Annotated in this window: 47 protein-coding genes and 4 pseudogenes (1 of these 51 only partly in view); 26 read left to right on the top strand and 25 right to left on the bottom strand. The window is 68.9% G+C overall.

Annotated features, from left to right (window positions below; genetic code table 11):
* Nucleotides 1–65 precede the first annotated feature (65 nt).
* From ACZ7M2_RS26725 to ACZ7M2_RS26715, 3 genes are all read left to right on the top strand, one after another.
* The gene (locus ACZ7M2_RS26725; protein WP_471597396.1) at nucleotides 66–1376 is read left to right on the top strand and encodes a family 2 encapsulin nanocompartment cargo protein terpene cyclase; all 1311 of its coding nucleotides are present in this window, start codon (nucleotides 66–68) and stop codon (nucleotides 1374–1376) included.
* Nucleotides 1377–1393: 17 nt separating this feature from the next.
* A complete protein-coding gene (locus ACZ7M2_RS26720; protein ID WP_471597395.1) occupies nucleotides 1394–2275 on the top strand; it encodes a geranyl diphosphate 2-C-methyltransferase in 882 nt (293 codons plus the stop codon).
* A gap of 543 nt (nucleotides 2276–2818) precedes the next feature.
* Entirely contained in the window at nucleotides 2819–3100 is a 282-nt protein-coding gene (locus tag ACZ7M2_RS26715) for a hypothetical protein (protein ID WP_471597394.1), read from the top strand.
* A gap of 500 nt (nucleotides 3101–3600) precedes the next feature.
* On the opposite strand, the pseudogene ACZ7M2_RS26710 reads toward ACZ7M2_RS26715, so the two are convergent.
* Nucleotides 3601–3912: pseudogene (locus ACZ7M2_RS26710) on the bottom strand (helix-turn-helix domain-containing protein); the annotation flags it as partial.
* A gap of 164 nt (nucleotides 3913–4076) precedes the next feature.
* On the opposite strand from ACZ7M2_RS26710, the gene ACZ7M2_RS26705 reads away from it, so the two are divergent.
* The gene (locus ACZ7M2_RS26705; RefSeq protein WP_471597393.1) at nucleotides 4077–4703 is read left to right on the top strand and encodes an IS607 family transposase; all 627 of its coding nucleotides are present in this window, start codon (nucleotides 4077–4079) and stop codon (nucleotides 4701–4703) included.
* Nucleotides 4700–6766 carry a zinc ribbon domain-containing protein gene (locus ACZ7M2_RS26700; protein WP_471597392.1) on the top strand — a complete coding sequence of 689 codons (2067 nt, stop codon included), beginning with the start codon at nucleotides 4700–4702 and terminating at the stop codon, nucleotides 6764–6766. The genes ACZ7M2_RS26705 and ACZ7M2_RS26700 overlap by 4 nt, the downstream gene beginning before the upstream one ends.
* A 754-nt stretch (nucleotides 6767–7520) precedes the next feature.
* Here ACZ7M2_RS26700 and ACZ7M2_RS26695 read toward each other — a convergent pair.
* From ACZ7M2_RS26695 to ACZ7M2_RS26680, 4 genes are all read right to left on the bottom strand, one after another.
* A complete protein-coding gene (locus ACZ7M2_RS26695; protein WP_471597391.1) occupies nucleotides 7521–8768 on the bottom strand; it encodes a glycosyltransferase in 1248 nt (415 codons plus the stop codon).
* Nucleotides 8769–8772: 4 nt separating this feature from the next.
* On the bottom strand, nucleotides 8773–9771 hold the full coding sequence (locus ACZ7M2_RS26690) for an alpha/beta hydrolase (protein ID WP_471597390.1): 999 nt from the start codon (nucleotides 9769–9771) through the stop codon (nucleotides 8773–8775).
* A gap of 197 nt (nucleotides 9772–9968) precedes the next feature.
* Nucleotides 9969–16619: an SDR family NAD(P)-dependent oxidoreductase gene (locus ACZ7M2_RS26685; RefSeq protein ID WP_471597389.1), complete on the bottom strand. Its 6651-nt coding sequence runs from the start codon at nucleotides 16617–16619 to the stop codon at nucleotides 9969–9971.
* Nucleotides 16616–18385 carry a fatty acyl-AMP ligase gene (locus ACZ7M2_RS26680; RefSeq protein WP_471597388.1) on the bottom strand — a complete coding sequence of 590 codons (1770 nt, stop codon included), beginning with the start codon at nucleotides 18383–18385 and terminating at the stop codon, nucleotides 16616–16618. The genes ACZ7M2_RS26685 and ACZ7M2_RS26680 overlap by 4 nt, the downstream gene beginning before the upstream one ends.
* Before the next feature lie 352 nt (nucleotides 18386–18737).
* On the opposite strand from ACZ7M2_RS26680, the gene ACZ7M2_RS26675 reads away from it, so the two are divergent.
* Nucleotides 18738–20183, top strand: a complete 1446-nt coding sequence (locus ACZ7M2_RS26675) for an MFS transporter (protein WP_471597387.1) — start codon at nucleotides 18738–18740, stop codon at nucleotides 20181–20183.
* Between the two features lie 177 nt (nucleotides 20184–20360).
* Here the strand turns inward: ACZ7M2_RS26675 and ACZ7M2_RS26670 are convergent, their stop codons facing one another.
* Both ACZ7M2_RS26670 and ACZ7M2_RS26665 read right to left on the bottom strand, forming a co-directional pair.
* A complete protein-coding gene (locus ACZ7M2_RS26670) occupies nucleotides 20361–21839 on the bottom strand; it encodes an MFS transporter (RefSeq protein WP_471597386.1) in 1479 nt (492 codons plus the stop codon).
* Nucleotides 21840–22564: 725 nt separating this feature from the next.
* Nucleotides 22565–23062, bottom strand: coding sequence for an ATP-binding protein (locus ACZ7M2_RS26665; protein ID WP_471597385.1), 498 nt, complete (start codon nucleotides 23060–23062; stop codon nucleotides 22565–22567).
* Between the two features lie 1418 nt (nucleotides 23063–24480).
* Here ACZ7M2_RS26665 and ACZ7M2_RS26660 point away from each other — a divergent pair.
* From ACZ7M2_RS26660 to ACZ7M2_RS26650, 3 genes and pseudogenes are all read left to right on the top strand, one after another.
* Nucleotides 24481–25065 (top strand): hypothetical protein, encoded by a 585-nt coding sequence (locus ACZ7M2_RS26660; protein WP_471597384.1) that lies wholly within the window; start codon nucleotides 24481–24483, stop codon nucleotides 25063–25065.
* A gap of 165 nt (nucleotides 25066–25230) precedes the next feature.
* Complete coding sequence (locus ACZ7M2_RS26655) at nucleotides 25231–25449, top strand: DUF5988 family protein (RefSeq protein WP_471597383.1); 219 nt, start codon at nucleotides 25231–25233, stop codon at nucleotides 25447–25449.
* Nucleotides 25450–25515: 66 nt separating this feature from the next.
* A pseudogene (locus ACZ7M2_RS26650) lies at nucleotides 25516–26584 on the top strand (IS630 family transposase).
* A 42-nt stretch (nucleotides 26585–26626) separates the two neighbouring features.
* On the opposite strand, the gene ACZ7M2_RS26645 reads toward ACZ7M2_RS26650, so the two are convergent.
* Nucleotides 26627–27118: an SUKH-4 family immunity protein gene (locus ACZ7M2_RS26645; protein WP_471597382.1), complete on the bottom strand. Its 492-nt coding sequence runs from the start codon at nucleotides 27116–27118 to the stop codon at nucleotides 26627–26629.
* A gap of 577 nt (nucleotides 27119–27695) precedes the next feature.
* Between ACZ7M2_RS26645 and ACZ7M2_RS26640 the strand changes: the two genes are divergently transcribed.
* From ACZ7M2_RS26640 to ACZ7M2_RS26625, 4 genes are all read left to right on the top strand, one after another.
* Complete coding sequence (locus tag ACZ7M2_RS26640; protein ID WP_471597381.1) at nucleotides 27696–28442, top strand: IPT/TIG domain-containing protein; 747 nt, start codon at nucleotides 27696–27698, stop codon at nucleotides 28440–28442.
* A 224-nt stretch (nucleotides 28443–28666) separates the two neighbouring features.
* Nucleotides 28667–29689 (top strand): IPT/TIG domain-containing protein, encoded by a 1023-nt coding sequence (locus ACZ7M2_RS26635; RefSeq protein WP_471597380.1) that lies wholly within the window; start codon nucleotides 28667–28669, stop codon nucleotides 29687–29689.
* A 136-nt stretch (nucleotides 29690–29825) separates the two neighbouring features.
* Complete coding sequence (locus tag ACZ7M2_RS26630; protein ID WP_471597379.1) at nucleotides 29826–30326, top strand: Ig-like domain-containing protein; 501 nt, start codon at nucleotides 29826–29828, stop codon at nucleotides 30324–30326.
* Nucleotides 30327–30833: 507 nt separating this feature from the next.
* Complete coding sequence (locus tag ACZ7M2_RS26625; RefSeq protein ID WP_471597378.1) at nucleotides 30834–31529, top strand: exonuclease/endonuclease/phosphatase family protein; 696 nt, start codon at nucleotides 30834–30836, stop codon at nucleotides 31527–31529.
* Here the strand turns inward: ACZ7M2_RS26625 and ACZ7M2_RS26620 are convergent.
* The 6 genes and pseudogenes from ACZ7M2_RS26620 to ACZ7M2_RS26595 form a co-directional block, all read right to left on the bottom strand.
* Nucleotides 31530–31871 (bottom strand): annotated as a pseudogene (locus tag ACZ7M2_RS26620) (CHAT domain-containing protein); the annotation flags it as partial.
* Nucleotides 31872–31943: 72 nt separating this feature from the next.
* Nucleotides 31944–32660 (bottom strand): alpha/beta fold hydrolase, encoded by a 717-nt coding sequence (locus tag ACZ7M2_RS26615; protein ID WP_471597377.1) that lies wholly within the window; start codon nucleotides 32658–32660, stop codon nucleotides 31944–31946.
* Nucleotides 32661–32684: 24 nt separating this feature from the next.
* A complete protein-coding gene (locus ACZ7M2_RS26610; RefSeq protein WP_471597376.1) occupies nucleotides 32685–33224 on the bottom strand; it encodes a VOC family protein in 540 nt (179 codons plus the stop codon).
* A gap of 137 nt (nucleotides 33225–33361) precedes the next feature.
* Nucleotides 33362–34696 carry a PucR family transcriptional regulator gene (locus ACZ7M2_RS26605; RefSeq protein WP_471597375.1) on the bottom strand — a complete coding sequence of 445 codons (1335 nt, stop codon included), beginning with the start codon at nucleotides 34694–34696 and terminating at the stop codon, nucleotides 33362–33364.
* Between the two features lie 38 nt (nucleotides 34697–34734).
* The gene (locus ACZ7M2_RS26600; RefSeq protein ID WP_471597374.1) at nucleotides 34735–35586 is read right to left on the bottom strand and encodes a citryl-CoA lyase; all 852 of its coding nucleotides are present in this window, start codon (nucleotides 35584–35586) and stop codon (nucleotides 34735–34737) included.
* Nucleotides 35583–36863, bottom strand: a complete 1281-nt coding sequence (locus ACZ7M2_RS26595; RefSeq protein ID WP_471597373.1) for a CaiB/BaiF CoA transferase family protein — start codon at nucleotides 36861–36863, stop codon at nucleotides 35583–35585. Before ACZ7M2_RS26595 ends, ACZ7M2_RS26600 begins: the two co-directional genes overlap by 4 nt.
* 184 nt (nucleotides 36864–37047) lie before the next feature.
* Between ACZ7M2_RS26595 and ACZ7M2_RS26590 the strand changes: the two genes are divergently transcribed.
* A complete protein-coding gene (locus tag ACZ7M2_RS26590) occupies nucleotides 37048–37857 on the top strand; it encodes an IclR family transcriptional regulator domain-containing protein (RefSeq protein WP_471597372.1) in 810 nt (269 codons plus the stop codon).
* Nucleotides 37858–37968: 111 nt separating this feature from the next.
* Here the strand turns inward: ACZ7M2_RS26590 and ACZ7M2_RS26585 are convergent.
* The 4 genes and pseudogenes from ACZ7M2_RS26585 to ACZ7M2_RS26570 all read right to left on the bottom strand — a co-directional run.
* Nucleotides 37969–38409 (bottom strand): annotated as a pseudogene (locus ACZ7M2_RS26585) (transposase domain-containing protein); the annotation flags it as partial.
* Between the two features lie 95 nt (nucleotides 38410–38504).
* Nucleotides 38505–39707: an IS4 family transposase gene (locus ACZ7M2_RS26580; RefSeq protein ID WP_471597371.1), complete on the bottom strand. Its 1203-nt coding sequence runs from the start codon at nucleotides 39705–39707 to the stop codon at nucleotides 38505–38507.
* Nucleotides 39708–39721: 14 nt separating this feature from the next.
* Nucleotides 39722–39829, bottom strand: coding sequence for a transposase domain-containing protein (locus tag ACZ7M2_RS26575; protein WP_471597370.1), 108 nt, complete (start codon nucleotides 39827–39829; stop codon nucleotides 39722–39724).
* Between the two features lie 314 nt (nucleotides 39830–40143).
* Entirely contained in the window at nucleotides 40144–40662 is a 519-nt protein-coding gene (locus ACZ7M2_RS26570; RefSeq protein ID WP_471597478.1) for a transposase, read from the bottom strand.
* Here ACZ7M2_RS26570 and ACZ7M2_RS26565 point away from each other — a divergent pair.
* Both ACZ7M2_RS26565 and ACZ7M2_RS26560 read left to right on the top strand, forming a co-directional pair.
* Nucleotides 40655–40831 (top strand): hypothetical protein, encoded by a 177-nt coding sequence (locus ACZ7M2_RS26565; protein ID WP_471597369.1) that lies wholly within the window; start codon nucleotides 40655–40657, stop codon nucleotides 40829–40831. The two genes, ACZ7M2_RS26570 and ACZ7M2_RS26565, sit on opposite strands and share 8 nt — an antisense overlap.
* A 378-nt stretch (nucleotides 40832–41209) precedes the next feature.
* Nucleotides 41210–41614, top strand: a complete 405-nt coding sequence (locus tag ACZ7M2_RS26560) for an FKBP-type peptidyl-prolyl cis-trans isomerase (RefSeq protein ID WP_093479447.1) — start codon at nucleotides 41210–41212, stop codon at nucleotides 41612–41614.
* Between the two features lie 10 nt (nucleotides 41615–41624).
* Here the strand turns inward: ACZ7M2_RS26560 and ACZ7M2_RS26555 are convergent, their stop codons facing one another.
* Nucleotides 41625–42590, bottom strand: a complete 966-nt coding sequence (locus tag ACZ7M2_RS26555) for a helix-turn-helix transcriptional regulator (protein WP_471597368.1) — start codon at nucleotides 42588–42590, stop codon at nucleotides 41625–41627.
* 92 nt (nucleotides 42591–42682) lie between these two features.
* Between ACZ7M2_RS26555 and ACZ7M2_RS26550 the strand changes: the two genes are divergently transcribed.
* From ACZ7M2_RS26550 to ACZ7M2_RS26530, 5 genes are all read left to right on the top strand, one after another.
* On the top strand, nucleotides 42683–43048 hold the full coding sequence (locus ACZ7M2_RS26550; protein WP_471597367.1) for a VOC family protein: 366 nt from the start codon (nucleotides 42683–42685) through the stop codon (nucleotides 43046–43048).
* Between the two features lie 71 nt (nucleotides 43049–43119).
* Entirely contained in the window at nucleotides 43120–44124 is a 1005-nt protein-coding gene (locus ACZ7M2_RS26545) for an IS481 family transposase (protein WP_471597366.1), read from the top strand.
* 1233 nt (nucleotides 44125–45357) lie between these two features.
* A complete protein-coding gene (gene dhaK / locus ACZ7M2_RS26540) occupies nucleotides 45358–46350 on the top strand; it encodes a dihydroxyacetone kinase subunit DhaK (RefSeq protein ID WP_471597365.1) in 993 nt (330 codons plus the stop codon).
* Nucleotides 46351–46418: 68 nt separating this feature from the next.
* A complete protein-coding gene (gene dhaL, locus ACZ7M2_RS26535; RefSeq protein ID WP_471597364.1) occupies nucleotides 46419–47018 on the top strand; it encodes a dihydroxyacetone kinase subunit DhaL in 600 nt (199 codons plus the stop codon).
* Nucleotides 47011–47436, top strand: coding sequence for a PTS-dependent dihydroxyacetone kinase phosphotransferase subunit DhaM (locus ACZ7M2_RS26530; RefSeq protein ID WP_382117728.1), 426 nt, complete (start codon nucleotides 47011–47013; stop codon nucleotides 47434–47436). Before dhaL ends, ACZ7M2_RS26530 begins: the two co-directional genes overlap by 8 nt.
* A 154-nt stretch (nucleotides 47437–47590) precedes the next feature.
* Here the strand turns inward: ACZ7M2_RS26530 and ACZ7M2_RS26525 are convergent, their stop codons facing one another.
* Nucleotides 47591–48256 (bottom strand): TetR/AcrR family transcriptional regulator, encoded by a 666-nt coding sequence (locus ACZ7M2_RS26525; protein WP_471597363.1) that lies wholly within the window; start codon nucleotides 48254–48256, stop codon nucleotides 47591–47593.
* Nucleotides 48257–48421: 165 nt separating this feature from the next.
* On the opposite strand from ACZ7M2_RS26525, the gene ACZ7M2_RS26520 reads away from it, so the two are divergent.
* Nucleotides 48422–49186: an SDR family NAD(P)-dependent oxidoreductase gene (locus tag ACZ7M2_RS26520; protein WP_471597362.1), complete on the top strand. Its 765-nt coding sequence runs from the start codon at nucleotides 48422–48424 to the stop codon at nucleotides 49184–49186.
* A gap of 38 nt (nucleotides 49187–49224) precedes the next feature.
* Here ACZ7M2_RS26520 and ACZ7M2_RS26515 read toward each other — a convergent pair whose 3' ends face one another.
* Entirely contained in the window at nucleotides 49225–49911 is a 687-nt protein-coding gene (locus ACZ7M2_RS26515) for a glycoside hydrolase family 75 protein (protein WP_471597361.1), read from the bottom strand.
* A 474-nt stretch (nucleotides 49912–50385) separates the two neighbouring features.
* Between ACZ7M2_RS26515 and ACZ7M2_RS26510 the strand changes: the two genes are divergently transcribed.
* From ACZ7M2_RS26510 to ACZ7M2_RS26500, 3 genes are all read left to right on the top strand, one after another.
* The gene (locus ACZ7M2_RS26510) at nucleotides 50386–51390 is read left to right on the top strand and encodes a fibronectin type III domain-containing protein (protein WP_471597360.1); all 1005 of its coding nucleotides are present in this window, start codon (nucleotides 50386–50388) and stop codon (nucleotides 51388–51390) included.
* A 21-nt stretch (nucleotides 51391–51411) separates the two neighbouring features.
* Entirely contained in the window at nucleotides 51412–52344 is a 933-nt protein-coding gene (locus ACZ7M2_RS26505; protein WP_471597359.1) for a LysR family transcriptional regulator, read from the top strand.
* Between the two features lie 306 nt (nucleotides 52345–52650).
* The gene (locus ACZ7M2_RS26500) at nucleotides 52651–53235 is read left to right on the top strand and encodes a hypothetical protein (RefSeq protein ID WP_471597358.1); all 585 of its coding nucleotides are present in this window, start codon (nucleotides 52651–52653) and stop codon (nucleotides 53233–53235) included.
* Nucleotides 53236–53323: 88 nt separating this feature from the next.
* Here ACZ7M2_RS26500 and ACZ7M2_RS26495 read toward each other — a convergent pair whose 3' ends face one another.
* The 3 genes from ACZ7M2_RS26495 to ACZ7M2_RS26485 all read right to left on the bottom strand — a co-directional run bounded on the left by ACZ7M2_RS26495 (nucleotide 53324) and on the right by ACZ7M2_RS26485 (nucleotide 56908).
* On the bottom strand, nucleotides 53324–53866 hold the full coding sequence (locus ACZ7M2_RS26495; RefSeq protein WP_352045404.1) for a PadR family transcriptional regulator: 543 nt from the start codon (nucleotides 53864–53866) through the stop codon (nucleotides 53324–53326).
* Nucleotides 53867–53931: 65 nt separating this feature from the next.
* Nucleotides 53932–55947, bottom strand: a complete 2016-nt coding sequence (locus tag ACZ7M2_RS26490; RefSeq protein WP_471597357.1) for an NADPH-dependent 2,4-dienoyl-CoA reductase — start codon at nucleotides 55945–55947, stop codon at nucleotides 53932–53934.
* Nucleotides 55948–56122: 175 nt separating this feature from the next.
* Nucleotides 56123–56908, bottom strand: coding sequence for a putative protein N(5)-glutamine methyltransferase (locus ACZ7M2_RS26485; RefSeq protein ID WP_471597356.1), 786 nt, complete (start codon nucleotides 56906–56908; stop codon nucleotides 56123–56125).
* A gap of 238 nt (nucleotides 56909–57146) precedes the next feature.
* On the opposite strand from ACZ7M2_RS26485, the gene ACZ7M2_RS26480 reads away from it, so the two are divergent.
* The gene (locus ACZ7M2_RS26480) at nucleotides 57147–57629 is read left to right on the top strand and encodes a MarR family winged helix-turn-helix transcriptional regulator (protein WP_471597355.1); all 483 of its coding nucleotides are present in this window, start codon (nucleotides 57147–57149) and stop codon (nucleotides 57627–57629) included.
* Nucleotides 57630–57659: 30 nt separating this feature from the next.
* On the opposite strand, the gene ACZ7M2_RS26475 is transcribed toward ACZ7M2_RS26480, so the two are convergent.
* Nucleotides 57660–57671 carry the end of a GNAT family N-acetyltransferase gene (locus ACZ7M2_RS26475; RefSeq protein WP_471597354.1) on the bottom strand. Its footprint extends 741 nt past the window's final position, so the window shows 12 of its 753 coding nt (coding positions 742–753); the start codon falls outside the window, past its right edge; it ends in the stop codon at nucleotides 57660–57662.

Below are 57671 nucleotides of genomic sequence, written 5' to 3'. Positions count from 1 at the left end.
TCCGGGTCGGTCGCGCATGCCTGAAAGGCCCCAGGACAGCCGCCCACGCCATCAAGGAGCCATCGATGCCCGCGCCTGAGCCGACACCTCCGCAGTCGAGCCTGCCAGCGGCCGCTGCCCACTTCGGGGCGCACGTCCTCACTGAAGCCGCGGCCCGCGCCTGCGATATCAAGGCTGCCACCGACGGCCCACCCTGTGCGCCGTCCTTGCCCCCACCGCCTGCGATTCCCGTGCCGGCACCGCCTCTCCCCGATGCCCCGACAGCCGTGGTACCGACACCGATCCCCGACCTGGAACGGATCCTGCGCGGCCCCAGCGGCCTGGGCACGGCGGGCCTGCGCCTGATCCTGCGAGAGGAGCCGCCGACGCCTTGGGAGCCGTCGGCAGCCACGGCGGAAGGCAGGCCGATCCCGGGCCTTTACCACCACCAGGTGGCCGAGCCCGACCCGGTGCGGGTCGAAGAGGTCAGCCGAAGGATCAAGTCCTGGGCGATGGACGAGGTCTCCCTGTATCCCGAGGACTGGGAGGAGCAGTTCGACGGCTTCTCCGTGGGCCGCTACATGGTCGGCTGCCATCCGGACGCACCCACCGTCGACCACCTGATGATCGCCACACGCCTGATGGTGGCCGAGAACGCGGTGGACGACTGCTACTGCGAGGACCACGGGGGCTCGCCCGTCGGCCTCGGCGAACGCCTTCTGCTGGCGCACACCGCACTCGACCCCGTGCACACGACGGAGGAGTACCAAGCGCAATGGGCGAAGTCGCTCCATGCGGACGCGCCTCGTCGCGCCTACCGCTCCGCCATGAACTACTTCGGCCAAGCAGCCAGCCCCTCCCAGACCGACCGATTCCGGCACGACATGGCCCGGCTTCACTTGGGGTATCTCGCCGAAGCCGCCTGGGCCCAGATGGACCACGTACCCGAGGTGTGGGAGTACCTGGCGATGCGCCAGTTCAACAACTTCCGCCCCTGCCCGACCATCACCGACACCGTCGGCGGCTACGAACTGCCGATGGACCTGCATGCCCAGGCCGCCATGCAGAAGGTCATCGCGCTCGCGGGGAACGCGACGACCATCGTGAACGACCTGTACTCGTACACCAAGGAACTCGACGCTCCGGGCCGGCACCTGAACCTGCCCGTCGTGATCGCCGAACGTGAGGGCCTCTCCGACCGGGACGCCTATCTGAAGTCGGTCGAGGTCCACAACGACCTCATGCACGACTTCGAGACCGAAGCCGCAGCCCTGACCGCCAACTGCCCCGTCCCGAGTGTGCAGCGCTTCCTGCGGGGCGTGGCCGAGTGGGTCGACGGCAACCACCACTGGCACCGGACCAACACCTATCGCTACAGCCTGCCCGACTTCTGGTAGGAAGAATGGACTCATCTGTGACCAGCACCGAACTCACCGCCACCGACGCCCCTCTACGCATCCCCGGCCCGGCGACTCCCTACCAGGGAGACATCGCCCGCTACTGGGACGGAGAGGCCAGGCCCGTGAACCTGCGTCTCGGCGATGTCGACGGTCTCTACCACCACCACTACGGCATCGGCCAAGTCGACCACTCCGCACTCGGCGACGCCGAGGACAGCGAGAGCGAGAAGACGCTGATCGCCGAACTCCACCGACTGGAGTCGGCGCAGGCCGATTTCCTCCTGGGGCACCTCGGCGACATCAGGTGTGACGACACCCTGGTGGACGCCGGCTGCGGGCGCGGCGGGTCGATGGTGATGGCGCACCAACGCTTCGGATGCAAGATCGAAGGTGTCACGCTGTCGGCCAAACAGGCCGACTTCGCCAACCAGCGTGCCCACGAACTCCGCATCCAGGACCACGTCCGCGCCCGCGTCTGCAACATGCTCTCCACGCCCTTCGAGACCGGGCAGGCCGCGGCCTCGTGGAACAACGAGTCGAGCATGTACGTCGACCTGCAGGACCTCTTCGCGGAACACTCCCGCATCCTCGAGGTCGGCGGTCGCTACGTGACCATCACCGGCTGCTGGAACCCGCGGTACGGCCAGCCTTCGAAGTGGGTCTCCCAGATCAACGCGCACTTCGAGTGCAACATCCACTCGCGCCGGGAGTACCTGCGTGCCATGGCCGACAATCGCCTCGTGCCGCAGGCCGTCGTCGACCTCACCCCCGCCACTCTGCCCTACTGGGAGCTGCGGGCAACGTCTTCGCTGGTCACGGGAATTGAGGACGCGTTCATCAACTCCTACAAGGACGGGTCCTTCCAGTACCTCCTCATCGCCGCCGACCGAGTCTGACCCTCTGCTGCCCCGGGAGGGCCCGTCCCTGACAGAACAGGCCCTCCTCTCGCAGTGCCGGTGAGCGACAGATCCGGACCACAGGGTGGTCACCAGGTAGCGGCGCGTATCGAGCCGAGTGACGACGCCGGCGAGCATGCCGCCGGCCTCCGCCATACCTGGTGCCCACACCTGGCACTGCAATTCGAGAAAGTGCTCGTCCCTGCCGGGCCGCAGTTGGCAGTCGGCGACGCGCAACAGAGCGGCGCTTTCCAGCACATGAGGCTGACTTGCCGGCGGACGCTCTGGATCAAGGATTCCCTGCGGATCCATACAGGGCGCACAAGTTCACGTTCCTGCGCGAGCAATACCGAGCCACGCTGCGCCAGGCCGGCTTCACCCACACGCTGTACTTCGAGATGATCGACGAGGGCAACAGGAAGCTCTACCTGATCTTCGGCACCCAGCACGAGCGGGGGCTGGAAAAGATGAAGGACGCCATGTGGAATGTGGACCCTTCCTACAGCGTCCGCTACCGCGACCCCCCGGGACACCCAACAGCAAATGCTGGAACTCGTATTCGAACCCGATACGGCCCCGCTGCGACGCATCTTGCGCGACTTCATCTCCGAAGCCCCCGACGGGCGAACCATCCCAGACCTCAAGCGATACGCCCTCCTGGAAACCGTCTACCGGCCCGGCCAAGTGATCGACGCCGTCCGACAGCTACGCGACACGGACGCCGTGACGACGGAACCTCGAGCCATCAACAACAAGACGCGCGTGCACCTGGCCGCGACGCCTCCGACTTCCAGTCCGGCAGCCGAGCAGGGAGCCCTATGGTGAGCAGACCCCACAGGCGTACCAACTGCACTACGGGCCTCACCGGAGCAGGCCGACGCGCCTCGTCGTATCGGCCCCCTGTCTGCCCCGGACCCCAGTCGGACCAAGCCCCCAGAAGCGCCTCAGCTGTCACCGGCGTGTCACCAACCCCGTAGACGCTCCCGGACCACAGGGAACCCGCCTACGCAAACGGCATCGTTTCGGACCACATGGACGCCAGAAGACGGTTCTGCCTACCTGTGCCATGTCGTACCGCAGGACTCGCACGCCAACACCACAGATCACGGGCCAAGATCCGGACCAGGTGCGGACCAACTCGGCTCAGCAGCAAACGATTCCACCCTTTGCCGCAGGTCAGAGGCGACGGTGAGCGTGTACCACCAACAGACCAAGAACCTGCTGGCGCCAGGTAGGCGACCAGCTGCGCCCAGTGGCAGGGAGCTGGTGATCGCGAAGACCGCTGGCGTGGCCAGTGATCCCGCGGACCTTCCCGCCCGCACCGCCGGTCGGGTGGTGACCGTCGCCACGACGAACTCCTCGTCGTCAGGCTTGAGTAGGCGGGGACGGCCTCCCGCCCACTGAGGGTCCAGACAGGCCAGGCCGATCTCGTTGAACCGGTGGATCACGTCCCGGACAGTGTCCTCGTCGGCCTGCACCAGCTGCGCGATCACCGGCACCCGGTTCGGGCCAGCCGAGGCCAGCAGCAGCATCGCGCGCCGGTATCGCACCGAACTCGTGCCGCCCCGGCACGCGATCTGCTGCAGCCGCTGTCCTTCCTGGTCGGTCGGTCTGCGCACACGGACAGGCTCGGCCACCGCGCCTCCAGCGGTCGGATCGGACGTCACCGCATATCCAACCGCCACGACCATCAACACGGCGAACCTACGCGGTCACAGCACTAGCCACGACGGCAGTCTCAAAAGCAGGCTCACCAACTTCATTAGTCATCCCTAGTGTTGTGCATGTATGGTTGCGGGGCATGGAGTTGCTGCGTATGTCCAAGGCTGCGAAGCGTCTCGGGATACACCCGATGACGCTTCGTCAGTGGGCGTTGGACGGCAAGATCCCCTTCACGTGGGTCGGTCGTGAGCGCCGGTTCTCCTCGGTTGATGTGGAGAACATGAAGCGCGGCAGTGACTCTTCAACTTCGCGCCCGCGTCTGGAGTTGCTGTATGTGCGCGTGTCCGGCTCGTCCGGGCAGGAGTCCTCGTTGGAGGCGCAGGAGGCTGAGCTGCGGGCCGCCTCGACGGGCGAGATCGTCAAGGTCGTCCGAGATCGTGGCTCGGGCCTGAAGGAGAACCGGCCCGGTTTGAACAGGGTGTTGGCCATGGTAGCTGACGGCTCAGTCACTGTCGTGCGCGTCACGCATGAGGACCGGCTGGCCCGGTTCGGTGTGAGCTGGCTCAAGCGGTTGTTCGCCGTGTACGGGGTCACCGTGGAGGTGTTGCACCCGAGGAAGCTCGGCGGCCGGGATGAGCTGCTGGAGGATTTCGTCTCTCTGGTGACGACGTTCGCCGGGCGCTTGTATGGGATGCGTAGTGCGGAGAACCGCAAGCGGCTGCTGGCCGAGTCCGGCCAGTGCGGCGACGAAGGCGGGGCTGCGTGAGCCGGAAGCTGCCCCTCGCTGACGGCGAGACCTGCCGCACCGCCTGCGCCCGCGCCCTGATCCGGTCGGGCGTGGATGAGAAGACCGGCGAAGTCCTCACCTGCGCCGCTCTGGCGGAACGGGTGGGCTGGTGTGCTGACCTCGTGGCCGGGATGACCGGTGCGCTGCTGGACGGACACTGGAATACCAGCGACGTGGATACGCTGGCCGGCGGACAGGACCCGGGCGGCCGGAAGCTGCCGTCGAACGCGTGGATGGCACTGCGCCGCCTGGGCTGGACTGTCTCCTGCGAGGTGAAGGTCAACGATCGGATCGTGCGCATGGCCCAGGAGCAGGCGGGTCGTGCACTGCGGTCGGTGAAGTGGCGCGCCGATCTGGTAGCCGGTGTGCTGGCCGTCTGGCCCGAAGACCCGAACAAGCGCACCGGCGAGGAGTGGGACGCGGTGCGTGCCGCGATACCGGGCGGCGAGCACCTGCCGTCCAGCGTCATCCGTTCCCGCACCCGGCAGATCACCTCCTTCGAGCGCATTCACGGCCGTCGCCCGGTCGACGTGTTCGAGCTGGAGCCCACACCGCGTGTGGCCCGCATGTTGCTCCTCGCCGCCTGCGACGGGCAGCAGGCCGCCATCGAACGGTCCGCGATCGAGCCGACGAAGGCCCTGCTGCGGCTGCAACTCCCCACTCGGCCAAGCCCGCAGACATATCGTGACTGGACCTGGGTTGAGTGCTCGATCACGCTGCCGCCCACGGTTCCGGCGAACGCGGTGATCCACCTGCCCACCCTGCGCATCGCGGGCGGGAAGGTACGCGCCGATCTCGCCTACACCCACCCCGTGCCCAAGATCCAGCGCACCGGCAACACGGTCGCGCTCGGCGTGGACTGGGGCCTGAACACCCTTCTCAGCACGGGTGCGGCCCGGCTGCACAACGAGGGACAGATCACCGATCTCGGGGCGGGCGCGCAGTTCCGGGCCGCTGGTGTGCTGGCCAAGCAGTACCGGCTGCGTCGAATCTCGGAGCGTCTGCACGCCAAGACCGACCACTACGACCGGCTCGCCGACCCCTCCTTGGACAGCAGGGCGGCGACCCTGGCGGAGGAGATCCGGCGCGTCTCGGCGCGCCGCTCGAACCTCAATGACGCGTTGGCATGGTCTGCCGCCCGCTGGGCCGTGGACCAAGCTGTTGCGGCCGGGGCCACGGTCATCTACCTGGAAGACCTGCGGTCGATGGAAGCCGGTGGCATGGGCCGCACCCAGAACACCCGCCTCTCGCAGACGGTGCGCGGGCAGATCGCCGACCACATGCGCCACCTTGCCGCCGAAGTCGGTATAGCCGTGGTTACTGTGCCGCCGCGCAACACCTCCAAGCACTGCCCCGCGTGTCTGACCTCGCTCCGCCACCGCAAGGCACCGGACCGGCCCACCGTGCCGGGCTGGAAGTGGGCCATCTGCCCCGGATGCGGCTGGCAGGGCGACCGGGACCAGGGCGCCTGGCGACGTATTGCCGCACGCGGCCTCGCTCACCAGACCAAGACAGTTGTGGACCGCACGAGCGGCGCCATGGTGATCCGCGCCGTGGTGGACGCGATGGAAGCCAAGTCCGTCATCGCGGCCACCCCGAAGACCCACCGGACGGACCGGTCGAAGACCAGCCCCACCCGGCCAAGAACCAACCGCCTCACGCCCGGGCGACGTGAGGTTCCCTCCCCGACGCGGCCCCTCGGCCGTGCCGGTCAGCGTCCGGAGGGACACGCACCAACGGACCGGACCCGGCTGCCCCGCGCAGCCCACCGGCACCAGAGCGTGACCACGATCAGCACACCCACCACCAGCCGACACCGGCCACGCGGAGCAGCACTGGGCGCGGGATTCCATCTCCACGCCCACGCTTCCCCACCCAGGTGGGCAGAACCCGCGCCGGATCTTACGGTCGCATGGGATCGCTTAGCTGATCAGAGACGCTCGGGACGCCCCTCAAGCGGACTCGCCAGCATCCAGCTCGCTGCCCGTAGGCACCGGGCGCACAGCCTGCCGCGCGAGGGGCAAAAGTCCGGCTGCCCGTAGTACCGCCGGTCTCACCGCGGACGGGTCTCCACTGGCCACCCAACGGAAGCGGGCCACCATCATCATGTCGTCGACGCTCTCACGCACGAATCCGTCGACGATGCCAAGGCCGCCCGGGCATTCGCGCAGCACCACATCGCCCGGCTCCTCATCATCCACGATCTGCTGGTAGTCCTCCGAGTCGGGGAAACCCGAGAACTCGTACACCTAGTGACTCATGCCTGCCATCCTGCCGGGAACAACGAGCACCCACTGGTCAGACGCAACGGCGGTGGAGCGGATCCGGCCGAAGGGATCAGAGGCGGCGCTGATCAGACAAGTCCGCGGCCCACGGGGCCTGGAGCCGGTCGTCGGCTGGCCTGTGCCACGGGCCGTCACGGATACCCTCGGCATGGAAATGGCCCGAATGCCGTCGTTTCGCGGAGGTGAACCGCGATGGCTCTCCCCGTACACCACCGGCCCGGCCATCTCATGGAACGAGCGTTTCCCTCCCCGGGCTGGGTCGAGCTGATCGCCGCCGAGTTCGACGGCTTCTTCGAGCGGATGAACCGGTTTTTCAGGCCGCCGGTGCGCGCCCTCCGTCAGGGCCTTCTCGCCCCTGACCGACCTGCACGAAACGGACGACGCCCCGTGGTCGGGGCGGAACTGCCGGCATCAAGCCCGAGGACATCGACGTCGAGGTCGGCGAGCCGGAACTGTGCCGGCTTTCGAGCCCGGCACCGGAAACGTTCCAGGACGTCTTGATCAGCCGTGATCACGCAGAGCCGACTCCGAGCCGGTCCAAGACCTGACAGGCCTGGGCAACCCCGTCCTCGGCTTCCAGGTCCCGGCCGAGCCGGCGCGCGGTCTCGGTGTAGGGGGCATGCCGGGTGAGGGCGTGCAGGTGATCGACGAGGGCGGCAACGGTGAGCTTACGGACCGGCAGAGGCACGGGCCCCGCGCCGAGTTCGTGCACCCGTGCGGCCCAGTAGGGCTGGTCTCCGAAGAACGGGCAGATCAGGGAGGGTCTTCCGGCGCGCAGTGCCGAGGCCGTCGTGCCGGCTCCGCCGTGGTGGACGACAGCGGCCATCCTGGGAAACAGCCAGTCGTGGGGGGTGTCGCCGACCACGAGGATGTCGTCCTCGCTGGTGGCGGGGTCCCCTGGCAGCACTCCACGCAGGTTCGCCCGACGCAGGGCCGTTCGTACAAGGGCGTCGGTCGCCTCGGGGTCGCCGGTTTTCATGCTGCCGAATCCGACGTAGACGGGCGGGGGGCCGTCGGACAGAAAGGCAAGCAGTCGCCGTGGTGGGGTCCACAGCGGCTGATCATGGTGCCAGAAGCCGGTGACGTGGACGTTCCGTCCCCAGTCGGACGGTCTCGGCACGACAGTGGGGCTGAACGCACACAGCACGGGGGCTTGGCGAACCGGCCGGAAGGGGGCCGGCAGGGACAACTCCGGGAGGCCCAGACTCTCCCGTCGCCATGCGTTGACGAAGCGCCGGAACACCATCCAGGACCCGAGGTCGACGGCACCGAAACTGAGCCGGTTACCCACGCCACCCAGCATCCGGGCAGCCGGCGCGAACGGGTGCGGAAAGACCTTCGTGGGCTGGCTGGGCTGGAAGTGAATGACGGCGTGCGGGACCTGGAGGTACTCGCTCAGGTGAAGACCGAGGAAGCTGAAGGTTGGTGCCAGAACCAGGTCGGCTCCCTTCGCGCCGACCTGCGTCTCCTCAAGCATCGACATCATGCGGGGTCGTAGGACCCGGTCCATATGACGGATGAACGCCACCGGGTTCCGTCGTCCGGCGAGGAGTTCCTGCCCCTCGGCCGACTCGACGATCTCCACCGGGTCGACCGGAAGGGGATGAAGATCCAGACCCGCCTCGGTGATCAGACGCCGATAGCGGAGACTGGCCAGGATCCTCACCGTATCGCCCCGACGGAGCAGTGCTCGCCCCAGTGCCAGGCAGGGCTGGACGTCGCCGCGGGATCCGGCGGCGAAAATCACCACTGTCCGCATGACGTCACGACCCGATTGACTTCATGACCGACGGCCAGATGCTGTGCAACTCCGCCTGCCAGTACGGCCAGGAATGGGTCCCCGGCGTGTATAGATGCGTCGTGACATCGACGCCCTCAGAGCGGAGCGACCGCGCGAATCTTTCGACCTGCCCCGACAGCGGTGCCTCGCCCAGCATGCTCACCAGAACAACACCGTCGGAGCGTCCCTTGTCCAGCGGTCCGGGCTGGCTGGTGCCCGCGGAGAGATGAACGTGCATTCCGCGGAAGGCACGCGGCATTGCAACAGGGTTGTGGGCCCGCCAGACTTCGGCGTTCTCCACCGGGTCGCCCCAGACATCTCTAATGTCGATACCTTCCTTCGCGGTACCAAGGGCGAGTTCCAGGCGCGCGGCAGGATCGTTCAGATCCACGTAAGAGCTCATTGAGGCCACGTACCGGAACATCCCCCGATTGTGCGCCGCGTAGTTGAGTGCGCCGAAGCCACCCATGGACAGTCCCACGACGGCTCGTGCGTGGCTCGCCCGGAACTTCTTCTCCATGAGCCGCACTAGTTCGTGGGTGTGAAAGGTTTCCCAGCGGGGAGTACCGGCGAACCAGTCGCTGTAGTAACCATTCTTTCCGGCGTCCGGCATGACGACCAGCGCGTCAGAGTTCTTCGTCACCGCTTCCACGTCTGTCTCGCGTGTCCAGGACGTGTAGTCGTCGTCGCCGCCGTGGAACAAGTAGACAACCGGAAAGGTGGTTTTCGACTTTTCTTTCCAGTGCACGGGAAGAATGACACGGACCGGGATGGAAATTCCCATCGCCGGAGAACGGACCATGAGATCGCGCATTCGCTTGTCAATGACTTTCACGCCAGTGACACTGGCCTCCGCATGGTGAGGCCGGGGCGAGGCGTCCGGTTTCCACTCAGCCGCGTGCGCCTCGGTCGAGAGAAGAGCCGCGGCGAGGCAGAGGCAGACCAGATTCTTTTTCGCGTACTTCAGGAAAGTGACCGACACAGGCGGGATCATGACCAGATGCGTTGATCACCGCCAGCAGACACCCCGTTCAACGGAGGACGAATGGTCCGTACAGCCGATCAGCGGTCGCGGGGTACCAGGCCCGGCATCACCCGCTCGCAGGCCGTGCTCTGGTGGGTGAAAAGCGGTCGCGCCTGTTCCACAGGTGAGCCCGCGGAACAGGCGCGGTGCGCCGATCACCGGGTGGGCCACCCCATGGCCCGGGTGACGTGCTGCGCGATGGTCTGGACGTGCGGGGGGTCGATGACGGACAGATGGTCGCCGTCGACCGGAACGATCTCGAGGGTGTGACACAGGGGCGCCCACCCCAGGTCGGCGTCCTGCCGGAGATAGCGCGGGTCCAAAGCGGCGGTGAGCTGTTGCGGTTGCTTGGCGCGATAGAGCACCACGTGGCCCTCCTGGGGGCGGGGGACATACCGTTCGCCGACGCGGGCGTCGATGTACGAGGTCCGTTGGTGCTCCATGATCCCTGGGCTCATGTCGAGTCCTGCCTCGGCGACCAGACGCATGACAACGTCGATCTGCTGATCGTCCGGGGTGGCCGCCAGCTCTTCGTAGGGCAAGTCGAGGCGGTGCCCGTACGTCTTCTCGATGTATTCGGCGAAACGGCCGAAACGCTCGAGCAGGAACTCCCGTGATTCCGGTTCCGGCAGGACGGGGGGCAGGATGGTGTCGATCAACCCGAGAAACCCGATGTCCTGTCCCTCTTCCCTCAGTTGAAGCGCCACTTCATAGGCGAGACACCCTCCGAAAGACCAGCCGAGCAGGTGGTACGGCCCTTCGGACTGGATGTCACGGATGAGTGTGCGGTAGCGGGCCGCCTTCTCCTGCATGGTGCTCAGCTCGTCGACGCGTTCCAGGCCGTACACGGGCTGTTCGGCCGGCAGCAGCCCCGTCAGTGGCAGGTAGACGGAGGTCGGGCCACCGGCAGGGTGGAAGGTGAACAGCGGGGGCCGTTCCGACCCGGGGAGGGGAGGACGCAGGGTGGTGAGTGCCGACCTGCCGGTTCGGTTGACGATGGGCCGGATCAGTTCGGCGACTGCTGCGACGGTGCGCTGGGCGAGGATGGCGTCGGCCGTCAGGCTCAACTCGGCGTCGTCGCCCAGGCGCCGGCGAATGACGTCTGCCATGGCCGCGGCGGTGTCGTGGTCTCCGCCGGCGGTGATGAAGTCCTCGCGGATGTCGCTCGGCCCTTGCCGCAGGACTTCGGCCCAGGAGCTCGCGACCAGCCGCTCCGCAGCGTCCCTGGGGCTGAGGACGCTCGGCAGCGTGAGTGTGGACGGCTCGGCCCGGCGAGTGTCCTGGGACGCCGTCGGCTCCGTGGCGTCCAGTCCAAGCTGTTCGAGCACCGCGCGTCCGATTTCACGCAGGCTGGCGCCGCGCAGCAGCCGGGAGGCGGGCACGTCGACGCCGAAGTCCTGGCGGATCGTGTTCTGGATGCGTACCGCCACCAGGGAGTCCAGGCCCAGTTCGGTCAGCGGGGCCGTCTCGCCGAGTTCGGCGGCCGCGAATCCCATGATGGCCGCCGTTCTTCTGACCATGCGTGCGTACACCGTGTCTGCGGCGGAGCTGCCGAGAGCCTCGATGCCGTCGGGGCCGACCCAGTCGTCGGCGCCGGGTGAACCGTTTTCGAGGATGCCGGAGAAGAAGGGAATGGCGGACAGGCCGGGGAATGCCTCCTGCACGCGCTCCGCGTCGAGGTGGACGACGCCCACGTGCGCGCAGTTGAGGCTGACGAGTGCCTGCAGGACGTCCATTCCCTCGCTCACTTGGATGGGCTCCAGCGCCAGCAGCTGATTCCCGGCCGTCATGCCGACGTTCTCCCAGGGGCCCCAGGCGATGGAGGTCGCGGGCAGGCCGCTGGCTCTGCGCTGGTGGGCCACGGCGTCGAGCCAGGCATTGGCAGCCGCATAGGCGGACTGTCCGGGTGAGCCGAGCAGTGCCGCCGCGGAACTGTAGATCACCCACCAGTCCAGATCGTGGTCGGCGATAGCCGCCTCGAGGTTCCGGGCTCCTACGGCCTTCGGCCGCAGCACCGTGTCGATATCCGCCGAATCCAGGTCGGTGATCATGCCGTCGTGCAGGACGCCGGCACAGTGCGCGATGCCGCGCAGGGTGTGGCCGTCGGCGAGCGCGGCACGCACCAGGTTCTCGGCCACGTCGATGTCCGCGATGTCCCCTTGGACCACGGCGACAGATGTTCCCCGTTCCTGTAGCTCGGCGAGGACGGCCTGGGCCTCGGGTCCCGGGGCACGGCGTCCGTTGACGACGATATGGCCGGCACCCTGCTCGGCGAGCCGGCTCGCGGTAGCCAGGCCCAGTCCCGTCAGGCCCCCGGTGATGATGTACGCCCCGTCCGGACGGGTGAAGGCCACGGTGTCGTTGCGCTGTGCGCTGAGGTCGGCCCGGGCGAGACGCGCGGTGAGGCGTGTGCCGGCCCTCCAGGCGATCTCGTCCGTGTCGCTGCCCGCGAGGAGTTCACGGGCGAGGTCGTCGACCGCGCCGGGCTGTTTGTCGATGTCTACCAGCGAGGCCCGCAGCTGAGGGTGTTCGAGCGCGAGAACCCGGACGAGTCCACGCAGGCAGGCGAGAGACGGCGTCCCGGGTTCCCCGGACCCCGTCGCCTGTGCCAGCACGGTGGCCATCCACAGGCGTGGCGGTTGCCGGTGCGTTGCGCCGGCGAGGCGGCGCGCCAACCGTGCTGCCCTGTGCAGTGACCGTACGTCGTCGTCGCGTTCGTCCTGCTGGAAGAACAGGACTACGGCGCTCAGGCCGTCCTGCGGGCTCTCAAGCCAGGCGTCGAGTACGGCGTCGCAGGCGTCGTCCCGGGCATCGGTCGCCGTGACGTCGACACCGCCGGCTTCCAGGGCTGCCACGAGCGAGGCCGTGGCGCGGCCCGCGGCGTCTGGTTCGTCACTGATGAGCAGGGCACGCTGCAGACGCTGCGACGGCAGGGGAACGGTGGACTTCTCCCACTGGATGTCGTACGTGCACGTCTCGAGGGACCGCGGCACTTCGTTCCGCTCGACGGGCCGCAGCTGAACGAACCGGGCGACGATCTCGCTCGTGTCGCCCCGGGCGGAGACGTGCCACTGGTCGATGTTCGCGTCCGTCGGGCCAGCGCCGTCGGCGGGGGCGCGGCTGATGTCATAGCCGGGGTCAAGGACGCCCGGCCCCTTGATGAGCAGGGACCGTACGCCGACCGGGACGGTGTGTGTGGCAGCTTGGACGGCGCGGTCGCCGACCGGTGGTGTGTCCTCGGCGCCCTGCGCCTCCAGTATGGCGGTCAGGACATGTGCGTAGGACGGCCGGTGGTGGGACAGGGGGTCCTTGGGAATGAAGTGCTGGGCAAGCGTCGGCTTCGTTTCCGGCTCGGGATGAGGCTCGCCTTGGGGTTCCGGGGCGCGGGTGACGCGGGCCGAGGCGTAGCAATGCCAAACGGTCTCGGCGCCGCGGGCGTGGAGGGTGATGGTTCCGTGCGTGCCGGAGTCCGGTTCCCACACCGTGGTCAGGGGGGTGCTGCTGGAGATGGCGAGCCACCGGTGGATCTGCAGGTCCTCGATGCCGAGGTGGGTGATGCCCTCCCGGGCCCACAGGTCCAGGCCGGCTTCGATCATCAGCTCCGCGGCCTCGGCGAGGGTCAGCACCGCTCTGCCGTGGACCGTGCCGCGAGTGCCGTGCCAGTTCGTGCCGACGTCTCCCTGCCACAGCACCGCGCCGGTTCTCGGGTCGTCGGTGCGCACCCCCAGCAGGGGATTGCCGCCGGCTTCGGTCGATCGGACGCAGCGGGGGAACCAGAACCGTTCATGCCGCCACGCGGGCGTGGGCAGTGCGGTGCGCGCACCGGCAGGCCACAGCCCAGGGTTCAGCGGAACGCCGGCGAAGTGCAGCCGTGCCAGCGCGACTCGTAACTGGACGGTGTCGTCGGTGTTCTTGCGGAGGGTCGGGACGACCAGTGCCTGCTCCCCCGCCGGGGTGGCGTCGAGGCTCTCCGTGAGGGGGACGACGACGATGGGGTGGGGCGAGATCTCCAGGAACAGGGTGTGGCCGTCCTCGGCTGCTGCTGTCACCGCCTGTTGCAGAAGCACTGGGCGACGGGCGTTGGCGCACCAGTAGCTCGCATCGGCCGCCGGGCCTGCGCGGGGATCATCAAGGACTGTGCTGTACCAGGGTGTGGCGGGCGGGTGCGGGCACAGGTCGGCAAGATCCTCGCTCAGTGGCGCCAGGATGGGATCGATCAAGGCTGTGTGGGCGGCTCCGTCCAACTCCAGCAGTCGGGCGAGCTGGTCCTGGCCGGTCAGCTCGTCCACCAGGTCGCGCACCGCTTGGGCCGGGCCGGCCACCGTGCAGCGTTGGGGCGAGGAGTGAACGGCGACCTCGACACCGGGAAAGCGGCTGAGGACGGCCGTCCGGGACTCTACGGGCAGCTCCACCGCGGCCATCGCGCCGGCCTGGCTGCCTTCGAGGATGGCGAGGTGGGCCGACCGGCGGACGATGACGCGCACTCCGTCTCGGTCGTCGAGAGCACCGGCGACCACAGCGGCTGCGACCTCGCCCATCGAGTGTCCGATGACGGCGGCGGGTTCCACGCCATGGGCCTGCATGGTCCGCGCCAGGGCCAGCTGGATTCCGAAGATCAGCGGCTGGATCCGGTCCGCTGTCTTGGTCAAATCGGCCATGAGCATGTCGGTCAGGGAGGAGCCGGTCTCCGCAAGGAAGAGCGTATCGAGCTCGGACACCTGGGCGGCGAAGACGGCGTCGTCGGTCAACAGGCGCCGTCCCATGCCTTCCCACTGTGAGCCGTAGCCGGAGAAGACGAAGACCGGTCGCTGCGCTGCGAACGACTGCGCCGCTCGTACGTCCGTGCACGCGGCCACCACGCCGGGTACCGTCTCCCCCTGGGCCAGTGCGGCCAGCCCGGCAGCCGCGTCGGAGTGGGTCCGCGCGACGACGGCGGCGCAGGACGGGCCACGGCGGTACGAGGCGAGCGTGTGGGCGATGTCGGTGAGGGCGGGCGCGCCGTCGGATGCCACCCATTGCGACAGACTCGCGGCCACGTCGGCGAGCCGGTCCGCGGAACGGGCTGACACCATCAGGATGTGCGGGTTGTCGGCCTCTTCGTCGTCGCTGTGCGTGGGATGCGCGCTGGTCGGGGACGCCTGCTCGAGTACGGCGTGAGCGTTCGTACCGCCGAAGCCGAAGGCCGACACACCGGCGCGCGCCGGACGGTCCCCGGCCGTCGGCCATGCGGTCGGTTCGGTGACCACGCGCAAGCCCAACTCGGTGAAGTCGATGTGGGGGTTGGGGCTGTGGAAGTGCAAGCTGGCTGGGATACGGCCGTGATGCAGGGCCAGCGCCGTCTTGATCAGACCGACAATGCCGGCCGCGCCTTCGAGATGGCCCAGATTGCTTTTGACCGATCCGATCAGCAGTGGCTGGTCGGGCTGCCTGCCACGTCCGAGGACCGCCCCGAGGGCGGTCCCCTCGATGGGGTCTCCCAGAAGGGTGCCGGTCCCGTGCGCCTCGACGTAGTCGACTTCGGCCGCGTTGACGTCTGCGTCGCGGAGGGCGTCGCGCAGCAGCTCTTCCTGCGCTGCGGGGTTGGGTGCCATGAGCCCCGCCGATCGACCGTCTTGGTTCACGGCGGTGCCCCTGATGACGGCGAGTACCCTGTCGCCGTCGCGCCGGGCGTCGGCGAGCCGCTTGAGCACGACGACGCCGCAGCCCTCACCGCGGGTGAATCCGTCCGCCGCGGCGTCGAAGGGCTTGCACCTGCCGTCCGCAGCCAGTGCGCCGGCCTGGTCGAACGTGGCCGTGACCGCCGGGGACAGAAGGAGATTGACTCCTGCGGCCAGTGCCGTGTCGCACTCTCCGTTGCGCAGGCTGCGGCAAGCCAGGTGCACGGCCACGAGAGACGACGAACAGGCGGTGTCGACGGTGATGCTGGGGCCCCGCAGGTCAAGCAGATAAGACACGCGGTTGGCGGCGATGCTGCCGGCGGCTCCGGTGCCGGTCCATGCGGTCAGTCGCGCGGGGTCAGACGTGGTCAGATGCCCATATTCGAGGGCGCTCAGGCCGACGAAAACACCGGTGGATGTGCTCTGCAGGGCGAGGGCGGGTACGCCCGCTTGGTCCAGTGCCTCGCAGACGACTTCGAGCAGCAGCCGTTGCTGGGGATCCATGACTTCGGCCTCGTGCGGCGTGATGCCGAAGAACTTGGCGTCGAACCCCTCGATGTCGTCGAGAAAGCCACCCCACTGCGTGGTGGATTCCATGAGGGCGGTGACATCGGGTGCCGTGCCGACGAAGTCCGGCCAGCGTTTCTCGGGCACCTGGCCGACCGCGTCCGTTCCCGCCATCAGCTGGTCCCAGAACGCGTCCGGCCCGTGCACGTTGCCGGGCAGACGACACCCGATGCCGACGACGGCGATGACACCGTCGTCGGTGCGGGCGCTGGCGGCCGCCTCATCGGGCGTACGCGGCTGCCGGTCCGACTGCGCGGCATCGGCCTGGTCGGCGTTCATCAGGGCGGCGACGAGTTGTCCGATGGTGGGGTACTCCCACAGCAGCGTGGTGGCCAGTGATCGGTCCAGGAGCTTCTCCAGTTCGCCGGTCAGTCCGACGGCGTCGCGGGAGGTGAGACCGTACTCCGCCAGAGGCCGGCCGTCGTCGAGTTGTTCCGGCGCGATGCCACTGATGTCCGAGACCAACTGCACCAGTGCACTGCGCAGCTCGGCAGCGCCCGATCCGGATCGACCGTCCGTGATGGAGGTGGTGGCCTCGGTGTTGTCCTCGACCGCCTCCTCGTGTTCGCCTGGCTGGTTCATGCGTCGTCGGTCTCCTTCTGTACGTGCGTGTCGGAGGTCCAGGTACCCCGGAGGTAACGCTCACGGCAAGCGCCGCGGGCGACCTTCCCGCTGGTGGTGTGCGGTACGGTGCCGGGCTGAGCGAGGACGAAGTCGTGCATCGCGATGGCGTGACCGGCGGACACCGCCGCACGTACCGCGCGTGTCACCTCGTCCCGGACCCTGTGGGGTTCCGCAAGGTCACGGGCGTGCTCGGCTACGACGATCAGGCGTTCCCCGTCGTCGGTGGGGACGGAGAACGTCGCGATGTGATGACGGCGGATCGCCGGGTGGGCGTTCTCGACGGTGTGCTCGATGTCCTGCGGATAGTGATTGGTCCCGTCGACGATCACGAGATCCTTGAGGCGACCGGTGATGTAGAGGTGGTTGTCGTGCCACACCCCGAGGTCTCCCGTGCGCAACCAGTGCTGCGTCCCCTCGCCCGAGGTGTCGCTGTGGAGGGTGGCGCGGAAGGTCGCCTCGCTCTGTTCCGGCCTTCCCCAGTAGCCGCGTCCGACGTTGGGGCCGCTCAGCCAGATCTCGCCCACACGCCCGTCCTCCAGCCGGACGAGGCTGACCGGGTCGACGATGGCGGCCGCCTGGTCCGTGGGCCGCCCGCAGCCGACCAGGCGGCTCACGGCCTGTTCCTCGGTGCCCCCGGCCGGCCGAGCGGTGCCGGCCGCCAGCGCGTCGCGGTCGAAGGAGGTGACGGTCGGTTCCTCACCGGCCGGTGAGGCAGATACGAACACGGTCGCCTCGGCCAGCCCGTAGGACGGACGCATCGCCGTGGGGACCGCGCCGACTGGGGCGAAGGCTTGCTGGAATCGCTGGAGCGTCTGCTCGGCGATGGGTTCACTGCCATTGATCATGGCGGCCACCGACCCCAGCGACAGCGTTGCGCGCTCCTCGTCGGTGACGCGGCGCACACAGTAGTCGTACGCGAAGTTGGGTGCTGCGGTGAGCGCACGCGGGTGTTTGCTGAGCAGTCGCAGCCAGCGGACGGGCTGTTGGACGAAGGCCAGCGGATCCATGAACACGGAGTGGACGTTGCCGACGACGGGAAGCACGATCGCCAGCACGAGCCCCATGTCGTGGTACACGGGAAGCCAGCCGACGGTGCAGTTGCGCCCGGCTCGGATGTCGTACGCCTTCAGCGCCTGGCGTGCATTGGCGCAGACGTTGGCGTGGGTGATCTCCACGCCGGACGGCATGCGGGTGGAGCCCGACGTGTACTGCAGGTAGGCACACTCCTCGGGGCGCGGATGAGAATATTCCCCGTCCGCTGGTTCGGCACATGCCGTCCCACCCGAGAGCAGGTCCTCCTCGGTGGCCACTCGCACACGGAGACCGTCCTGGTCGGCGCAGAACTTCTCTGTGTCCGGAAGCGAGTCGGGGCTGGTGAGAGCGAACACCGGGTCGGCGTCGGCGAGCGCGGCGGCCAGTTTCTCTGCATGGCCCGGCAGAGTCGGGGGGAACAGGGGTACGGCGATCGCACCGGCGCACGTGGCCGCGAGGAAGCCGACGACGTAGTCCAGGTTCTGCGGCCCCACGAGGGCCACCCGTTCACCGACCGCACCGCCGTGACGCAGGACCGCCGCGAGAGTACGGACCCTCTTCTCCAGTTGGCGCCATGTCAGAGACGCGGAGGCTCCTTCGCGATCGGTGCTGAAGTCCACGAAAGTGAACGCATTTTCGGCGGGGGCCTGCTCCGCGGCCCGAGTGAGATGATGACTGATCGTGTCTTCCATGGTTTTCAGCATGCAGTCACCGAACCTTCGTTCTCGACAGGCAGCGCGGCTCCTCGGCCGTCGGCCATTCCGAAGAATTGACGACAGACGTCGCCGCCCGTCATCCATCCCCAACGCATGGTGGCAATGATGATGATCATCACTACATATAGGCGCACCGGGGATGCGGCGCCACTCCGGGAGTCCCGTCCGGGCGACCTACCGGAAAACGGGCGGCGCTTAACGCACACCGGATACCGTAATCAGGGCGCCCCGGAGTCGCGCCTGCGATGTCCACGAGGCAGAGTGCAAAGAAGGGCACACGGAACGTGGCGGCCCCATACCACCGTCGGGGCTACTCAAGGCAGGTACCGTGAGCCGACTGCGTATCCTCGCCATTCTCGTAGCCGTGCTGCTGCCGTCCTTCATGACCGCCTTGGACAACACCGTCGTCAATGTGACACTGCCTCAGATTCAGGCCGAGCTCGCATTGAGCGAAGCCGACCTCAAATGGGTGGCGGCCATTTACCCTCTCACCCTCGCGAGCCTTCTACTGCTGGGCGGGCATCTGTCGGACACCGTCGGACGGCGTGCCACTCTGTCGCTCGGTGTCGCACTTTTCACCGTCGCATCGGTCGGGTGCAGTGCGGCGCCCTCCGGGATGGCGCTGATCGCCTGCCGGGGGCTGCAGGGAGCGGGCGCTGCGCTGATCCTGCCAGCCTCGCTGGCGGTCCAGTCGCACGATCTGCCAGCTCGCGTGCGCAACGCCGCCTTCAGTGCCACCACTGCCACGTTGGCCTCTGCGCTGGCCTGCGGCCCTGTGGTTTCCGGTGTCATGACGCAACACTTGGGCTGGGAGTCCGTTTTCGCCATGAACCTTCCGCTGGGTTGCGTAAGCCTCCTCGTTGGCTTTGCTGTCCCCCGGCCCAAACCCTCGACCCGTGTCACCTCGCCGGCCTCGGCCACACTCTCGCTCCGCGTGATCGCGTTGGCCTGTTGCTCGCTGGCAGCCCTTGCCTACTGCCTGATCGAAGGACCTGAACAGGGCCTCGACGCCCTTCCTGTCGCCGCGTCAGGGGGCCTCGTCGTCGCATCGGCCGTCGGCCTGTGGCATGAACTGACATCGCGCCGGAACACCGTGCTGCGCCCCCTCTTCCGACAACGCCCTTTCGTCGGCGGAATCATTACCCAACTACTGTGGGGCCTGAGCGTAAGCGGAGTCTATTTCTTCACATCCCGATTTCTACAGAACGGCCTCGGCCTCGCCCCCACGCCGGCCGGACTTACATTCATGCCCGTGGCCCTTTCCCTGATCGTCACCATCCCTTTCATTGCGCGTATGGCGCGCCGCTGGGGAGAAGGCCGCATCTCCGCTGCGGGCCTGCTCCTGGTCGGCCTGGGGTTGCTGATGGTCACGCTGGGCAGTTCAGGAGGAAAGCTCATCGATATTCTTCCCGGACTTTCAGTTCTTGGTTTCGGCTCCGCACTGGCCGTTCCACTAACCACCCGCGCTCTGGAATCCTCACCGAATCACCTTTCCGGAATCGCGGCCGGATTGTTCAGCGCCGCCCGCGAGGCGTCCGGAGTCGTCGGAATCGGCCTGGTGGGCGCCATCGTGTCGTTCGTGGAACATGCCGCAGTCGCCGCCGGGGCCGATAACTCGGGCGCCTTTCTCTCCGGCTACCAAGCCGGTCTGTGTTTCGCCGCGGCGCTGGTCGCGGCGGGAGCTCCCGTCGCGTTGTGGGCGCTGCGCCACCGCAGGAGCACACCGGAAGGCGACAGGGGCGCTTCCGCATGTACCTCGAAGCCAGGACCGTGACGCAGCCCGGTCGGGCAGGAGCCCACCTGGCGGCAGCGGTCGGCATGTGCGTGGGCAGGGATAGGCTGCTGCGGCTGGTCAGAGCCTTGCCCAGGCGCGAAGTCGGCGGCCACGCGGAAGTGCTCGGCGTGGACCGGGGCGCCCCGAACCGTCAGTCCCATTGGCACGGAGCACTCTCTATACCCGCGCCTTCGTCGCCCTGCCCCCCGGCGCAGCCGTGAGCGGCCTCGCGACGTCCTCCAGCGGCCTGCGCTCCGCGTTCACCGCCAGCGCCGCCGCCACCAGCCCCGCCGCACACATCAGCCCCGCCCCGATCTGGAACGCCAGCACCGTGTCCGCCACCTTCCCCGTTCCCGTGAGGTCGGCGAAAAGCAACGGGCCGCTGATACCGCCGGCCGCCGTGCCCAGCGCGTAGAAGAACGCGATCGACATCGCCCGCGTCTCCATCGGGAAGATCTCGGACACCGTGAGGTACGCGCTGGACGCGCCCGCCGACGCGAAGAACAGCACCACGCACCAGCACGCCGTCAGCGTCCCGGCCGACAGCGCGCCCCGGCCGAACAGCCACGCCGTGCCGAAGAGGAGCAGGCCCGAGAGGATGTACGTCGACGAGATCATCACCCTCCTGCCCACCGTGTCGAACAACTTGCCCAGCAGCAGGGGGCCCAGGAAGTTGCCCATCGCGATGACCACGAAGTAGTAGCCCGTGTGGCCGGTCGGCACGTCGAAGAAGGTCGTGAGGATCGCGCCGAAGCCGAAGGTGATCGCGTTGTAGAGGAACGCCTGGCCGATGAAGAGGGAGAAGCCGAGGACGGCCCGGCGCTGGTAGTCGTGGAAGACCGTGCGGGCGATCTCGCGGAACGTGATGCTCCGGCGCTCGTGGAATACCAGCTCGCCCGCCGGTTCGGGGAGCGGCTCGCCCTTCTCGGCCGCCACCCGCCGTTCGATCGACGTGACGATCTCCTCCGCCGCCTCCTCCCGGCCGTGGATCAGCAGCCAGCGCGGGCTCTCCGGGACGTTCCGCCGTACGAGGAGGATGACCAGGCCGAGAACGACACCGAGTGCGAAGGTCAGCCGCCAGCCCACGTTCTTCGGCAGGAAGTCCGTGTTCAGGGCGACGATCGAGAGCAATGAGCCACCGATCGCGCCGACCCAGAAGCTGCCGTTGATGATCAGGTCCACGCGGCCGCGGTAGTGCGCCGGGATCAGCTCGTCGATCGCGGAGTTGATCGCCGCGTACTCGCCGCCGATGCCGAAGCCGGTCAGGAAGCGGAAGACGAAGAACCACCAGGGGGCGAAGGAGATCGAGGTGAGGGCGGTGGCGGTCAGGTACACCGCCAGGGTGATCACGAAGAGCTTCTTGCGGCCGTGGCGGTCGGTCAGGCGGCCCCAGAACAGGGCGCCGATGCAGGCGCCGGCCACATACAGTGCCGCGGCCGTCCCGGTGACCTGGCCGGAGGAGACCGCGAGGCCGCTGCCCGGTTCGGACAGCCGACCGGCGATGTTGCCGACGACCGTGGCCTCGAGGCCGTCCAGGACCCAGACCGTGCCGAGGCCGATGACGATCGTCCAGTGCCAGCGGGACCACGGCAGCCGGTCCAAGCGAGCCGGGATACGGGTGGTGATCGTCCGGCCGCCGTATTCGTCCATGCCCATACCCGTAGCCGTACCCACGCGTGCCTCCCCGACCGGGAGTCCAGGAAAGAAGCACCCGATCGGGTGCCCCACGCAAACGGTCCACCCCCCGGGGGGGCGCGGCCCCGGCCGTCGAAACGGTCCGCCCCAGGCGGGGACCGCCGGTTATCGAAATGCTCCACCACCAGTCGGGTCCCGACCCCCTGGCCATCAAAACAGCGGACGGGCTATCGCAGTTGCTGACCAAGCGGGGGGTGGAGTCTGCCCTCCCCGTTCGCCCCTCGGGCACCGCGCCCCGCGTGGCCAGGTAGCCCCTGCCGATCGTGCAGAGCGAGACAGGCACGGAGTACGACGAAGGGCGCGATGACAGTGCACACCCCCATCGAGACCGTCGACCGCATAGGGGACTTGTGTGAAGCAGAGGCCAGCCCCCAATCGTGATCGTCTTCTCCTTCGCTCAAGAATGTCGGGATGCGGAATGCCATACAGCCCGATGCGCGGCTCTTGGGCTTAAGTCACTGGTATCCGGTATTGAGGCTGGTGGCCGTCCTGCTGGCAGAACTCCCAGCGCACCGGATAGATCCGGCCCCGGGTGGCGCTACTGGACGCGTTCGCCGTCCGGCGGCAGGACGGCCCCGATCCGCAGCACGGCTGCGGATCCGAGTGGATCCCCGACCCGGTCCGCGGGACTCCACGGAATGTCGTCGGCGGGAGCAGGTGTGCGCCGGGGCCCGTGCGGCCCGACACTACGGCTGACTTCCCGTAAGGGAGACGGTGGCCCAGGTCGTACGGGTGCCGTCGTCAGCCACGTGTGTTCCGAGCGCTCGGGCGCAACTGGCGACGATTCCGAGACCGCGACCGAATCCTGAGACATTGTGCCCGTGCTTTCCTGCGGAGATCTTCCCTTGGTCGCGCACCTGAATCCGCAGGTGGGTTCGGTTCATCCGCAGGTTGGTGGTGATGACGGCACTGTCGGTGTGGACGATGGCGTTCGTGGCGAGTTCCGTGGTGACCAGCAGGGTCGTATGGCGGATGCTCTGGTCCGTGAATTGCTGCTGATCCAGCCATAAGCGAGTCAGATACCGGCAGATCGGAACGGCACGGTCCACTGCGGGAAGACGGACGGCGACGGTATGCGATCGGCACCAGATGATGGTCGGCGCCTGTACCGCCGACGTTTCAGGCCATCGCTCGATGTCTTGGGGGGAAAGAACGAGCCGCGCGCACGCACGTGTGGTCAGCATGTCTTGTCTCTCCTGGTGCTGTGTGGGGGGTAGCCGGCAGCAGCGAGAGGCGCCAGAGCCCTCGGTGTCGCGGGCTGGGCGCCGACGTGGTGAGGCGTCTTCGCGTCGGGCAAGAAGAGCGTGCATCTGGGCAGCGACGGCGGTTGCAATGGGCTGTAAGCGCTGGCGAGGCATGGACGGGCTCCTGCCGGATGCACGTCTCTCGATTTCCCACAACTGCTCCCCGCCGGTGACGGCGCGGTGCAGTGACCTTCGGGGTCCGCCTCGCCTCTTACGGTACCGGGGGCCGCCGACTGGTCATACAGGGAACGACGTTCACGGCTGTCTTGAGCCAGCAGCACGCTCCGTCCCAAGGGGATGCAGAAATTACGCGTCAGCCGACGCCGGCCGACGCCGGCTGACGGATCCAACCCCTCTCGCGGGGGGCCCATCGTGGCAGCCCGCCGGTCAGCGGCCGACACGAAGTCGGCGCGCTGAAGCTCGGACGACCACTCCCCCGGAGAGGATGGGCAGCCCACCGTTGGATGCAACCGTTATCCACCCGGTCGGCATATGGCGGCAACACTTGCCTGAAGACCATCACCCGGACGGCCTAACGTAATGTGATGAAATTGTTCGTTGGAGTTGCGCCCCGGGAGTATGGAGATGAGACGGCTTGATCGCGTCGGTCGTGCATTCTGTGTGACAGTAGGGATTCTGTGCATCGAGCCAGGAATCCCGGTAACTCAGTTGTCGACAATGTTCCGACTCCGCAGTTATGTGTCGGCAGTATGTGCAGCGAAGGCTGAGCGATGCGACGTTTTCCGGCCATGGATTTGATCAGACCGGACGGCTCCAGCTCGACCGCGCATCCGATGACGCGCTCCGGATAAAGCGCCGGAGTTCCGCTCGCGCGGCTCGTTGTACAGGCCCGTCCACTGCCGCGAAATCACAGGCACCCTTTCGGATGCACGGCCTGTCCGTCGGTACGGAAACCCCGGCTCTTCCGGCGTCTCCCTGACGTACTGCCGCCTCGGCTGCGTCGGGGTACATGCACACCGGACCGGCCCGCCGGTTCCTCCGCCTCGTCTTTCAACTCGACTGCTGGCAGCGAAGTTGGGCGATTTCCTGCTCGCCGGAGCGAGGGCACACCCGTCAGCACGGTGCACACCTTCGGCCGATTCAATGTCGTCACCGCGTGATGTCCTACTCCGATCAGGTGACGCAGGCGTCGCTGTCTTGATGTGCCGCTCGTCCTTGTCGCATTACTCCGACTACGAACCGGCGGGTTGCCCATCCCTTTCCGGGGATGTGGCTGCTACCCGTCCCGGTCGTCACTCCCAGCACGCGCAGTGCGCGGCGATCAGGTCGAGTTCGCTTTTCCAAGCAGCCAACTCCCGGGCAGTGAGAGACAACCGTTCCCACCGGCGTCGTAGCCAATGAGTGCACACGTCATCCCTTCAAGGGAGTGCCAGCATGTTCCGTTCTCGTCTTGCCACCGCCACCGCCGCCATGGCGGCGGGCGCCATCGTCGGCATCGCCCCTCTGGCCATGGCGGCCCCGCCGCCGCGGCCGTCTCATCCTGTGTCGACGACCTGCAGGCCGCGCAGACGGCCAACAACGCCGCCATCGCGGCCGACACCGCCAGCAATCCCGCAGGCGCACGCACCTACAACCTGGCCACCGCCACATACCTGGCGGCCGCGATGGGCGACTGCCAGGGACAGCCACAGGCGGTGGGGTCCAACATCCTCACGGCCAGCGCGACCAACGCGATCGCCCTCCTGCAGAACCTGCTCGGCAATGTGAGCGCCGCCCTGGGCTCTGAGCAGGCGGCCGCTTCGGCGATGGCGAGTGCCCGGCCCGTCCGGCAGCACACAGATCTTCTTTCCGAAGGTGCATCCGGTGGCGTGTCCAGCGGTCCGGGCTCATGGCATCGGTGCGTCGTCAATTTGTTCACGTCTGGCAGGTCATCATGCCGGTTTCCGCCTTTGTCAATTCTCCGTGCCGGTCCTTCCTCATAGCATCCCGGTGCTTTCTTCCTCCGCCTTCTGCCTTCGCTCACCTGCGAGGGAACGAAGTCGCCGCACGCCGATGGGGGAGTAATTCCGAGCGCCACCGGAAAGGCCGACGGAAAATGACTAGTCGACGGGCAGGTCCCCTGTCGTCCTGCGAAAACGGAGCCGAAAGTGCCGAATTCTGTTCGAGTAATGCTTTCCGAAGGCCCGGACTGGGGCAAGGTTCCCACTATATGGGAAGTCACCTCCCTGGAAACCGAGCCCAAAGTGAAAATCCTGTGCGGCAACGCCTATGAACACTTCGAGTTCTCGGGCTCGTACTCCGTTCACGGGGAGGAACAGTTACCCGTCTACCGCTGGTGCCGTCGCACCTATGTGGACGAATACTGAACTTGATTGGGTGATGTCGGAGCCGTTCGCCTGACGGTGGCTGGTCCGTTCCGGTAGCCCTGGACTGTGAGATACGCACAGGGCGGCGGGCTGACCGACGCCGGGAGGGTCGCGCGGGAGCGGGTTCGGCTGCAGGCCGTGGAACGCTTCGAGGGCGGGCAGAGGAATCAGGAGATCGCTGCCACGCTGCGGGTCAGCGAGCGGTCGGTGGAGCGGTGGCGCAGGCAGTGGCGCGAGCGCGGCGAAGCGGGGGTCCTGTCGAAGGGATCGCCTGGGCGGCCCAGGCTCAGCGAAGCGCAGATCACCAGGCTGGAACGGGAGTTGGAGCGCGGTCCGCTGGTCCACGGCTGGGCGGACCAACGGTGGACGCTGGCGCGGATCAAAACGCTGATCGGCCGACTATTCCATGTGAGCTACACGGTGGAGGGCACCTGGCAGCTGCTGAGGCGGCACGGCTGGTCCTGGCAGCAGCCCGCCGGGCGGGCGATCGAGCGCGATGACGCGGCGGTCGAGGTCTGGAGGAAGGAGACCTGGCCGCTGGTAAGAGCACCGCGGCGGCGTGCAACGGCTGGATCGTCTTCGAGGACAAAGCCGGCCAGTCGAAGTCGATGACGCCGCCGCGAGCCAGAAGCTGGGTCGCAAGGGCTGCACGCCGGTGGTCCGGGTGCGCGGTCGGGGCACGGGCCGGGTATCCATTGCCGGGCTGACCTGCTACAAACCTGGGAAGCGGTCCCGAACGTTCTTCTCAGTCCGCGAGTACCGGGGGCGCAAGGGCGAGCCGAAGGGCATCGGCTGGCGCGACGTACGCGACCTGCTGGTCAGGGCCCACATCCAGCTCGGCGGCCCGATCGTGCTCATGTGGGACAACCTGCGCATGCACCTGGTCGAACCAATGCGCCAGTTCATCGCCGACCACGCCGACTGGCTCACCGTCTTCCAACTTCCCATCTACTCGCCGGACTTGAACCCACAGGAGGGCATCTGGTCGCTGGTCAAGCGCGACATCGGCAACCTCGCCGCGGCTGACCTCGGCCAGATCAACCGTGCCGCCAAGCGCAGGCTCAAGCAGATCCAGTACCGCCCGGACCTGGTCGACGGCTGCCTGAGCGGCGCCGGCCTGATCATGGACGGCTGACCAAGGGCGGAGTTCGCTGCTGGATCACGCATCCCAGTCCGCCTAGTCCCCGATCGCCACGTCGTCGCAGAACGTCTCCCAGAACCCGTTGTCCGCGAGAGCGGTCTCGTCGATGCCGGAGATGAGATCGCGAAGCTCTTCCGCCACCTCCTCGTACCTGTCCTCGACGCCGTCCGCGTAGAACGGGAAGCGTGCGATCACCGCGGCCACGCATCGGCTGAATGAGTCGAGATCGCTGTTCATGTGACGGGCCTTCGCCGAGTCGATCGTGGGAATCTGCACCACGTGACCAGTGGCAACGTCGACGGCGATGCGTCCGAACAGGCCAGTCGTCGCGATGGCGACCAGCCCCCGCTCACCGATCCCCGCGAGGAACACCGGCTCACTCAGCGGCCGGTACTCGTACCCGATCAACCCGGCCGGGATGCCGACCTCACCGAGATCGACAGCGCCCTGGGCGGGCGCCTCGGGTGGAGCCTCGACGCGGATCAAGACGAACTCGGGCTTCGGCAACTGCGGCAGGGGCTGGCTCACGGGGAGATCTTCTCCCGAAGGACTGCCCCGGCAACACCCGCAGGCCCGTGAGACGGGCGCCTTGCGTCGGGCGGCCGGGTTCCGACATCACCCATTCAAGTTCAGTAGCACCCCCGGATCGACAGGCGCCGACCCGCTTCTCGGTCCCATGAACCTCAACTTCCCCTGCACTTCGCGGATTTCACGCTCGGAAGGCAGGGAGGCGCGTACGCCGGTGGCATGACTTGGTGGCTTGTGGCTGCGCGCTCGACCACATGGGTGACAGTCGCACGGGTGCCTTGCCCGTGGTTCGCTCGTATGGCGTACTTGAGGCAGTGAACCGGTGGGCCGCCCATCCCACAACCGGGAGATCGCGGTAAGGGCGGTGCCCGCCGGTCTTTCCTTGTAGACGCAGGGATCTCCCCCCGATGGGGGCGCCGACCGAGCAGCAAGACCCTCCCGTGCACACCTTCCGGGGATCGCCGCTGCCTCAGCACACGCTTCGCCGCCGGTGCGTCGGTGTACCGCCGTCGGCTGGGTGTTCCGGTTCAGCTCAGTTCACTCCTCTGTCCCTGCTCTACCAGTTAGGAGTCTGTCCATGCCCATTTCTCCGAATCAGGGATCCACTGGCGGTGGCACGTTGGTGACCATCACCGGTACGAACCTGTCCGGCACCACCGCAGTCACGTTCGGCACCAAACCGGCGACCAATGTCACCAATGTCTCGGCGACCCAGGTCACGGCCGTGTCGCCCTCGGGCAGCGGTGAGGTCGGGGTGACCGTGAAGACTGCGGGCGGCACGAGCAACCCCGTGCCGTTCTACTACATCGGCGCTCCGTTCAAGTCGTCCCTCACTCCGACCTCGGGTCCGCAGGCCGGCGGCAACACGGTCACCATCAACGGTGTGGGACTGGCGACCGCGACCAGTGTGGCCTTCGGCACGGCGACCGCCACGCCGACGGTCGTCTCGGACACCCAGATCACCGCCGTGGTGCCGACGGGCACGGCGGCAGGTCCCGTCGGGGTGAGCGTGACCACCGCGGGAGGAACCAACAACGGGCTGTCCTACACGTACATCGCCGTCCCCACCGTCACCTCCGTCGCCCCGTCCTCCGGGCCGACCTCCGGCGGTACCGGTGTGACGATCACCGGTACCAACCTCGACTCCACCGAATCGGTCACTTTCGACGGCGTCGTGGCACCGTTCTCCGTGGTGAGCTCCACCACGCTGTCGGCGGTGACTCCGCCGGGTACCGCGGGTGCGGTGGACGTGGTGGTGACCAACCCTGCCGGCACCGCGACGGACACCGGCGCCTTCACCTACGTGGCATCCCCCGGCATCTGACCGCCGTCCACGCTGCCGCCCGGTCCATCACCGGGCGGCACTGCCGCGCTCCGGCGCAGACGGGGGAACCGAACGTTTTGTCAGAACGGCCGTCCTTCCACATCGGTCCAGGGCACCCGCACTGACATCACCCGCCCGCGCCCCAGCCGCAATTGGTCACCCCCGCCCGTACCCACATCCGCGCAGTTGCCGGGCTCTGCCCAGGCTGCCCTAGGAGCACCCTCATGCCTCCCACACTCAGCGCCATCAATCCCCCCCAAGGGCCCACGACCGGGGGTACCACCGTCACCCTCACCGGCTCCGGACTCACCGGGGCGACCGCCGTGCGGTTCGGCAGCACGCCCGCCGCCTCCTACACGGTCAACTCGGCCACTCAGATCACCGCGGTCAGCCCGGCCGGAACCGCGGGCGCCGTGGCAGTGACGGTCATCAGCCCGACCGGCACCAGCAACGCGGTGACCTTCACCTATGTCACGGCTGTCGTACCGGTGATCAACAGTTTGGCGCCCAACAGCGGTCCGACATCGGGCGGCACCAGCGTCACCATCACCGGGACCGGGTTCACCGGCGCCACGGCGGTCAACTTCGCCGGAACGCCGGCGGCGTCGTTCACGGTCACCTCAGGCAGCCAGATCACCGCCGTCACTCCTCCCGGCAGCCCCGGCGGTGCCGCGGTGACGGTCACCGCGCCGGGGGGCACCAGCTCGACTTCCGCGAACGCCTACTTCTTCTACGCCGCGCCTCCGGTGCTGAACGCCGCGAACCCTGACCAGGGCTCGACCGCCGGGGGGACGCTGGTCACGTTGAGTGGAAACAGCCTGCTCAATGCCAGCGCCGTCATCTTCGGCTCCACGAACGCGACCTCCTTCACGGTCGTGTCGGCGACACAGATCACGGTCACAACGCCACCCGGCACGGGCAGTTCACCGATCACGGTGATCACGCCGGGTGGCACGAGCAACCCGATCGGCTTCGCCTACGTCGCCCCGCCCACCCTGACCAGTCTGGTACCCAGCAGTGGCCCGACATCCGCGGGCATGGTGGTCACCCTCACCGGCGCAAATCTGGCCACCGCCACCTCGGTCGCCTTCGGCACCGCGGCAGTCGCCTTCACTGTGGTCTCCAACACCCAGATCACGGCCGTTGCGCCCGTCGGGGCCGCAGGGCCGGTCACGGTCACTGTCACCACAGTGGCCGGCACCAGCGCCAGCCTGACATACACCCGTGTCGCCACGCCCAGCATCTGACGCCTGCGCGGGCTGCTGACCCAACCGGGTTGCTCGTGCTCGTGCCGTACCCGCACCAGGCATGGGCGACCGTAGCGTAAAGATCCACAGCGCTACGACCCTGCGGACCCGTTTGTCGACACAAGGAGCCGAACCAGTGAGTATCCCAACGCGGAGAGGGAAACTAGCCATCGCAACGGCGTTGGCCGCCGTGCTCGGGTTGGCCACGCCCGCCGAGGCCGTGACATCCGGCACCACCGTCGTGGCGATGCCGCAGTCCCCCACAATGGGCACACCGGTGCAGCTGACAGCGACGGTGACCTGCACCGGTGATCCCAGCGGCGGTCTGGGGATGACGTTCTTCGACGGCAGCAACCTGCTCAACACCGTGCCCGTGGCGGCCGACGGCCAGGCCATCTACACCACCACCTTCAGCACCGTCGGCACGCACACCATCACCGCGGCGTACAACGGCAATGGCACGTGCGACGCCTCCAACGGCACCACGACCGTCCAGGTCACGACCACCCCCACCCAGCCCCCTGGACTCTGCCTGGTCGCCTGCGGCGGGTTGATCGGCTTCAACGTCGGCGACATCAACAACACCTTCATCATCTCATCGCGCAAGCATGGGCACTCGGCACCGCACATGCGGTAGGCCGTGGGCACATTGCGGCAAGTCCCTGGCGCCGGCGACCTGTGCACCCGGAATGCGACCACGCGCTTCCCGCGCGCCAAAGGTCCGTACCGGCCGTGGGGCCCGCAGCCCGGGATGTCCCTCCGGTGCTCGTCGTGCGAGCCCCGGGCACCGGAGGACGTCGCCGCCACGGAGACACCGCCAGTCGTCCCCTCTTCACCACCAGGACCACCGAACCTCGTCCGAACCCCCTGCCTCACCTTTCCATCCTGGTTCCTCGTCGATCACGCTCGGACGTCAGGTCACCTGCGCACCCGCAGGACCTACGGTCCATGCGGGCACGGGCCGAACCCTGACCGCACCTGGGCGACTTCGGTCCAAGCCTTGCCCTCCAGGCACTCGCTCCCGCATTCGCTCGCTGACCGTGACATCAGACGATCAGCACGTCCTGCGCGCCGCGGTTCTTCAGTTCCGCCAGCCAGTTCATATGCCAGATGGCATGCGAGCCAACGACCCTCCGACTGGTACATGGTCTTCCTGCAGACCAACTACCGGGCCCAGCCTGGCCGGCCGGGAGGCCGGGCGAACACCATCGTGATGTCGACCACCGCGGTCGAGGAGGCCATGGTGGTGGACAGCCCGTTCGGCCCCACCGCGGGCCGACCCGCCATCGGCATCCGTCAGAGGAACCACTGGTACTTCAGCTACCACTCGCTGACCGGCGGTGGCGGCGACGCGGTCGCCATGCCGACCGCGACCGGAAGAGCCGTCGAGAACGCCCAGCCAGCGGGCGTGCGGTACGACTGGACGGTGGGCGCCGACTTCAACACCCGGCCCGACACCCTGTCCGGCCCGCAGCCCTTCGCGCACATCCCGACGCCGGACAACCCGCAGCCCCCGCTGCAACCCCCCGCGCCGGCCCCCATCCTTCCTCGCATCGTGGCCAGTGGTCAGCCCACCCACCGGAGCCCGAACGGGCAACGGGAGGAACTCGACTTCGCCGTAACGACCATCAATCACGGCAGCTTCCAGACGAGGGTGCTGGAGAACCGGGGCAGCTCCGACCACGACCCGGTCTTCATGGACACCGTCCCCGCCCGGACGTCCACCCAGCCGCCGCAGGTATCCCCGTCGGTGGTCGGTGCGCGGATGCCGGTGACAGCTACCGACGCAGCTGGCCGAGTCGGCTGCGGATCAACCTCCGATACGACGGAGTGCGCGTAATCAGGCGCCCGCGTGGACGTGTGCGGCCCACACCGACGGCAGGTTCGGATACTTCGTCCTGAGCTGCCTGACCGTGCGATGGACCGCCGCCGACGCGCACAACGCACCGGATCGATCCGCGATCAACTCGCCGTAGATCTGCTGACTGAAGGCTGGTGCCACGGCGTCGTCGACGCGCCAGAGCGTGCCGGCTACCTGGGAGAACCCGGCTATCTGAGAAGCCGCCAACGGGTGGATCGCCTCGTCGGACAGTCGCGCGGTGGTGCGGGCCGTGTCGCAGGCCGACAGGAACGCGAACTCCGCGTTCCGCAGGCGCAGCCGGGAAAGGTCCAGCACCCGAAACGGCGCGCGGTCGCGGCGACGGCGTCGAGGCCGCGGCGTGGACCGCCGGCCAGGGAGTGCGGGGCGGGAAGTTCACCGAGGCTCCGAGCGCGGGCGGGTGGTGGTCCGGATGCGTCCGGTGGCCTGCCGCACGAGGATCTCGCTGAGCTCATCCGGCGCGGAGAAGAAGGGCGAGTGGTCGCAGTCCAGGGCTTCCTGTTCCTCGGCCCGCCCGGCGCAGGCCTGTTGGGCGTCCACCCGGACGGTGCGGTCCCGCAGGCACACCACATAGAGGCTGGGGACCGAGCACCAGGCCGGATCGGCGACCGGCCGCCCGGGCACCCGGCTCCACATCGGCCGCCATCGGCGGGCCGCGGCCTCGGCCAGGACGGGCGGCGACCCGGAGTACAGCACCTCGCGGGCGGCCGGTGTGAGGGTGACGGCCCCGTCCTCGCGGACGGACCAGCTCGCGCGGAAACCGGGGTGGTTCCACTGCGGGGTGAGCTCGGCCGGGGAGCGGCCGGGAAGCGGCATGCGGGCGGCGACGAACACCAGACGGTCGGCCGCGTGCCCGCCGGCCGAGACTGGCAGCCCGCCGTAGCTGTGCCCGGCCAGGACAACCGGACCGTGCGTCCGCGTCTCGGCGACGGCGGCACGCACGGCCTCGGTGTCGGCCTCGTACGAGGAGAGCGGCAGGTCGATGGCGTGGGCTCGGACCCCGGCCCGGTCCAGCCGTTCCAGGACCGGGTTCCAGCACCAGCCGTCGTGGTTGGCGCCGTGCACGAGCACCACTGTCGGCGAGCCGTTCACGGCAGGCCTCCCTCCGCGGCCCGTTCAGCGCCAGTCGTTGTTGCTGTGGTGGTCGCCCTCGAGCCAGGACTTCAGCTCCGCGCGGGCGGAGGCCCGGCGCGCGTCGGCCGAGTCCTCGACGCCCGGGGCGTCCAGGGTGAACTCCAGCAGCAGGCCATTGGGGTCCTCGGTGTAGAGCGAGCGGCAGTAGCCGTGTTCGAGCACATAGGTCTGCTCCGGCTTCCACCCTGCGGCCTTCAGCCGTGCGGTGATCGCGTCCTGGATCTCCTCACTGACCTTCAACGCGATGTGCTGGAACGGGGAGTGCGGCATCTCGGGGCCGAACTGCTCCTGGTCCGCCTTGTCGACGAACTGGAAGAAGGCGAGCGCGCCGCCGTCGCCGAGACCATAGAAGGTGTGGCAGTAGGTGCGCACCGCGCCGAACAGTTCGTCGCTCTCCTTCCAGGTCGCGACCAGCGGCAGCCCGATGATCTCCTCGTAGAACGCGCGGGTTGCCTCCTGGTCCTTGGTGACATGGGCGGTGTGGTGCAGACGCGAGGGAAGGGCGGCCGGAGTGTCGGTCATGGTTGGCTCCGCAGGTGGTGTCGGTCCGTTTCCCAGCAGTGAACACCCCGTCACGCGGGGGTTTCTCGGGCTGGACGACCAAGCCGGACGCCCTGGTTTGGGCTGTTGGACCAGTCGGTCGGACCGGTCGCGACGGGTCAGCGGCGGCGCGGGGGCGCCGGCTCGTCGCGCAGCACGGCCGACCCCACCTCGTGAGCCACCGTCAGCGCGGCGTGCACCTCCAGGTGGCGGTCGGCGACGTCGTGCCCGAGCAGCTGCTCGGCCCGCCTGACCCGGTAGGTGACCGTGTTCCGGGCGACGTGCATCCGCGCGGCCGCGGTGCGCAAACTGCGCTCGGCCTGGAGGTAGTGGCGCAGGGTCTCGCGCAGTTCCTCGGCGTGCGGGGTGTCGGCGGCCAGCGGCCCGAGCTCCCGCTGGACGAAGCGCCGAGCCCGGTCCAGGTCGTCGGTCAGCAGGGACACCACCTCGACGTCCCGGTAGTGGGTGGCGGGGGATCGGGACCGGCTGCTCAGCCGGGTGATCCGCTCGGCCATGACGGCCTCCTCATGACTTCGGCGGAAGCCGTCGAGCCCTCCTTCCGGCGATCCGCATGCGATCCGTACGGAGGGGTGCCCGGCGAAGGACTCGGGCAGCTGTTCCTGTGCCTGGGCGGCGCGGGCTCCCCAGGCCCACAGGCCGGTGCGGCCGATCGGCACCACCAGGGTCGCCGCGCAATACCTGCCCCTCAAGAACTCCAGGGCAGCACGCTGGAGTTCGGCCGCGTCGACGGCCCCGGCCGGATGGGACCAGGCCGTCAGGGCCAGATGCTCACGGCGCAGGTCGTACTCGAGGGTCCGGCTCGCGGCCGTGATGTCGACCGGGAGCCGGCCGAGGATCGAGCGGACCGTCTCCTCCCGCGCCGCCGCGCTGCTGGTGACCCAGCGGTCGCGCTCGGCCAGGTACTCCTCGGCCATGCCGGAGGAGAAGCCGTCGATGAACTCGAACAGGGTCTCCGAGACCCGTTTCATCTGCGCCGACCGGTGCGCCTCCGCGACCGTCGCCTCGCAGGCGGCCAGGAAGGCCCCGGCCATCGCGGCATGACCGAGGTGGATCCCCCGCAGTACTTTGTCCAGCGGCACCCCGCGCCGTACGAAGTCGCGGTCGCCCGTCAGCGCCTCGTCGGTGAGCGGACTGGTGCCGCCGTCGCCGACCAGGGTCACCAGCGCGCGCAGCGCGACCGACTCGGTGCCCATCCGCAGGGTCTCGAACGGTCCGTCGCCGCCGCCCAGTTCGGGGACGGCAGCCACCACAGCGGTGGCCATCGAGTGGCCGACCTCGACCGCCCAGGCGACCGCGCCGGGGCCCACTGCGGCCGTCGCCTCGGCGAGGACGGCGGGCCCGCTGGCCGGGTCGAGCGCTTTTCCGTCCCGGGTGGGCCGGAGCCTTCGGGGCCAGGCCCGGGCCGCCTCGGTCCCGCCGTCGGATCCGGTCACAACTGCCACTCCCACCTCTCCGGTCGTGTGCGTAGGGCTCAGGCGTCCGGCTCGGTGCGGGTGGCCTCAGGGGAAACGTAACGGGCGTTGCGGTCCACAGCCATGTACACGTCGTTGGCGACGGGCCTGCGCAGTTCCTCGGCGAGGTGCCCGAGCAGGCCCGCGGCGCGGGCCAGCAGGGCGAAGCCGCGCAGCAGCTCCACGGGCAGGCCGAGGTCGGCGAGCGCCGCCCCGCAGACTCCGGCCCCGTTCAGCGGCAGCCGGCGGCCCAGGGCCTCCGGGTGAACCCGGCCGACGGCTTCGAAGAGGCGCAGGTGGGGGCCGCGCAGTTGCTCCTCCTCGGCGATGGCGATGATCACCGGGGTGCGTGGGTCCTGTTCCCTGTGCACGGGGTGGCCCAGGCCCGGGATGATCCGGCGCTCGGCGCGGTGGCGGCCGACGGCCCGGCGGGCCACCTCGTCGAACTCCTCGTCGGTGCGAGGGGTCTGTTCGGCGGCGGCGAGCACCCCGGCGAGGAAGCGGCCGGTGTCCTCGGTGACGCCCAGGAAGCGGGACCCGCCCCCGAGCAGTCCGGCCGCGAGCGCTCCCTGGATCGCGTCGGGGGCGCTGAGGAAGGTGAGCCGGGCGGCGATGGCGGTCGGGGTGAACCCGTGGTCGGCGAGGGCGACCAGCACGGACTCGAAGACCCGGCTCTCCCCGGCCGTCGGACGGCGCAGCGTTGCCAGCCAGAAGGCGAGCTCGCCGAAGCCGACCTTGCCCAGCAGGTCCTGGGAGAGATCCTGGCCCAGGAGGCGGATGGTGGTCGGGTCGGAGGTGCCCAGCGAGGTCGGAAAGTCCAGCGCCGCTCGTTCGGGGAAGGAAACGGGCGCGGGAACGGGGGCGGCGGTCATCGGTCGGCTCCTTGTACTTCGTGGGTGTCGTGGCCCGCGTGGCTGCCGCCGCTCGCGCGGGTGTCCTGCCGTGGCGCGGCCAGCCAGGCCTTGATCTCGTCGGTGTGCTCGCCCAGGGAAGGCGGCGGCAGCAGATGGCGGGGCGGGGTCGCCGAGAAGGAGATCGGGTTTCGAATCACCGGGACGGCCGCGTCTCCCTCGCCCACCCGCACCACCGGGTCCAGGCCGAGATCGCGGGCGAGTTCCACGCCTCCGGCGACGGTGTTGATGGGACCGCAGGCCACGCCGGCCCGCGAGAGGATCCGGAACCAGTCGTCGGCCGGCTTCAGCGCCAGTCGGCCGACCAGCAGCGGCCGCAGCAGCTCCCGGTTGGCGGTTCGGTCCTCGGTGCGGCGGAAGCGGTCGTCGTCCGCCAGCTCGGGCACGCCGAGCGCGCCGCAGAGCCGGCGGAACTGGCCGTCGTTCCCAGCGGTGACGATGAGTTCCTTGTCCGCGGTGGGCAGTGGCTCGTACGGGAACAGGCTGGGATGGGCATTGCCCATCCGGGTGGGCACCACGCCCCCCGCGACATAGGCGGAGGTGTGGTTGACCAGGGCGGACAGCGCCGAGGAGAGCAGGTTGACCTCGACATGCTGGCCCTGGCCGGTGGCGGTGCGGTGGTGCACGGCGGTAAGAATGCCGATGGTGGCGTGCAGACCGGCCATCACGTCGAAGACCGAGATGCCGGCCCGGTAGCCGGGGCCAGCGGGGTCCCCGGTCAGGCTCATCAGGCCGGAGACGGCCTGCACGATCAGGTCGTAGCCGGGCAGACCGGCTCCCCCTTCGGTGCCGAAACCGCTGATGGAGCAGTAGACGACGGAGTCGTTGCGGCCGCGCACACTGTCGTAGTCCAGGCCGAAACGGCGCAGGCCACCGGGCTTGAAGTTCTCGATGACCACGTCGGCGCGGGCGGCCAGCTCCTGCGCGGCTGCGAGGTCATCGGCGTCCTCGAAGTCCAGCACCACCGAACGCTTGTTGCGGTTGACTGCCAGGTAGTACGTCGAGACCTCCTCCCGGACCGGCGGCTTCCAGCTGCGCGTGTCGTCCCCGCCGGGACCCTCCACCTTGATCACGGTGGCGCCGAGGTCCGCGAGCAGCATCGTGCTGTACGGGCCGGCCAGGACCCGGGAGAAGTCGGCGATCACCAGCCCCTCCAGTGGTCGCGCCGGGCCCGCGGCCTGCTCGGCGGCCACCTGCCGGTCGCTCTCCTGCTGCGGATGCCTGGACGGCTCGGACATGGTCACTCCTTCTGTCCACGAGCTTCGTCCGCTGTACGGACACTCGTCCGCTAGATCCTGCGCGCGCTCTCCATCTCATGTCAAGGCGCTCTCTTCGCCCCGCGACCAGCAACGATCGCCCGTCCGCTGCACGGACAACGGCGGCTATCCTGCACAGGAGCTTTTAAGCGAGAGGAGGCCCGAAATGCCACGTGAGGGAACCGGTCCCGACTTCATCGAGGCGCTGGCACGGGGCCTCGAGGTGATCGCGGCGTTCCGGCCGCACCGTCCGGCGATGACACTCGCCGAGGTGGCCGCCGCCACCGGGCTGGCACGCCCCACCGCCCGGCGCATCCTGCTCACCCTGGAGGAGCTCGGCTACGTGCGAGCCGCCGAACGCGGCTACTCGCTGACCCCCCGGGTGCTCGAACTCGGCATGGCCTACGTGCACTCCATGGGCCTGTGGGAGGTGGCCCGGCCGCACCTGGAGCGGCTGGTGGCCCGCACCGGCGAGTCCTGCTCGATCGCCCAGCTCGACGGCTCGGACATCGTCTACGTGGCCCGGGTGTCGGTCCCGAAGATCGTGTCCCTGGCGGTGCAGATCGGCACCCGCTTCCCCGCGCTGGCCACCTCGCTGGGAAAGGTGCAGCTCGCGGCGCTTGCGCCGGACGAACTCGAGGCGGCACTGGCCCAACCGACCCGCTCCGGGCTCGTCCCGCGGTGGCAGCCCGGCCGTGCCGAACGCGACACCGAACTGAGGGACGTCCGGGCCCGCGGGTGGGCGCTGACCGACGAACAGCTCACCCTGGGCATCAGGTCGGTGGCGGCGCCGCTGCGGGACGGGGCGGGGCGGGTGGTCGCCGGGATCAACGTCAACTGCCACGCCGCCGAGACCACGGTGCAGCGCCTGGTCGACCACCACCTGCCGCTCCTGCTGCAGACGGCCGGCGACATCAGCGCCGACTTCGCCCGACTCCAGGACGTGCCGCACGCCACCGCCTCCGCCGCGCGCTGAGCGGGCAGCCCTGGACGTCAGGCGGACATCTGTCCGTGATGCGGGCGGCGGCTCCAGGAGCCCGGCACGCGGCCGCATACGCGACAGGCCCGGGTCGGCGGCTTCGTCCCGCTTGATCGAGCTGCAGCCGCCGAAGGAGACCATCCGGAACGGCCCGAACCGCACTCCGGGAGTCACCGGCAGGGCGAGCGGGCCGGCCAGGGTCTCGAACACGCGCTTCATGGGTTCTGCACCGAGCCGTCTGCGCAGGTCACGCAAGGCTTTCGCAGTTGACTCGGCGACCTCGATCCCGACGCCCGTAAGGGCCGCGGTCAGCTTGTGCCAGACCAGCCGGTAGCCGACTTCCGGGAACAGGCACATCGCGAGAAGGAAGTAGACCCCGACCCGCGAGGGCAGATCCCGTAACCGGCGCTGCATGCAACAGGTTTCATCCAGAACGGCATCGACGAGGTCGAACGGTATGACCTGCGTCAACTCGCCCAGATGACCGGGCGCGAACCGGCCCTCGGCCACGGTGAACTCACGGGTGACCCTCGCCAGAGCGGGTGGCAGGGCACAATGACGCGTGGGCAACGGGGCTCCTCAACGGCCGGAAGTCTTGGCGGACTACCTGACCAACGCGGCCCCTTTACCCCAAGACCGGGAAGTTAGGGCGGGTTGGTCAGGGTGATCGTGGTGGTCACGGCCGTCTTGTGGCCGACGCTGCCCTTGGTCTTGTTGTAGGCGTAGGGCGACAGGGTCCGTTTGACGCAGCGTGGGCTGGTGCGGGATCGGCGGCGTGTGGGTGCGAGGTTTCGGGCCTGGACCAGGACTGCATGCAGGAGGGTCGGCCCTGCGGTGCTGGCGTTGATCACTGTCAGTCGGACGGTGTGCAGGGCGATGGTCAACGACAGCCGGTCCGGATCGAGGCCGGCGGTGGTGGCGGCTTCGGTGATGGCCCGGCGGCTGGCCTGGTAGAGGACCAGCAGGGCGAACAGCTCCTGCTCGACGCCCTCCACGGTGCGTGATCGCAGCACGCGGTCCGGCCCGCGCAGGGTCACCTTCAGGTCGTAGTAGGCGCTCTCGATCTCCCAACGCTGATGGTAGAGGGAGGCCAGTTCCGAAGCCGGGTGCCTGTGCGGATCGAGCAGGCTGGTGACCAGCCGGACCGTGCTGGTGCGGGCCGAGCCGTCGGCCGCGGTGACAGTGACCTGGTAGCTGATCACCCGCAGGGTCAGTGCCGTCAGGTTCGCGGGCATCGGTCCATGGCGGCCCCGGCGCATCCAGCGGGTCAGCCGGTCGCCGGAACGCCGGTCGGTGATCACGGTCAGATGAGTGCCGTCGGACAGCGGCCGGATCACCGGCAGCAGGCGCCCGGACTGCACCCTCCAGAGGACGTCCGCGCCGGTCGCGCAGGCATCCCGCAGGGCTTCGAAACCGTCATAGCCGCGGTCGGCCAGCAGCAGCATCCCCGGCCGCAGCGATGCCAGCAGAGCCCGGGCCTGCGGGAGTTCGGTGTATTGCTGCGGCCCGAAGACCGCATCGACCAGGGCCCGGGTGCCGCACTCCACCAGCGCGGTCAGCCGGACCTGCGGATACCCGGCCGGACGGGTGGTGCGGGCCGCATGCCGGGAGAAACAGGCCACGTTCGCCGGACTGTCCGGCACTTCCAGACAGGTTCCGTCCCAGGCCACCAGCCGCAGATCCCGCCAGAACACCCCCGGCGTCGCCGTCGTGCCGACCGGTCCACGCAGCCGGTCGAACAGCAACGCCAGCGGTTTGGCTCCCAGCCGACGACGAGCCTGACGAAGTGCCGCCGCGGACGGGTCCGCCACCACCGTGCGGGCCAGCCGGCCGTCAGCGCACTCCACACACGCCGGTACCCTCAGTCCCCGAACAGCCCCATGGCCAGCACGAAGTAGACCACCACCCGGGCAGGCAGCAATCGCACCCGTTGTTCACGCCGCCCTGCCGCATCCAGGACCTCATCCACCAACACCGGTGGTATCCACCGCGTCAGCGCCCCTAAATGACCCGGCAGCCACACCCACGACCGGTCCCGAACCACCTCAGCGGTGGCACACTGAACAGACAACGGAGCCCCCACGAACCGTGACCTCGACACTCACAGTCCGCGCCGGGCTCCGTTCTCACGTCAACCCTCTGGCCAGCCCAAACAGCCCTAACTTCCCGGTCTTGCCCTTTACCCGCGTTCCTGCCCGACCCCGAACTCCCTTGCCACCAGCGGAAATACGCTAACTACCCGGCCTTGGGCCTTCCCCCGTGATGGTGGACACGCTTCGTTGATCACGCGGCGAGCGTGAGCTTAGCCGCGTGGTGTCGGCGTTCGTATTCGTTGGGGCTGAACTGACCGTTGGCGGAGTGCGGGCGGCGGGTGTTGTAGCGGGTCAGCCAGGCGAAAACCTTGTGCCTGCAGGTGGCCGGGTCGCCGTGGTCGCGGGCGCCCTGGAGCGTCTCGCGTTTGAGGGACGCGTGGAAACTCTTGCAGGCCACCCTGGCCTCGAGCTGCCTGATCCTCTCGTCCGGTTCCGAGGACGGCGTCGCCTGCGTGGCTCGGGCCGTCCTCCCGGCGCCCCGGGCAGCGTCCGGACCGACGCCGCGGCGTTCGCGGTCTCGCAGCACCCAGTTCCGCAGGGTGTTCCTGTTGATGCCCAGGTCGGCGCCGATACTCTTGTAGGTCGCCCTGGGTGTGGACTCGAACAGGGCCACGGCATCGGCCTTGAACTCGTCCAAGTGGTCCTTCATCGCCATCGGCGGTCTTCTCGCTTCCTCCGGATCAAGCAGATCCAGTATCAGCGTGTCCACCAATCAGGGGGAGGCTCCCACAGCCAGTCTCGCCGGCCTCGGCAGGTCCTTCGCCCTGCGTACCGAGCCCGATGAGTCCGTCAACCTGGCGGCCCTGCAGGCCGGAGCCGAGGAAGTCGCTGGCCATCTCGCGCGGGCGCTGATCGCGCACCACCCCTCCGCTGCCTGAAGCCGCCTCGACAGCGAACGGTCAAGGCCGCCGCCTGCTCAAGCTGCCGCTTACGCCTGAGAGCGCACCCTCGAACGCGGCACGGGCCCCCTTGTTGAGGTTCCAGCGTCACGCGGGGGTGGCTTATCAGCCGGTCAGGACGGGTTAGTGGGTGTTGAGGTTCGCCGTTTCGGCCGTCGCCCCGTTCTGGCGATTACCGTGTGCCCTGTGCGTGCCGGTCGCGTTCATCGGCCGTGCGAAAGATCATCACGTGTGGCCACTGGATCTGGTGTGCTCCGGGGGCGGGCGTTCTCGGTAGCGTGACCATCTGCTGCACGGAGTGTCCATGTGTCCGACTGGTCCGTGCGACGGCTTCCGGCTGATAGTGATGAGGCTGCAATGAGTGAACTGACGAAGCCCGAGGTCGACGTTCCGGAGGGTGACGCTCCTACCGAGCTGACCATCCGGGACCTGGTCGTCGGGGACGGGGCTGAGGTGAAGCCGGGCATGGTGGTCAGGGTCCACTATGTCGGGGTGACCTTCGAGTCCGGCAAGGAGTTCGATGCCTCCTGGGACCGCGGTCAGCCGTTCAAGTTCGCCCTGGGCAGTGGCAAGGTCATCAAGGGCTGGGACCGGGGGGTGAGGGGGATGAAGGTCGGCGGTCGGCGCGAGATCATCGTTCCCCCGCGTCTCGGCTACGGCAATCAGTCACCTTCGCCATTGATCCCGGCGGGCTCGACCCTGGTCTTCGTGGTGGACCTGCTGGACTCGTATTCCAGCACAACCGGGTGGAGCAACGCCTAGTTGTTGCGGGTCAGGACGTTGGTGACGGCGCATAGTGGTGGGCAAGGTTGGTGGCGAGGTCGCTGAGGTGAGCCCTGGCTTCGGTGGGGCCGTACACAGTGATGGCGCTCCCGAACGGCAGTAGTGCTCGCACGTCCTCCAGATGCAGGAAGCGGATCGTTACCTTGTGGCCGGTGGCGGATTCTTCATGATCGTCCCGGACGAGTCGTTGGCCAAAGATCCGTTGCGCTCGCTCGATCTGGGTCTGGTCGATGGTGGCGCTGACCTCTATCGCGTGGTTGTGTTCCCACTGATCAATGAGCGCTGCAGCGACGGTGGCCAGGGTCTGGCTCTCGCGGATCCGTCGTGGCTGGTCGACTTCTTTCCACGCCGTGATCCGTTCGAGTCGGTACATCCGTGGCACTCGGGCACAGTCGGCGACGAGGTACCAGATGCCGGCCTTGGCGAACAGCCCGTAGGGATCCACGACCAGGACGCGTGAGCATGACTCGTGGGGGCTGTCGTACTCGATCCGTAGCTGGCGACCGCGCCGCACTGGGCCGATCAGCGAAGCCGGAGTCGTGCCGGAAGTACGGGCCTGGAGCCAGGGACGGCTGTCCACGTGCACTACGTCGGTGAGCGGCAGGAGCTCATGAACTCGACGTGACTGTGTAGCGCCGATCTTGGAAAGCGCGCGCTGGCTTTCGACCGATGCGTTGAGCTCCGCACGTTGCTTCTCATCCAGCCCGGCGAGCGACAGATGATCACGCTCGCCCGGCGTGAGTCGCGTGAGGTCGAGCCCGGACCCGGGCAGCATGGTCACGCCTCCGAGGCGGCCCCGTTGCGCGGTCACCGGCAGACCGGCGTCGCGGAGCCAGTTCAGGTCCCGCGTGATGGTTCGAAGGGACACCCCGAGCGCCGAGGCAAGTTCCTGTGTGGTCACGGCATTCCTTGATGCGAGGAGCAGCATCAGGGAGAAGAAGCGGTCGGGGGTCACACACCAAGTTTTTCAGTAATTGCGACATGATGCGGCGCATATCCCGGTCAAGCTGGTGGATGCGTACCTACGACCTGTGAGAAGGAACAACCATGACCACATCCGTCGTGTCCATCGTCTATGTGAACGACGCGCCCGCCGCAGCGCGTTTCTACGGCGACCTCCTCGACATGAGCCCTTCGTTCGAGACGCCGGGATACATCACCTTCGACCTCGGGCCAGGCGCTGACCTCGCTCTGTGGTCTGACCAGTTCGAGGATCTGTCACCGGACGTCCCGCGCACCAGTGAGGTTTGCCTGGCCATCGACGGTGGACCCGACGAGATCAACGCGACCTTTAAGCAGTGGAAGTCCAAGGGGGTCACGATCCTGGGCGAGCCTCATGATGCGGGGTTCGGACTGACCTTCCTCGCAGCCGACCCTGACGGGAACCGTATCCGCGTCGCACCGCGGGACTGAAAGGCCGCAATGCGGAAGGCGCGCACGACAGGTGTCGCGCCTGCCGTCGTCTGACTTCGAGAGGACGACGAGTGCCCCACGCGAATGCGCGCCTGAGCGTCGAGGGCCGTAGGCGGCTCGTGAAGCGGTGCCAGACACGTCCCATCGCCCACGTCGCCGCTGAGATGGGCATCTCTCGCGCATACGCCAGCAAGTGGGTAAATCCCTGGCGGCTACACGGTGATGCGGGATTGCAAGACCGGCCGTCGAGTCCGCACCGGAGTCCGAACACGACTCCAGCATGGGTCATCGAGCAGATCGAGTCCTGGCGCCGCGAGCACAAGTGGTCCGCGCAACGGATCACCGACGAACTTGTCGGTATCGGTTTTGTGATCAACCGGCGAACCGTCAGCCGACACCTGACCCGGCTCGGCCTCGGCAAACGCCGCTTCATCGACCCAGGCGGTGAGAACAACCGGAAGCCGGGGAAGATCACCGCCCGCTGGCCCGGACACATGGTGCACCCGGATGTGAAGAAGGTCGGCCGGATCCCTGATGGCGGCGGGTGGCGGATCCACGGCCGGGACAGCGATCAGGCCAAGGTCGCCAGTCGGGCGAAGTCGGCCGGGGCGAAGCGCGGCTACATCTACCTGCACTCCGTCGTCGATGGTTTCTCACGGCTCGCCTACACAGAACCGCTGGGCGATGAGAAGGGCGCTACGGCTGCTGCCTTCCTCGCCCGGGCGAAGGTCTGGTTCGCCGCCCACGGCATCAACCACATCCACCGGGTCGTCACCGACAATGGCGCTTGCTACCGCTCCGGCGACTTCGCCCGCATCGTCGGGCAAGGCACCCGGCATCAGAGAACCAAGCCACACACACCTCGGCACAACGGGAAAGTGGAGCGCTACCAGCGCATCATGGCCGAGGAAGTCCTCTACGCCCGCGAGTTCACCAGCGAGGACGCCCGGTCAGCCGCGATCGCAGTGTGGAAAATCCACTACAACTACCACCGGCCGCATAGTGCTGCCGCCGGAAAGCCGCCAGCAGCACGCCTCCGCGAGAGCGTCACCAACGTCGAGCCCTCATACACCTAGTGACCCTGGCCGCTCCTCCCCTGCGGCGTGCTGCATCGTCCGCCGGGGTGGGCGCCGCCGTGCTCCTCGCTGTCGCTCCTGCTTCCGCCTCCGCAGCGTCCGAACGGTTCCGCTGCGACTCGTCGACCGCCGAAGGCCACGAGGCGACCGACTTCCTCAACGGCCCACCCGGCGCCGCCGCCCGGACGTCTGAACCCGCCGGCCGTGCTCGGCAAACGGGGGAGGTCCCCGGCGGAATCCAGCTCGTCGCACCGCCGATCACAGCACCGGTCCGAGGAGGCCCCGCCCAGCAGCAACACATTGCGCAAGCCGATACGGACCAAGATCCGGACCATTTCCGGACCAGCACCCCGCCAGAGAGCCGCACCAGCTACTGTTTCCCCTGGTCAGCTTGGGTGCAACTGCTGTACCACCAGCAGACCAAGAACCTGCTGGCGCTCTCCTCTGGATTCGCGCGCTCGACCGCCACTCACCTTGGATGCTGCCGCTTCTCTACCGAGTATGGGCAACACGCCGCACATGTCCGTATGCCAGGGGCCTCCCGTGGCATGGAGGGTGCGAGTGGCGCTGGGGAGGCCCGTCGGAAGCATGACTGCGTAACCGGGCACTCATCGCATTGGGGTGCCATCACAGCGCCCCGGGACGAACGGGCCGCACGGGAAAGCCGCATAGGACAGCGGGAAAAAGGGAAAGGGAGCTCAAGCATCCGCCGCAGGATCAACAGTAACCGCGGTCTCCCTGTTCGGGAATGAACCCTCGCGCTGAGCCGACACCTTCGCCGGAATCGGCTCCAGCCCACTGCGCAGGAGCCACTGCAGGGGTTACTTTGTTGTTCACGGAACGCACTACCGCTGGGCACGGCGCGCCATCTCGGTGGCCAGTTCGGAAGGCTAGCCAGTGACTGTTGCCAAAGCGGACGTGCCGCGCTTCCCAGACAGTCGGGGAAGCTGGCGAAACCGTCTGCACGACCACCTGCGCCAGTTGGCATCCGCACACGCGACCCGCCCCCGGTATGCATCGATACTGCCGAGAGCAGCCTCCCGGAACATATGCCGCGCACAGCCACACCATTCTGGCGCCTCGTCACCAAAGTCAGCATTCAGTCAGCATCAGTACCGCCAGAACCCGCTTTCAACCACCAAGGACCGCCAAGATCGTTAACTGGCTCACCCCAGCCTGACCTGCAAAGATAAAGGTCAGGGCCTCACCTGCTAGTCTCATCAGGAGGTACCCATGAGGATGCTCATCAACGTGGCGGAGACGGTGGTCGCGGACGCGCTGCGGGGTATGGCGGCCGCACATCCCGAGCTGACAGTGGATGTGGACAACCGGGTGATCGTACGGCGGGACGTCCCGGTGCCCGGCAGGGTGGGACTCGTCTCCGGCGGTGGGTCGGGGCATGAACCGCTGCACGGTGGATTCGTAGGCCCCGGGATGTTGTCGGCGGCCTGCCCGGGCGAGGTCTTCACGTCACCGGTGCCGGACCAGATGCTGCGCGCGGCGGCGGCCGTGAACAGCGGCGCGGGCGTGCTGTTCATCGTGAAGAACTACACGGGGGACGTACTCAACTTCGACATGGCGGCCGAGCTCGCCGAGGACGAGGGCATCCGGGTGGCGAAGGTCCTCGTCAATGACGACGTCGCCGTCACCGACAGTCTGTACACCGCCGGACGGCGCGGCACCGGCGCGACCCTGTTCGTGGAGAAGATCGCGGGCGCCGCGGCCGAGGAGGCCGCCCCGCTGGAGCGGGTGCAAGCGCTGGCCCGGCAGGTGAACGAGAACTCCCGCAGCTTCGGCGTCGCACTGAGCGCCTGCAGCACGCCGGCCAAGGGCAGCCCCACCTTCGACCTCCCGCCGGGGGAGCTGGAGCTCGGCGTCGGCATCCACGGCGAGCCGGGCCGGGAGCGGCGCGCGATGATGACCTCGCACGAGATCGCCGACTTCTCGGTCAACGCGATCCTGGAGGACCTGAACCCGCGCAATCCCGTCCTGCTGCTGGTCAATGGCATGGGTGCGACGCCGCTCCTGGAGCTGTACGGGTTCTACGCGGAGGTGAACCGGGTGCTCACCGAGCGCGGGGTGCCCGTGGCGCGCACGCTGGTCGGGAACTACGTCACCTCGCTGGACATGGCGGGCGCCTCGGTGACGCTGTGCCAGGTGGACGAGGAGTTGCTGCGGCTGTGGGACGCGCCGGTGAAGACGCCCGCGTTGCGCTGGGGCGTGTGAACCCCGGCGGCATCAGCATGATGCCGCCCTCCCGCCCGGTCAACGTTCGTACCACGCAAGGAGATTCTGTGCTCGACGCCGAGTTCTTCCGCCGTTGGATGACGGCGACCGCCGCGTCCGTGGACCGCGAGGCGGAGCGGCTCACCGCTCTGGACTCGCCGATCGGCGACGCCGACCACGGCAGCAATCTGCAGCGCGGGTTCACCGCCGTGGTGGTCGCGCTGGAGAAGGAGGCGCCGGACACCCCCGGCGCCGTTCTCACCCTCGCCGGACGCCGGCTGATCTCCACGGTCGGCGGCGCGTCGGGGCCTTTGTACGGCACCCTACTCCGGAGTACCGGCAAGGCCCTGGGGGACGCCGCGGAGGTCACCGAGGAACAGTTCACGGACGCGTTGCGCGCGGGAGTGGACGCGGTGATGGCGCTGGGCGGAGCCACGCCCGGCGACAAGACCATGATCGACGCGCTGGTGCCCGCGGTGGACGCGCTCGCCGAGTCCTTCGCCGCGGCGAAGACGGCCGCCGAGGAAGGCGCCGTCGCGACGACACCACTCCAGGCCCGCAAGGGCCGGGCCAGCTATCTGGGCGAGCGCAGCATCGGGCACCAGGATCCGGGTGCCACGTCCTCGTCCCTGCTGGTCGGCGCGCTCGTGGAGGCCCGCGATGAGTGAATCCCCAGGCAGCACGAACCAGTTCGTCGGCATCGTGCTGGTCTCCCACAGCGCCGCCGTCGCCGCCTCGGTCGCCGAGCTGGCGACGGGACTCGCGGGCGGCGACACGACCGCTCCCGTCGCCGCCGCCGGCGGCACGGTGGACGGCGGTCTCGGCACCAGCGCCGAACTGATCTCCGCGGCGGCCGCCTCGGTGGACCGCGGCGCCGGAGTCGCCGTGCTCACCGACCTGGGCAGCGCCGTCCTCACCGTGAAGGCCCTGCTGGCGGAGGGGGACGAGCTCCCCGACAACAGCCGCCTGGTGGACGCACCCTTCGTCGAGGGCGCGGTGGCCGCGGTCGTCACGGCCTCGACCGGAGCCGACCTCGCGGCGGTCGAGGCGGCGGCCGCGGAGGCGTACACCTACCGGAAGGCGTGAGAGCAGGGGCTGGAGCGTGTGAGTGCCGGGGGCCGGAAGGTGTGATTGCGGGGCCGGGGAGCTCTGAGCGCTGGGCCGGGAGGTCTGAGCACTGGGGCACGAAGGCCTCGTCGGCCGGGCGTCGACCGCGGTCGACCGGCGCCCGGCCCAGCCCTCAGGCGAGCCCTTCCGCGACGATGGCGAGGGCCGAGCGCACGGTCGACACCAGTTCGGCCTGCGCCACCGCGGGGTCGGGCTGCTCCTCGTCCGTGCGCCACGCATAGTGCTCGACCGCCGTGCGCAGGGCGCTGTTGAGCATGGCGGCCTGGATCTCCGAGCGCAGGTCGATGGCGGGCAGGCCGGCCCGGTCGGCGAGGGCGCGGGCGAAGACAGGCTCGGCCTCGTCGTGCGCCTGGAGCCAGACGGCGCGCAGGCCCGGCTCGGTCCGGGTCAGTCTCATCAGCGCCCGGATCTTGGGGAGGTGCGGTCGGGGCATCGAGGGGTCGCCGGTCGTGACCGCCCGTTCCAGGGCGTCCTCGAGCGGCCTGCCACGGCGCCATTCCCGCAGGGAGGCGGCTATCGCGTCGATCCCGGCCGCGAACAGCGGGCTCACGCAGCTTTCCTTGCTCGGAAAGTAACGCCACACGGTCCGCGCGGAGACCCCGACCGCCTGCCCGATCTGCTCCCCGGTGGTCGCGGCCACCCCATGGGCGACGAACAGTTCTACCGCGGCGCGGGCGATCTCCAGCCGGATCTCGGCCTTGCGCCGCTCGGTCAGCGGCGGCCGGCCCGTACGGCCGCGGCCCCGGCCGGGGGGTTCGGTGATCGCGCCGTCCGGCACTGGCAACTCCCTCGACTCGACGACGGGCCGCTGCCGCCCGGGGCTGCCGCGATTCTATCGATCTCGAAAACGGCTCCAGACTTTATGTCATCGAGAGACATTAAGTCGTACTGTGTGGCGCACGACGACCTCGTCGCACCACGCACGCACTTCTGGGAGCACGTCATGAGCACCACTGGACTGGCCGGCCGCAGCGTCATCGTCACCGGAGCGGGCTCCGGAATCGGGCGGGCCACCGCCCTGGCCTTCGCAGCGGAGGGCGCCCGGGTCCTGGTGGCCGACCTCAACGTCGAGGGCGCCGAGAAGGTCGTCGAGGAGATAACGGCGGCCGGCGGCACCGCCGTGGCCGTGACGGGCGACCTGAGCGAGCAGGCCGTGATCGACCGGGTGACCGCGACCGCCGTGGAGCAGTTCGGCGGGGTGGACGTGCTGGTCAACAACGCCGGCATCATGGACCGCATGTCGGCGGCCGGTGAGGTCGGCGACGCGGAGTGGGAGCGGGTCATACGGGTCAACCTCACCGCTCCCTTCCTGCTCACCCGGGCGGTGCTCCCGCACATGCTGGAGGCAGGCAAGGGCGCCATCGTGAACACCGCCTCCGAGGCGAGCCTGCGCGGCAGCGCTGCGGGCGCCGCGTACACCGCCTCGAAGCACGGCATCGCGGGCCTCACCAAGTCCCTCGCCGTGACGTACCGCAACAAGGGCATCCGGGCCAACGCCATCGCCCCGGGCGGCACGAAGACCGCCATCACCGTGGACGCCGACCGCGAGGCCCTCGGCCCGCAGGTCCTCGCCTCGTACATGGGCAATGTGGGCACCGCGGCCGAGGCCGAGGAGCAGGCCGCCGCCATCCTGTTCCTCGCCTCCGACGCGGCGAGCAACATCAACGGCGCGATTCTGCCCGTCGACAACGGCTGGTCGGCGGTCTGACGCCCTCGAGCACCTGAAGGAACCGCCATCGCGGCCGCTCAGCCGCCGCGCACGAACTCCCGGGCCAGTCGCTCACCCGCCGTCACGGCTGCCGCGTGATCCTCGATGGGCGACACCCGGGAGTTCTTGAAGGCGATGTAGGTGACCCCGGAACTCGTTCCGCCACCGTGTGGGTCGGGGCGGATACCGAGCGCCTTGGCGGTGGCGTACGAGGCCTCGCCGATGACGTCGCGCGGTCCGATGTCGCCGACCACCGCGTACTGGACCCGGTCCTGGTAGATCACCGCGACCACCGAGCCGCCTCGGATGCCGTCGACGCGGTGGTCCCAGATGCCACTGGGTGCGGGCACCACGACGTACGGGAGGGTCTCGGAGCTCAGATACCGCCCGTCGGACTGCTGGTACGCGGTGGTCCCGGAGAAGAGCGCGTCGGTCCGCCCGTTGCACACGAGACCGGAGCGGCCGTCGCAGTCGATATCCATGTCCGCCTTCCAGAACACCGCGCTCCGCGTGCCGCAGACGGGAATCTCGGCGCGGCTGCCGTCGTCGGACCGATAGCGCCCCTTCGAGACGGGCACGCAGTCACGGACCTTGGCGAGCAGATCGGCGGCGCGCACACTCCCCTCCCGCACCGCCACGGGCGGGCTCGGACGGGCGGCGGGAAACGGGACGGGAGCGAGCAGGGCCACGCTGGCCGCGGCCAGCGTCAGCGACTGAACACGCACGATAAAAGACCCTCTCCTGGTGGACATTGACGGTCGTTCGGCAAAATTTGGCGTGTTTCTGACGGTGCGTCCACTGGGAAGGGGCCGGACGGCGCACAGCGGGCCTGACGGGGGCACGGCGGGTGCACGGCGAATTCGCGGGTACACGGCGGATTCGACCGATGCACGGCGTATTCGGCTGGCGCACAGCTATTCGGCCGGTGCACGGCGTATTCAGCGAGTGCATTGCGGCCGAGAGCCCGAGCCGTGGTGGACCCGGGCTTCTCGACCGCCCTCGCCGGCGCGGCATCAGCGACGACAGCGGTCCGCGCCGTGGGCACGAACTCCCCTGCCGAGAGGGTAAGTTCACACCGCGTCAGGCATCAGCATACGGAGCCCGAGGACGGTCCGACGAACGGCCGCCGCCCCCTTGATGTGACCGCGCCAGCCGTGTCTTATAGGTACAGACCAATCCCGTCGAGGGAAGGCAGGCCGGTGCGACGCGTTTCCCTTGGGTTGATCTGCGGCTCGCTGCTCGCCCTCACCGCGTGCGGGGGAGGTGCGGGAGCCGATGCCGGGGGCGAGCGGCTGCCCCCGGCCCCGATGGGGGTCACCGCGACGGCGGGCAGCGCGACCAGCGTGCACGTCATGTGGAACCGCGTCTCCGGGGACGTGAAGGTCACCGGTTACGAGGTGTACCGCGGCACCACACGGGTCGAGCGGGTCCCCGGCGACGAACACATGGTGGACGTCACCCGGCTGGCCCCGTCCACGAAGTACGTCTTCACGGTCCGCGCCCTGAACACCGACGGGAACCCCGGACCCCCCAGCGAGCCCGTGCGCGCCACTACACCGGTCGCGGCCGCCGCCGACCGCACGCCCCCGACCCGCCCCGGGCGCCCGCACGGCAAGGCCGTCGGGAGCCGGGCGGCCCAACTGGAGTGGTCGGCGTCGACGGACACCCGGGGCGTGGTCTCGTACGACGTCTACCAGGGCGGCTCGAAGATCCACAGCGTGGGCGGCGGACAGACGGCGACCGTCGTCACCGGGCTGAGACCCGGCACCGCGTACGCCTTCACCGTGCGAGCCCGCGACGCGGCGGACAACCTCTCCCCCGCGAGCGCCGTCGTCCGGCTCAGCACCGCGCCGGGCGCGGACGACGGCCGCGGCACCGCGCCGACCGGGTTCCGCGCGACGTCCCACCGCACGGACGGGGCGTACTACCTTGACCTCTCCTGGCTGCCGCCGCGCACGGACGGGGTGATCACCGAGTACCGGATCGACCTGGACGGCCGACAGGCGACCTCACTCGTCTGGGGCGGCACGCCACCCAGCGGCAGGGCCACCTACAGCTTCTACGTGGGACGGGAGGCCGGGGTCGCGTACCGGGTGCGGATCAGCGCGAAGCTGCCGGACGGCACCTGGGGCGGGTTCTCGGCCGAGCGGACGGTGACGACGGGCGCCGCCACGGGTGGGAACGCCCGCAGCACCCCGAAATAGGCGAACCGTAGGCTCACCCCTGTGCCCCATAGCGAACCCAATGCCTCCACGGCTCCCCTGGACATCTCCCTGCTGCGCACCTTCCTCGCCGTGCACCGCGCGGGGTCGTTCACGGCGGCCGCGCGGCTGCTCGGCCTGTCCCAGCCGACGGTGACGACGCAGATGCGTTCACTGGAGGAGCAACTGGGACGGGAGCTGTTCGAACGGCAGCCACGGGGCGTGGTGCCCACGTCGGTGGCGGACGAACTCGCCGCGGAGGTCGCCGCGCCCCTGGACGCGCTCGTGGCGGTCGCGGACCGCCGCGGCGCCGGCGCCGACCAGCCGCCGGACCCGGTGCACCTGGCGGGCCCGGCCGAGCTGCTGTGCACGCGCGTCCTGCCCGCGCTGGCGCCGCTGACCGCACAGGGCGTACGTCTGCGCGTCACTCCCGGCCTCACCGACGAACTGCTGGACGGACTGCGCGGCGGCCGTTTCGACCTGGTCATCGCCACGACCCGGCCGCGCGGTCGCACCCTGACCGCCGTGCCGCTGATGGACGAGGAGTTCGTGCTCGTCGCCGCCCCGTCGTGGGCCGAGCGCATCGACCCGGCCCGAGTGGCGGCCGAGGGGCCCGCCGCGCTGCACGGGGCACCCCTGGTGACGTACGCCGAAGATCTGCCCATCGCCCGGCGCTACTGGCGGCACGTGTTCGGCGTACGGCTGACCGGCCAGGCGTCGATCACGGTGCCCGACCTGCGAGGCGTACTGGCCGCGGTGGTCGCGGGCGCCGGGATCACCGTGCTCCCCCGCTATCTGTGCCTCGACGCGCTGGCCTCCGGTGCCCTGGTGCCCCTGCTGTCCCCCGAGGAACCGCCCATCAACACCGGGTACCTCACTCACCGGCCGGGCGCGTCGGACAACCTGCATGTGGCGGTTGTCCGAGAGCGGCTGCTTCAGGCGGGTCGCACGTGGTGATGACGGAGAGCAGAGAGCAGGTAGCAGATAGCAGCTGACGGATGACAGATGACAGATATCGTTATCCGTCAGCTGTCATCCGTCAGCTGCTATCTGTCATCTGTCATCTGTCATCCGCACGGAGAGAATCACCAGCGAAACGCGGAGATTCATCCGCCGGACGAACGAATTCGTCACCTGCTCGGTCCCCGTCCACGTGCACCCCGAGCCGGAGGCGCATTGGCTCTCCCTGAGGCAGCACGGGCCTTTCCAATCCTCGGCGGCGCATGGGATGTACCGCCAACCGTGCCGCTGGAGGGCAGACCTATGCGTACTTCTCAGATATTCCTTCGCTCCGGCCTGACCGTGGCCGCCGTCGCTGCGCTTCCGCTCACCCTGACCGCTCCGTCGGCCGCTGCCTTCGGTTCGGGGATCTCGGTGAGCACCAGCGGGTCCAGCGTCTCGGTCACCACCAATTCCTGCCCGAGCAAAGGCAGCAGTTTCGGCGGCGCCTCGCTGCTCGCCAATGGGCAGGTGAACTTCTCCCAAGGCCGCCAGATGCCGTTGTCCGGAACGAGCACCACTCAGTCGGCGGTCTGGTCCAACGTCAGCGCTGGCACCTATACCGTCATTGTGGTCTGCCAGGACGGGACGACGGCCGGTACGCAGTCCGTCATCGTCTCGACCAGCGCGGTCCCCAAGGTCACCAAGACCCCGAGGATCTCCTCGCCCTCTTTGCCCTCCTTGCCCTCCTTGCCCTCCTCGCCGTCACGCGGCGTGCTGGGCGGTCTCGGCGGGGCCACCAAGGACTACAGGACCGCCACCTTGGTGGGCGGCAGTGCGCTGGTGGCGTCGGGTGTCGTGGCAACGGCCTGGTACCTGCGCCGCCGGGCCAAGCCCCACCGGCTCTGATCCCGGGGTCCGTCGCACCGGTGGCCGTCCGTCCGACTCCGGTGACTCCGGTCCGTTGGACGGCCGACTCCGGTCGAGAGGACGGCCCCTACTGCTTGTCGAGGTGCTCGAACTCGTCCAGCGCATGCGTCAGCCACTGGGTCCAGAAGGTCTCCAGGTCGATCCCGGCCCGCAGCACCAGATGCCGCAGCCGGTCCTGGGGAGCGTCCTTGCCGGGCGGGAAGTCGCGCTTCTGGATCTCCTCGTACTCGGCCAACTGCCTTTGGTGCAGGTCGAGATGGCGGCGCAGGTCCGTCGCGATGCCCGCGGTGCCGACGACGGCCGAGGCGCGCAGCCGCAGCAGCATCGTGTCCCGCATGGGCTTCGGGTCCTGGGACGCGGAGGTCCAGCGGGCCAGTTCGTCGCGGCCCGCCGGCAGCACCTCGTAGCTCTTCTTCTGTCCTCGGGCCGGCTGCTGGGACGGCAGGGCGCGGATGTAGCCCTCGGACTCCAGTCTTCCCAGCTCGCGATAGATCTGCTGATGCGTCGCCGACCAGAAGTAGCCGATCGACTTGTCGAACCTCCGGGTCAGTTCGAGGCCCGACGACGGCTTCTCGAGCAGGGCGGTGAGGATCGCGTGCGGGAGTGACATGGGGTCATCCTAGGGACGCCGGACCGAGGCCCCGGGCGAGACCGCCCCGGCCGCGGCGCGGCCGGTCACAGCGCCGCCGCCAGCTCCGTACCCTGCTTGATGGCGCGCTTGGCGTCCAGCTCGGCGGCCACGTCGGCACCGCCGATGAGGTGCACGCTGCGCCCCGCCGCGGACAGTTCCTCGTACAGGTCGCGGCGCGGGTCCTGGCCGGTGCACAGCACGACGGTGTCGACCTCCAGGACCTGACGGTGGCCCTCGACGGTGACGTGCAGTCCGGCGTCGTCGATCCGGTCGTACTGGACGCCCGGGACCATGGTGACCCCCCGGTGCTTGAGCTCGGTGCGGTGGATCCAGCCGGTGGTCTTGCCGAGTCCGGCGCCGACCTTGGAGGCCTTGCGCTGGAGGAGGTGGACCGTGCGCGGCGGGGCGGGGCGCTCGGGTGCGGCGAGGCCGCCGGGTGCCTGGTAGTCCATGTCGACGCCCCAGTGGCGGAAGTACGTCGCCGGGTCCTCGCTCGCCTTGTCGCCGCCGTCGGTCAGGTACTCGGCGACGTCGAAGCCGATGCCGCCGGCGCCGAGGATCGCGACGCGGTCGCCGACGGGGGCGCCGTCACGCAGGACATCGAGGTAGCCGAGGACGCTGGGGTGGTCGGCGCCGGGGATCTCGGGGGTGCGCGGGCTGACGCCGGTGGCGACCACGACCTCGTCGTAGGTGGAGACGTCCTGGGCGGCGACGCGGGTGTTCAACCGGACGTCCACGCCGTGCAGTTCGAGCTGGGTGCGGAAGTAGCGGATCGTCTCGTCGAACTCCTGCTTACCGGGGACCTTGCGGGCCACGTTGAGCTGGCCGCCGATCTCGCTCGCGGCGTCGTAGAGGGTGACGTCGTGGCCGCGTTCGGCCGCGGAGACCGCGCAGGCCAGGCCGGCGGGCCCGGCGCCGACGACGGCGACGCGCTTGCGCAGCCGGGTCGGTGCGAGGACGAGCTCCGTCTCGTGGCAGGCGCGCGGGTTGACCAGGCAGGACGTGATCTTCCCGCTGAAGGTGTGGTCGAGGCAGGCCTGGTTGCAGCCGATGCAGGTGTTGATGGCCTCCGGCTGCCCGGCCGCCGCCTTGGCCACGAAGTCGGGGTCGGCGAGCATCGGTCGGGCCAGCGACACCATGTCGGCGTGGCCGTCGGCGAGCAACTGCTCGGCGAGTTCAGGGGTGTTGATGCGGTTGGTGGTCACCAGGGGGATGGAGACCGCGCCCATGACCTTCTTGGTCACCCAGGTGTAGGCGCCGCGCGGCACGGAGGTCGCGATGGTGGGGATACGGGCCTCGTGCCAGCCGATGCCGGTGTTGATGATCGTCGCTCCGGCCGCCTCGACGGCCCGGGCGAGCGTGATCACCTCGTCCAGGGTGGAGCCGCCCGGCACCAGGTCCAGCATGGAGAGCCGGTAGATGATGATGAAGTTCTCGCCGACGGCCTCGCGCACGCGCCGCACGATCTCGACGGGGAAGCGCATGCGGTTCTCGTACGAGCCGCCCCAGCTGTCCTCGCGCTGGTTGGTCTGCGCGGCGATGAACTCATTGATCAGATAGCCCTCGGAGCCCATGATCTCGACGCCGTCGTACCCGGCCCGCTGTGCGAGCTCGGCGGCGCGGGCGTAGTCGTCGATGGTCCGCTCGACCTCGGCGTCGGTGAGCGCGTGCGGCGGGAAGGGGCTGATCGGGGCCTGCAGGGCGCTCGGGGCGACCAGGTCCTGGTGGTAGGCGTAGCGCCCGAAGTGCAGGATCTGCATCGCGATCTTCCCGCCTTCGCGGTGCACCGCGGCGGTGATCTCGGTGTGCTGCTCGGCCTCCGCCTCGGTGGTCAACTTCGCGCCGCCCTCGTACGGCCGTCCCGCGTCGTTGGGCGCGATGCCGCCGGTGACGATGAGACCGACGCCGCCACGGGCCCGGGTCGCGTAGAACTCCGCCATGCGCTCGAAGCCTCGCTCGGCCTCCTCAAGGCCCACGTGCATGGAGCCCATGAGCACGCGGTTGGGCAGCGTGGTGAAGCCCAGGTCGAGCGGGTTCATCAGGTGCGGGTAACGGCTCATCGGGCCCTCCGTGGCGGTGTCGTGTGTCTGTTGTAGACGACGGACAGCGCCTTATGCAACTAGTTGCACAATGGCGGAGGTCACTCGCCGAGGGCCAACCCCGCTCCCTGGCGACGGGCGGGCCTGCGCCGTGGCGACGGGCGGGCCCGGGCGTTCGCCGAGCCCGCCTCGCAGGTCAGGCCGCCCGCGGCGGCCTGGTGCCGATCACCACGTTCGCGTACAGCTCGTCGGAGACGGCCAGCGTGGCGGTCAGACCGCCGCGGGCGAAGGCCTCGACGGCCGCGGGGGCCTGGCGCTCGCTGGTCTCGACCAGGAGGCAGCCGCCCGGGGCCAGCCAGCGGGGCGCCTCGACGGTGACGCGGCGCAGGACGTCGAGGCCGTCCGCGCCGCCGTCGAGGGCGACGAGCGGTTCGTGGTCGCGGGCTTCCGGCGGCAGCAGGCCGACCTCGTGCGTGGGGACGTACGGCACGTTGGCGGTGAGGACGTCGACCCGGCCGCGCAGGGCGTCGGGCAGGGCCTCGAACAGGTCGCCCTGGTGGACGTGCCCGCCGAAGGGTGCGACGTTGCGGCGCGCGCAGCGCACGGCGGCCGGGTCGATGTCCGCGGCGTGCAGTTCGGGCCCGCCGAGGGCGGCGGCCAGCGCGGCACCCACCGCGCCGGAGCCGCAGCACAGGTCCACGACGAGGGCGGCGCCGCGCGCGCGAGCCACGGCCTGGTCGACGAGGAACTCCGTGCGGCGGCGGGGTACGAAGACGCCCGGCTCGACGACGACGCGCAGGCTGTGGAACCGGGCCCAGCCGAGGACGTGTTCGAGGGGGAGTCCCGAGACGCGCCGGTCCACCATGGCGGTGACCTCGTCCGGGGTGCGAGCGGTGGAGAGGATCAACTCCGCCTCGTCCTCGGCGAAGACACAGCCGGCAGAGCGGAGCGCGGCGACAACGGAATCGGAAAGAGGGGGCATGAGAGCCGAGAAGCCTTTCGGTGAGCCGAAGGGCGCTCTCGCGGTCACCTACAGGCGGCGATCCGCAGGGTCCTGAGGTGAGAGCACCCGACCTGACACAGCGGTAATGGGTCTCACCTCCTCGGCAACTCCCGGGCTGGGGTGGTCCGCAGCCAGGACGGTCACCTTACAGGAAGGGCCGGACGGCGGGAGAGGTGCTCCCCCGCCTCGCGCCGGTGTCGGACCGCCAAGTTGTACTATGCAACTAGAGGAAGGAGCTCCCGTGAATGCAGCCGATGCGTCCGTCGAGACCATCCAGCGCGAGATGACGGCCTTCGCCCGCCGCGCCCGGGCGTCGGCGGGGCGTATGCATCCGGAGCTGTCGCTGGTCTCGTACACCCTGCTGGGTCATCTGGAGGAGAGCGACGGCTGTCGTGCCACCGACCTCGCCGCGCACTACGCCCTGGACAAGTCCACGGTGAGCCGACAGGTGACGGCGCTGGAGCGGGCCGGGCTCATCGAACGCCGAGTCGACCCCGAGGACCACCGGGTGCAGGTGCTCCAGCTGACGGAGGCGGGCACCCGCATCCTCGCCCAGGTCACCGAGAGCCGCCGGATCGCGTTCCGTGAGCGGCTCGCGGACTGGCCGGCGGCGGACCTGGAGCGGTTCGCCGCCTACCTGGTGCGGTACAACACGGCGGCGGCCGGGGAACCGCTCGCCGCGCAGGCCTCCGGGAGCTGAGGCTTCATCACCGGAGGCCTTCGGGAGCCGTCAACGGACCCC

The sequence above is a fragment of the Streptomyces sp. NPDC111507 genome, assembly GCF_055638955.1.
Note: the sequence above shows the minus strand (reverse complement) of the source record. Positions and strands in the feature narration are given on the sequence as shown.

Bases quoted from the DNA above. Each gene is read 5' to 3' on its own strand.
- ACZ7M2_RS26560 (WP_093479447.1), top strand. From the start codon at position 41,210: ATGAGTGAACTGACGAAGCCCGAGGTCGACGTTCCGGAGGGTGACGCT.
- ACZ7M2_RS26590 (WP_471597372.1), top strand. From the start codon at position 37,048: ATGCCACGTGAGGGAACCGGTCCCGACTTCATCGAGGCGCTGGCACGG.
- ACZ7M2_RS26500 (WP_471597358.1), top strand. From the start codon at position 52,651: ATGCGTACTTCTCAGATATTCCTTCGCTCCGGCCTGACCGTGGCCGCC.
- ACZ7M2_RS26520 (WP_471597362.1), top strand. From the start codon at position 48,422: ATGAGCACCACTGGACTGGCCGGCCGCAGCGTCATCGTCACCGGAGCG.
- ACZ7M2_RS26550 (WP_471597367.1), top strand. From the start codon at position 42,683: ATGACCACATCCGTCGTGTCCATCGTCTATGTGAACGACGCGCCCGCC.
- ACZ7M2_RS26665 (WP_471597385.1), bottom strand. From the start codon at position 23,062: ATGCTGACCACACGTGCGTGCGCGCGGCTCGTTCTTTCCCCCCAAGAC.
- ACZ7M2_RS26600 (WP_471597374.1), bottom strand. From the start codon at position 35,586: ATGACCGCCGCCCCCGTTCCCGCGCCCGTTTCCTTCCCCGAACGAGCG.
- ACZ7M2_RS26695 (WP_471597391.1), bottom strand. From the start codon at position 8,768: ATGCGGACAGTGGTGATTTTCGCCGCCGGATCCCGCGGCGACGTCCAG.
- ACZ7M2_RS26660 (WP_471597384.1), top strand. From the start codon at position 24,481: ATGAGTGCACACGTCATCCCTTCAAGGGAGTGCCAGCATGTTCCGTTC.
- dhaK (WP_471597365.1), top strand. From the start codon at position 45,358: ATGAGGATGCTCATCAACGTGGCGGAGACGGTGGTCGCGGACGCGCTG.
- ACZ7M2_RS26685 (WP_471597389.1), bottom strand. From the start codon at position 16,619: ATGAACCAGCCAGGCGAACACGAGGAGGCGGTCGAGGACAACACCGAG.
- ACZ7M2_RS26595 (WP_471597373.1), bottom strand. From the start codon at position 36,863: ATGTCCGAGCCGTCCAGGCATCCGCAGCAGGAGAGCGACCGGCAGGTG.
- ACZ7M2_RS26635 (WP_471597380.1), top strand. From the start codon at position 28,667: ATGCCTCCCACACTCAGCGCCATCAATCCCCCCCAAGGGCCCACGACC.
- ACZ7M2_RS26530 (WP_382117728.1), top strand. From the start codon at position 47,011: ATGAGTGAATCCCCAGGCAGCACGAACCAGTTCGTCGGCATCGTGCTG.
- ACZ7M2_RS26725 (WP_471597396.1), top strand. From the start codon at position 66: ATGCCCGCGCCTGAGCCGACACCTCCGCAGTCGAGCCTGCCAGCGGCC.
- ACZ7M2_RS26670 (WP_471597386.1), bottom strand. From the start codon at position 21,839: ATGGGCATGGACGAATACGGCGGCCGGACGATCACCACCCGTATCCCG.
- ACZ7M2_RS26490 (WP_471597357.1), bottom strand. From the start codon at position 55,947: ATGAGCCGTTACCCGCACCTGATGAACCCGCTCGACCTGGGCTTCACC.
- ACZ7M2_RS26495 (WP_352045404.1), bottom strand. From the start codon at position 53,866: ATGTCACTCCCGCACGCGATCCTCACCGCCCTGCTCGAGAAGCCGTCG.
- ACZ7M2_RS26610 (WP_471597376.1), bottom strand. From the start codon at position 33,224: ATGACCGACACTCCGGCCGCCCTTCCCTCGCGTCTGCACCACACCGCC.
- ACZ7M2_RS26625 (WP_471597378.1), top strand. From the start codon at position 30,834: ATGGTCTTCCTGCAGACCAACTACCGGGCCCAGCCTGGCCGGCCGGGA.
- ACZ7M2_RS26715 (WP_471597394.1), top strand. From the start codon at position 2,819: ATGCTGGAACTCGTATTCGAACCCGATACGGCCCCGCTGCGACGCATC.
- ACZ7M2_RS26640 (WP_471597381.1), top strand. From the start codon at position 27,696: ATGCCCATTTCTCCGAATCAGGGATCCACTGGCGGTGGCACGTTGGTG.
- ACZ7M2_RS26480 (WP_471597355.1), top strand. From the start codon at position 57,147: ATGCAACTAGAGGAAGGAGCTCCCGTGAATGCAGCCGATGCGTCCGTC.
- ACZ7M2_RS26485 (WP_471597356.1), bottom strand. From the start codon at position 56,908: ATGCCCCCTCTTTCCGATTCCGTTGTCGCCGCGCTCCGCTCTGCCGGC.
- ACZ7M2_RS26705 (WP_471597393.1), top strand. From the start codon at position 4,077: ATGGAGTTGCTGCGTATGTCCAAGGCTGCGAAGCGTCTCGGGATACAC.
- ACZ7M2_RS26680 (WP_471597388.1), bottom strand. From the start codon at position 18,385: ATGGAAGACACGATCAGTCATCATCTCACTCGGGCCGCGGAGCAGGCC.